Origin of the sequence: Bacillus sp. 22-7 (assembly GCF_010628845.1) — a bacterium.
Taxonomy (GTDB): domain Bacteria; phylum Bacillota; class Bacilli; order Bacillales; family Cytobacillaceae; genus Cytobacillus; species Cytobacillus firmus_B.
Genome location: NZ_NJQY01000006.1, coordinates 388665 through 435694, shown reverse-complemented (window position 1 = coordinate 435694; position 47030 = coordinate 388665). Strand labels below are relative to the sequence as shown.

At 42.6% G+C, this 47030-nt stretch carries 45 protein-coding genes and 1 pseudogene (1 of these 46 only partly in view); 38 read left to right on the top strand and 8 right to left on the bottom strand.

Translation table 11 applies throughout. From position 1 onward, the window contains the following. Positions 1-448: 448 nt before the first annotated feature. Positions 449-1339, bottom strand: a complete 891-nt coding sequence (locus CE058_RS05980) for a LysR family transcriptional regulator (RefSeq protein WP_048009959.1) — start codon at positions 1337-1339, stop codon at positions 449-451. Between the two features lie 195 nt (positions 1340-1534). On the opposite strand from CE058_RS05980, the gene CE058_RS05975 reads away from it, so the two are divergent. The 12 genes and pseudogenes from CE058_RS05975 to CE058_RS24705 all read left to right on the top strand — a co-directional run bounded on the left by CE058_RS05975 (position 1535) and on the right by CE058_RS24705 (position 11811). Next, the gene (locus CE058_RS05975) at positions 1535-3343 is read left to right on the top strand and encodes an assimilatory sulfite reductase (NADPH) flavoprotein subunit (protein ID WP_163141100.1); all 1809 of its coding nucleotides are present in this window, start codon (positions 1535-1537) and stop codon (positions 3341-3343) included. 25 nt (positions 3344-3368) lie between these two features. Then, positions 3369-5090, top strand: a complete 1722-nt coding sequence (gene cysI, locus CE058_RS05970; RefSeq protein WP_163141097.1) for an assimilatory sulfite reductase (NADPH) hemoprotein subunit — start codon at positions 3369-3371, stop codon at positions 5088-5090. A gap of 237 nt (positions 5091-5327) precedes the next feature. Beyond that, positions 5328-6314, top strand: coding sequence for a nuclease-related domain-containing protein (locus CE058_RS05965; protein WP_048009962.1), 987 nt, complete (start codon positions 5328-5330; stop codon positions 6312-6314). A gap of 53 nt (positions 6315-6367) precedes the next feature. Beyond that, entirely contained in the window at positions 6368-7528 is a 1161-nt protein-coding gene (locus CE058_RS05960) for a pyridoxal-phosphate-dependent aminotransferase family protein (RefSeq protein ID WP_163141094.1), read from the top strand. A 14-nt stretch (positions 7529-7542) separates the two neighbouring features. Further along, the gene (locus CE058_RS05955; protein WP_163141091.1) at positions 7543-8016 is read left to right on the top strand and encodes a GyrI-like domain-containing protein; all 474 of its coding nucleotides are present in this window, start codon (positions 7543-7545) and stop codon (positions 8014-8016) included. Between the two features lie 61 nt (positions 8017-8077). After that, positions 8078-8599 carry a DinB family protein gene (locus tag CE058_RS05950; RefSeq protein WP_163141088.1) on the top strand — a complete coding sequence of 174 codons (522 nt, stop codon included), beginning with the start codon at positions 8078-8080 and terminating at the stop codon, positions 8597-8599. 90 nt (positions 8600-8689) lie between these two features. Beyond that, on the top strand, positions 8690-8842 hold the full coding sequence (locus tag CE058_RS24715; protein WP_197206184.1) for a glycine zipper domain-containing protein: 153 nt from the start codon (positions 8690-8692) through the stop codon (positions 8840-8842). Between the two features lie 13 nt (positions 8843-8855). Then, positions 8856-9515 carry a hypothetical protein gene (locus CE058_RS05945; RefSeq protein WP_163141085.1) on the top strand — a complete coding sequence of 220 codons (660 nt, stop codon included), beginning with the start codon at positions 8856-8858 and terminating at the stop codon, positions 9513-9515. Between the two features lie 15 nt (positions 9516-9530). Next, positions 9531-9989, top strand: a complete 459-nt coding sequence (locus tag CE058_RS05940) for a GNAT family N-acetyltransferase (protein ID WP_163141082.1) — start codon at positions 9531-9533, stop codon at positions 9987-9989. An 11-nt stretch (positions 9990-10000) separates the two neighbouring features. Continuing rightward, entirely contained in the window at positions 10001-10750 is a 750-nt protein-coding gene (locus CE058_RS05935; protein ID WP_163141079.1) for a class I SAM-dependent methyltransferase, read from the top strand. Positions 10751-10767: 17 nt separating this feature from the next. Then, positions 10768-11241, top strand: a pseudogene (locus tag CE058_RS24710) (NUDIX domain-containing protein); the annotation flags it as partial. 12 nt (positions 11242-11253) lie between these two features. Further along, complete coding sequence (locus CE058_RS24705) at positions 11254-11811, top strand: GNAT family N-acetyltransferase (protein WP_204260519.1); 558 nt, start codon at positions 11254-11256, stop codon at positions 11809-11811. A gap of 52 nt (positions 11812-11863) precedes the next feature. Here CE058_RS24705 and CE058_RS24700 read toward each other — a convergent pair whose 3' ends face one another. Next, positions 11864-12004, bottom strand: a complete 141-nt coding sequence (locus CE058_RS24700; protein WP_197249416.1) for a hypothetical protein — start codon at positions 12002-12004, stop codon at positions 11864-11866. A gap of 68 nt (positions 12005-12072) precedes the next feature. On the opposite strand from CE058_RS24700, the gene CE058_RS05925 reads away from it, so the two are divergent. From CE058_RS05925 to CE058_RS05910, 4 genes are all read left to right on the top strand, one after another. Next, the gene (locus tag CE058_RS05925) at positions 12073-12663 is read left to right on the top strand and encodes a histidine phosphatase family protein (RefSeq protein WP_163141073.1); all 591 of its coding nucleotides are present in this window, start codon (positions 12073-12075) and stop codon (positions 12661-12663) included. Further along, positions 12650-13675: a DUF2332 domain-containing protein gene (locus tag CE058_RS05920; protein ID WP_163141070.1), complete on the top strand. Its 1026-nt coding sequence runs from the start codon at positions 12650-12652 to the stop codon at positions 13673-13675. The genes CE058_RS05925 and CE058_RS05920 overlap by 14 nt, the downstream gene beginning before the upstream one ends. Before the next feature lie 134 nt (positions 13676-13809). Further along, positions 13810-14760, top strand: a complete 951-nt coding sequence (gene trhO, locus CE058_RS05915) for an oxygen-dependent tRNA uridine(34) hydroxylase TrhO (protein WP_163141067.1) — start codon at positions 13810-13812, stop codon at positions 14758-14760. A 103-nt stretch (positions 14761-14863) separates the two neighbouring features. Then, positions 14864-15484: a LysE family translocator gene (locus tag CE058_RS05910; RefSeq protein WP_163141064.1), complete on the top strand. Its 621-nt coding sequence runs from the start codon at positions 14864-14866 to the stop codon at positions 15482-15484. 75 nt (positions 15485-15559) lie between these two features. On the opposite strand, the gene CE058_RS05905 is transcribed toward CE058_RS05910, so the two are convergent. Then, positions 15560-16306, bottom strand: a complete 747-nt coding sequence (locus CE058_RS05905) for a uracil-DNA glycosylase family protein (RefSeq protein ID WP_163141061.1) — start codon at positions 16304-16306, stop codon at positions 15560-15562. Positions 16307-16405: 99 nt separating this feature from the next. Between CE058_RS05905 and CE058_RS05900 the strand changes: the two genes are divergently transcribed. The 3 genes from CE058_RS05900 (at position 16406) to CE058_RS05890 (ending at position 21412) form a co-directional block, all read left to right on the top strand. Further along, positions 16406-16870 (top strand): hypothetical protein, encoded by a 465-nt coding sequence (locus CE058_RS05900; RefSeq protein ID WP_163141058.1) that lies wholly within the window; start codon positions 16406-16408, stop codon positions 16868-16870. A 112-nt stretch (positions 16871-16982) separates the two neighbouring features. Then, positions 16983-20195, top strand: a complete 3213-nt coding sequence (locus CE058_RS05895) for a DEAD/DEAH box helicase (RefSeq protein ID WP_163141055.1) — start codon at positions 16983-16985, stop codon at positions 20193-20195. A 773-nt stretch (positions 20196-20968) separates the two neighbouring features. Continuing rightward, positions 20969-21412 carry a GyrI-like domain-containing protein gene (locus CE058_RS05890; protein ID WP_163141052.1) on the top strand — a complete coding sequence of 148 codons (444 nt, stop codon included), beginning with the start codon at positions 20969-20971 and terminating at the stop codon, positions 21410-21412. A gap of 29 nt (positions 21413-21441) precedes the next feature. Here CE058_RS05890 and CE058_RS05885 read toward each other — a convergent pair whose 3' ends face one another. Continuing rightward, a complete protein-coding gene (locus CE058_RS05885) occupies positions 21442-22068 on the bottom strand; it encodes a metal-dependent hydrolase (RefSeq protein ID WP_163141049.1) in 627 nt (208 codons plus the stop codon). 171 nt (positions 22069-22239) lie between these two features. Here CE058_RS05885 and CE058_RS05880 point away from each other — a divergent pair, with 171 nt between their 5' ends. Then, a complete protein-coding gene (locus CE058_RS05880; protein ID WP_163141046.1) occupies positions 22240-23406 on the top strand; it encodes a TraB/GumN family protein in 1167 nt (388 codons plus the stop codon). Positions 23407-23546: 140 nt separating this feature from the next. After that, a complete protein-coding gene (locus tag CE058_RS05875) occupies positions 23547-24557 on the top strand; it encodes a DUF3231 family protein (RefSeq protein WP_163141043.1) in 1011 nt (336 codons plus the stop codon). Positions 24558-24641: 84 nt separating this feature from the next. Here the strand turns inward: CE058_RS05875 and CE058_RS05870 are convergent, their stop codons facing one another. Then, the gene (locus CE058_RS05870) at positions 24642-25802 is read right to left on the bottom strand and encodes an ABC transporter permease (protein WP_286167897.1); all 1161 of its coding nucleotides are present in this window, start codon (positions 25800-25802) and stop codon (positions 24642-24644) included. Beyond that, positions 25762-26691 carry an ABC transporter ATP-binding protein gene (locus CE058_RS05865; protein ID WP_163141040.1) on the bottom strand — a complete coding sequence of 310 codons (930 nt, stop codon included), beginning with the start codon at positions 26689-26691 and terminating at the stop codon, positions 25762-25764. The genes CE058_RS05870 and CE058_RS05865 overlap by 41 nt, the downstream gene beginning before the upstream one ends. A 178-nt stretch (positions 26692-26869) precedes the next feature. On the opposite strand from CE058_RS05865, the gene CE058_RS05860 reads away from it, so the two are divergent. After that, entirely contained in the window at positions 26870-27658 is a 789-nt protein-coding gene (locus CE058_RS05860; RefSeq protein WP_163141037.1) for an aminoglycoside adenylyltransferase domain-containing protein, read from the top strand. 37 nt (positions 27659-27695) lie between these two features. On the opposite strand, the gene CE058_RS05855 is transcribed toward CE058_RS05860, so the two are convergent. Further along, positions 27696-28037 carry a hypothetical protein gene (locus tag CE058_RS05855; protein ID WP_163141034.1) on the bottom strand — a complete coding sequence of 114 codons (342 nt, stop codon included), beginning with the start codon at positions 28035-28037 and terminating at the stop codon, positions 27696-27698. Between the two features lie 150 nt (positions 28038-28187). Here CE058_RS05855 and CE058_RS05850 point away from each other — a divergent pair, with 150 nt between their 5' ends. The 11 genes from CE058_RS05850 to CE058_RS05800 all read left to right on the top strand — a co-directional run bounded on the left by CE058_RS05850 (position 28188) and on the right by CE058_RS05800 (position 41716). Next, positions 28188-29003: a pentapeptide repeat-containing protein gene (locus CE058_RS05850; protein ID WP_286167895.1), complete on the top strand. Its 816-nt coding sequence runs from the start codon at positions 28188-28190 to the stop codon at positions 29001-29003. A 17-nt stretch (positions 29004-29020) separates the two neighbouring features. Next, the gene (locus CE058_RS05845) at positions 29021-29476 is read left to right on the top strand and encodes an NUDIX hydrolase (protein WP_163141028.1); all 456 of its coding nucleotides are present in this window, start codon (positions 29021-29023) and stop codon (positions 29474-29476) included. 69 nt (positions 29477-29545) lie between these two features. After that, positions 29546-30673: a DNA polymerase III subunit beta gene (gene dnaN / locus CE058_RS05840; RefSeq protein ID WP_163141025.1), complete on the top strand. Its 1128-nt coding sequence runs from the start codon at positions 29546-29548 to the stop codon at positions 30671-30673. Positions 30674-31091: 418 nt separating this feature from the next. After that, positions 31092-31784 (top strand): response regulator transcription factor, encoded by a 693-nt coding sequence (locus CE058_RS05835; RefSeq protein ID WP_163141022.1) that lies wholly within the window; start codon positions 31092-31094, stop codon positions 31782-31784. After that, a complete protein-coding gene (locus CE058_RS05830) occupies positions 31762-33981 on the top strand; it encodes a sensor histidine kinase (RefSeq protein ID WP_250800765.1) in 2220 nt (739 codons plus the stop codon). The genes CE058_RS05835 and CE058_RS05830 overlap by 23 nt, the downstream gene beginning before the upstream one ends. 15 nt (positions 33982-33996) lie before the next feature. Beyond that, positions 33997-34497 carry an RNA polymerase sigma factor gene (locus tag CE058_RS05825; protein ID WP_048009989.1) on the top strand — a complete coding sequence of 167 codons (501 nt, stop codon included), beginning with the start codon at positions 33997-33999 and terminating at the stop codon, positions 34495-34497. A gap of 212 nt (positions 34498-34709) precedes the next feature. Beyond that, positions 34710-38393, top strand: coding sequence for a nitrate reductase subunit alpha (locus tag CE058_RS05820; protein ID WP_048009990.1), 3684 nt, complete (start codon positions 34710-34712; stop codon positions 38391-38393). Further along, positions 38383-39930: a nitrate reductase subunit beta gene (gene narH / locus CE058_RS05815; RefSeq protein ID WP_048009991.1), complete on the top strand. Its 1548-nt coding sequence runs from the start codon at positions 38383-38385 to the stop codon at positions 39928-39930. Before CE058_RS05820 ends, narH begins: the two co-directional genes overlap by 11 nt. Then, the gene (narJ, locus tag CE058_RS05810) at positions 39905-40462 is read left to right on the top strand and encodes a nitrate reductase molybdenum cofactor assembly chaperone (RefSeq protein ID WP_048009992.1); all 558 of its coding nucleotides are present in this window, start codon (positions 39905-39907) and stop codon (positions 40460-40462) included. Before narH ends, narJ begins: the two co-directional genes overlap by 26 nt. Beyond that, positions 40459-41169, top strand: a complete 711-nt coding sequence (gene narI / locus CE058_RS05805) for a respiratory nitrate reductase subunit gamma (RefSeq protein ID WP_048009993.1) — start codon at positions 40459-40461, stop codon at positions 41167-41169. The genes narJ and narI overlap by 4 nt, the downstream gene beginning before the upstream one ends. 70 nt (positions 41170-41239) lie before the next feature. Continuing rightward, positions 41240-41716 carry a hemerythrin domain-containing protein gene (locus tag CE058_RS05800; RefSeq protein ID WP_048009994.1) on the top strand — a complete coding sequence of 159 codons (477 nt, stop codon included), beginning with the start codon at positions 41240-41242 and terminating at the stop codon, positions 41714-41716. A 34-nt stretch (positions 41717-41750) separates the two neighbouring features. Here the strand turns inward: CE058_RS05800 and CE058_RS05795 are convergent, their stop codons facing one another. Continuing rightward, complete coding sequence (locus CE058_RS05795; RefSeq protein ID WP_048009995.1) at positions 41751-43244, bottom strand: nitrate/nitrite transporter; 1494 nt, start codon at positions 43242-43244, stop codon at positions 41751-41753. 310 nt (positions 43245-43554) lie between these two features. Between CE058_RS05795 and CE058_RS05790 the strand changes: the two genes are divergently transcribed. The 5 genes from CE058_RS05790 to CE058_RS05770 all read left to right on the top strand — a co-directional run. Beyond that, positions 43555-43740: a hypothetical protein gene (locus tag CE058_RS05790; protein ID WP_163141019.1), complete on the top strand. Its 186-nt coding sequence runs from the start codon at positions 43555-43557 to the stop codon at positions 43738-43740. A 93-nt stretch (positions 43741-43833) separates the two neighbouring features. Continuing rightward, positions 43834-44574, top strand: a complete 741-nt coding sequence (locus tag CE058_RS05785; RefSeq protein ID WP_163141016.1) for a GNAT family N-acetyltransferase — start codon at positions 43834-43836, stop codon at positions 44572-44574. Between the two features lie 54 nt (positions 44575-44628). Continuing rightward, a complete protein-coding gene (locus tag CE058_RS05780) occupies positions 44629-45405 on the top strand; it encodes an aminoglycoside adenylyltransferase domain-containing protein (RefSeq protein ID WP_163141013.1) in 777 nt (258 codons plus the stop codon). A gap of 163 nt (positions 45406-45568) precedes the next feature. Then, positions 45569-46081, top strand: a complete 513-nt coding sequence (locus CE058_RS05775) for a DUF1572 family protein (RefSeq protein ID WP_048010001.1) — start codon at positions 45569-45571, stop codon at positions 46079-46081. 326 nt (positions 46082-46407) lie between these two features. After that, positions 46408-47030, top strand: the 5' portion of a protein-coding gene (locus tag CE058_RS05770) for a lipid II flippase Amj family protein (protein ID WP_163141010.1). It continues 193 nt past the right edge of the window; only the first 623 of its 816 coding nucleotides appear in the window; the start codon lies at positions 46408-46410; the stop codon falls past the right edge of the window.

Below are 47030 nucleotides of genomic sequence, written 5' to 3'. Positions count from 1 at the left end.
TCCGAACCTGGAGCAACTTCGTACACAGCGATCAGGTTTTTCCAATGTAGAGTCCGAACCTGAAGCAACTTCGGACACAGCGATCAAGTTTTACCAATGTAGAGTCTGAACCTGAAGCAACTTCGGACACAGCGATCAAGTTTTACCAATGTAGAGTCTGAACCTGGAGCAACTTCGGACACAGCGGTCAGGTTTTTCCAATGTAGAGTCTGAACCTGGAGCAACTTCGGACACAGCGGTCAGGTTTTTCTAATGATGAGTCTTAACCTGGAGCAGCTTCGGACACAGCGATCAGGTTTTTCTATGATGAGTCCGAACCTGAAGCAACATCGGACACAGCGGTCAGGTTTTTCCAATGTAGAGTCAGAACCTGGAGCAGCTTCGGACACAGCGATCAGGTTTTTCCATTTTTGAGTCCAAGCCCGAGGTAACCTCCGTCTCAGCGCCATTATTTATGATGCCATCTTTCGCTGAGAGCTTCGATAAAAATGCTGACATTCCTTTTTTCCTGCATTATGGGAGAAAGTACATAGGACAGAGTGCGTTTGAATTCCTGACTTTTCACCTTGATGATACACAGGTTGTTTTGTTTGACGTCTCTTGCGACTACGCTTCCGGAAAGAATGCTCATTCCCAGCCCATTGATGAGTGTTTCTTTTATTCCCTGGTTGCTTGAGATCGTCAGGAGTGATTTCACCTTAAGGCCATTTGATCTGACCACATGGTTAAAATATTCCCGGGTTCCTGAGCCGTTTTCCCTCATGATCCAGGCCTGATCCTGGAGATCAGCAATGGTTGCTTCTTCTTTTTGTGCCAATGGATGCTGGTTGGAGGTCACAATAAATAATTCATCCTCTAAAAAAGGAGTCACGATAAGCTCTTTTTCATTTGTCTGGCCCTCAATTAAGCCGATATCGACATGATGGGAGCGGGTCGACAGGACAACTTCCTCCGTGTTGGCGATCGTAATCTGGAGATTCAGTTCAGGATATTCATTCTGCAGGTCAAGAAGAAGGGGAGGAAGGATGTATTCCCCTATTGTGAAACTGGCCGCAATTTTCAAATCCCCTTTAATGGTATGCTGCTGATCTAAAATTTCCTGCCTGGTTTGCTCATAAATGGTAATCATCTGCTTGGCCCGGTCATATAATATTTCACCGCTGGGCGTAATCTTCAAGTATTTTGGTGAACGCTGAAAAAGTTTTGTCTGAAATTCCTTTTCCAGATTTTTTACGTGCATGCTGACACTGGGCTGCGACATGAGAAGGAGCTCAGCCGTCTTTGTAAAATTCTTCACCTCAGCCAAGGTTACGAATGTTTTTAACGCATCATAATGCAAAATATCACCCTTTTGTAATTAATAATATTAATAGTTATGATAATTAATATTTATTTTACTAATGCTAAATCATTCGGTAAAGTATTAGATATATATTTTTTTAATTATAAACCCGACTTTTTTTATAGGAAAAGAAGAATTTTAAAAAAATAAGAATAAACCAGCCCTACTTGCTGGTTTGCGAGGTGGATCATGTTGCAACTTCAGGTAATGAACAGTCCGTTTAACCAGGAGCAGACAGAGCTCCTGAATCGTCTTCTCCCGACTCTGACAGAGACTCAATCCCTCTGGCTGAGCGGGTATCTTGCCGCGATACAGTCCTCAACTTTGCAGGCTGCCCCTGCAGTGGAAGAGCGTCCCGCACCGGCAGCGGCGCCGGCTATTCCAAAGGAAGTGACCATTTTATTTGGATCACAAACCGGGAATGCGCAGAATCTGGCAAAAAAAGCCGGGAAAACGCTTGAGGAGAGAGGTTTTCAAGTAAACGTTTCAGCAATGAGTGACTTTAAGCCTAATAATCTTAAAAAGGTCAAAAACCTGTTAATTGTCGTCAGTACTCATGGTGAGGGAGACCCTCCGGATAATGCATTAACATTCCATGAATTCATTCACGGAAAAAGAGCTCCAAAACTTGAAGACTTCCGTTACTCAGTTTTATCTCTTGGCGACAGCTCATATGAATTCTTCTGCCAGACTGGGAAGGATTTTGATAAACGTCTCGAGGAGCTTGGCGGAACGAGAATAACACCAAGGGTAGATTGTGATCTTGATTTCGAAGAGCCTGCAGCAGTGTGGGCGGAAGCTGTATTAGCCGGCTTGAGCGATGGGGAAAGCAGCAGTCCTTCTCCTTCAGCCGCTTCAGTTTCAGCTTCAGCACCTGCCGAGTCACTTTATTCCCGATCGAATCCGTTCCGTGCAGAAGTGCTGGAGAATATTAAGCTCAATGGCCGCGGCTCCAATAAAGAAACACGTCATCTAGAGATTTCGTTAGAGGGTTCAGGACTGACGTATCAGCCTGGTGACAGCCTGGGAGTATACCCTGAGAACGATCCTGAATTGGTTAACCTGCTTTTAGCTGAGATGAACTGGGATCCTGAGGAAGCAGTCAGAGTGAAGGAGGAAACAGTAAAATTAAAAGAAGCACTTTCGTCTCACTTTGAGATTACTGTCCTGACCAAGCCGCTTGTAGAAAAGGCTGCAAAGCTTTCCGGTAATGAAGAGCTGCACCAGCTTGCATTAGACAGCAGCCGATTGAAATCCTATATCGATGGCCGCGATTTAATCGATTTAGTCCGTGATTTTAAGCCATGGAGCAGTTCGGCACAAGAGTTTGTCTCTATACTGCGTAAGATTCCTGCGCGTCTTTATTCTATTTCCAGCAGTTTTGAAGCAAATCCTGATGAAGTACACTTAACTATCGGTGCAGTCCGCTATGACGCCCATGGCCGTGAACGTAAAGGGGTCTGCTCGATTCTATGTGCAGAGCGCCTCCAGCCTGGTGATACACTGCCGGTATTTATTCAGCACAATGAAAACTTTAAACTGCCTGAAAATCCGGAAACACCAATTATTATGGTTGGTCCCGGAACAGGAATTGCACCGTTCCGATCCTTTATGCAGGAGCGTGAAGAAAACGGCGCGGAAGGGAAGTCCTGGCTATTCTTCGGCGACCAGCATTTTGTAACCGATTTTCTATATCAGACTGAATGGCAAAAGTGGCTAATGGATGGAGTCTTATCGAAGCTGGATGTCGCTTTTTCCCGTGATGATGATGAGAAGGTTTATGTCCAGCATAGAATGCAGGAAAACAGCAGGGAACTATTCCAGTGGCTCGAGCAAGGTGCGGCAGTCTACATCTGCGGCGATGAGAAAAACATGGCGCATGATGTCCATAACACACTCATAGATATTATTGAAAAAGAAGGCGGTATGAGCCGCGAACAGGCTGCGGAATATCTTGCCGATATGCAGAAAAATAAACGCTACCAGCGCGACGTATATTGATTTGGAAGGAAAGGAGTTTTTCAGCATGGTAAACCCAAAATTAAAAGCACCGGACGGACCTCCCAGTGATGTTGAGGGAATTAAGGATCGAAGCAACTTTTTGCGCGGAACGCTGGCGGAAGTTATGCAGGATCGGATCAGCGCCGGTATTCCGGATGATGATAACAGACTAATGAAGCACCACGGCAGCTATCTGCAGGATGACCGGGATCTCAGGAATGAACGCCAGAAGCAGAAACTTGAGCCGGCTTATCAGTTTATGCTCCGCCTGCGTCTTCCCGGAGGTGTCGCATCACCAAAGCAATGGCTAGTCGTGGATGACCTGGCTGAGAAGTATGGCAACAGCACTCTCAAATTAACAACACGCCAGACCTTCCAGATGCATGGAATCCTGAAATGGAATATGAAAAAGACCATCCAGGCCATTCATTCAACGATGCTTGATACGATCGCAGCATGCGGAGATGTGAACCGGAATGTCATGTGCATCTCCAATCCCGATCAATCTGAAATTCATGAGGAAGTGTATGAGCTGGCGAAGATGCTAAGTGACGATCTTCTGCCCCGCACACGTGCCTATCATGAAATTTGGCTGGATGAAGAAAAAGTAGCCGGCTCTCCAGAAGTGGATGAAGAGATTGAGCCGATGTATGGCCCGCTTTATTTGCCGCGGAAATTTAAGATTGGGATCGCTGTACCGCCTTCCAATGATATTGATGTCTTTTCACAGGATCTCGGCTTTATAGCGATAGTTGAAGATGGCAAGCTGGCAGGCTTTAACGTGGCAATTGGCGGAGGAATGGGCTTCTCTCATGGAGATAAAGCCACATACCCGCAGCTTTCGAAGGTAATTGGCTTTGTGACGCCAGATAAAATCTACGAAGTGGCTGAAAAGACTATTACGATTCAGCGGGATTACGGAAACCGCTCCGTCCGGAAAAATGCACGATTTAAATATACGGTTGACCGCCTCGGGCTGGAGACTGTTATTGAAGAGCTGGAAAACCGCTTAGGCTGGAAGCTGGAGGAAGCACGCGGATTCAAGTTTGATTCCAACGGTGACCGCTATGGATGGGTAAAGGGTGTCCGCGGAAAATGGCATTTTACGATGTTCATAGAAGGAGGCCGTGTGGCAGACTTCGAAGATTATAAGCTTAAAACAGCATTGCGGGAGATCGCCAAGGTTCATAAAGGCGATTTCAGGCTGACGGCCAATCAGAACCTGATTATCGGCAGTGTGGCTGACGAAGATAAAGCTGCGATTGAGTCGCTGATTGAAAAATATGGCTTAACAGACGGAAGCCGCTACAGTGCGCTGCGCCGTGGATCCATGGCCTGTGTGGCTCTGCCGACCTGCGGTTTGGCGATGGCTGAGGCTGAACGCTATCTGCCAGGATTGATCGATAAAATTGATGAAATCGCTGATGAGGCGGGCTTGCGGAATGAAGAAATCACGATCCGCATGACCGGCTGCCCGAACGGCTGCGCGCGTCACGCACTCGGAGAAATCGGCTTTATCGGCAAGGCGGTTGGCAAGTACAATATGTATCTCGGGGCAGCCTTTGACGGAAGCCGCCTCAGCAAAATGTACCGCGAAAATATCGGGGAAGAAGAAATCCTGAACGAGCTGCGCGTCATCCTGCCGCGCTACGCCCGTGAACGTCAGGACGGCGAGCATTTTGGCGACTTCGTGATCCGGGCGGGTATTATTGAAGCGACAACGGACGGGACTAATTTTCATCATTGAGGTTGAGAAGGACGGGGCGAGGGCCCTGTCTTTTTTTGTTCAAGTAAGATAAACGAAAGCTAAACGAAAATAAAAAGAGCTTATACGAAAGTAAATTCATACATAAGAAAGAAAAAGGTCCTTATGAACAAGTAAAAATACTTATCCGAAAATAAATCCATCATAATGAATAAAAAGAAGGGATTTTTCTCAATAAGTAGAAATCTAATCAAGATTAATGTAGATTGGAGTGAAAAAATGATTGTAAAACAGCGTGAAATTCCTCTTGTGATTCTCAAATTAGAAGCTCTTCTTCGCAGGCTGCCACCTCACCATCCAAAAATACCCCTAATAAAAGAAGAAATCAGTAAACGGAAAGCTGGATTCAAAGGTGAGACTTCTCTTGATTTTCCTTTGGGATTTTTAAACGATAAGCGTTATTATATTCTGCACGATCTTCGTTTGCCTGATGCGAACCGGTATTTTCAAATGGATACATTAATATTGTCCCTAAAGTTCGCTTTAATTTTAGAGGTGAAAAATATATCTGGCATTCTCCATTTTGATACAATTTATAATCAGCTATTTCGCAATAAGGATGGGGAAGAAAGTGTTTTTCCGTGTCCCATTGTTCAAGTGAATCGTCAGGAAAACCAGCTAAAAAAATGGTTTGCTGAAAATGGTCTTGGACAGTTACCTATTTTTTCAAAAGTTGTAATCACTAATCCTCATACTGGAATTAAATCAATTCCCCCAAATGTAAACCTCAGTCAAAAAGTCATCCATAAAGAAGTACTGCCATCAAAAATAATACAAATTGAAACAAATATCTCCGAGAATCAAATCTCTGAAAAACAACTTAAGAAATCAATCCGACTCTTAAAGAAGGCAAGTGTTAGATCAGGATCATCTATTTTAGATAGATTTCAAATCAATAAGGAAGATGTCGCAACTGGTGTTTTTTGTCCTAACTGCAACCTTTTGCCTATGATAAGGGTAAAGCGGACTTGGCATTGTAAAGAATGCAGGAGAAATTGCAAAGAGGCCCACATTAATGCCATTAAAGATTATAGTTTGATATTTGGAACCAGGATAACAAACAGGGAACTTAGAAGTTTTCTTCAAATAGAATCTATTACTGTTGCTACACGAATACTCAACTCTTTGGAACTTCCCCACACCGGGGGATATAAGAACAGAAAATATGAATTAATATCAATTGATAATAAGAATAAAGGTTTTTAAAATCAAATGTCGAAACATTTAGATATCTATAAACCTATCAAGGAGGAATATTCATGCCAAACGAGGAAATGCTTTTGATTCCAGGGCCGACGCCTGTTGTGGATTCGATTTATGAGGCGATGGCACAAGAGACTAGGGGGCATACGGATCCAAGGTTTGCCGCTGTTTATAAAAGTGCGATTGAGAAGACCAGGGAGATGCTGAAGACGGATGGGGAGGTATTTGTAATCTCCGGCTCCGGGACGATTGCAATGGAAATGGCTCTGGTCAACACGGTTGCAGCTGGAGAAAGGCTTTTAATTATAAGTCAGGGCTTCTTTGGTGATCGTTTTCAGCACTTAGCAAAGGCGTTCGGAATCCAGGCAGATATTATTCAATCCGAATGGGGTAAGCAGGTGGACCCCGCAGCCGTTGAGGAAAAACTTGCATCTCATTCCTATAAAGCTGTGACGATAACCCATGCGGATACGTCAACCGGTGTTGCGGCTGACTTGGATACATTAGTGCCTATCATTAAAAAGCACGGGGCTCTTGTCATTTTGGATGGGGTCTGTGCAACAGCTGCAATGGAGGAGGATATGAGCAAGTCATATGGCGAAGGGAAGATTGATGTCGTTTTGACAGGCTCACAGAAGGCGATCGGTGTCCCGCCAGGACTCGCTGTTGTGGCATTCAATGGGACAGCACTGGCTGCCAGGGAACAAATGGAACGGGTCCCTGCCTACTATTGCGATATCTATAATTGGATTCCAATTATGCATGACCCCCAAAAGTACTTTGCAACGCCGCCTGTTAATTTGATTTATGCCTATGATGAGGGCATGAAACTCGTCCTGGCTGAAGGAATGGACAATCGCTACCAGCGCCATGAAGCATTTGGAAAAGCTGTCCGATCTGCGCTTGCTGAATATGGAATGAAGGCAATTGCTGATGAAAATGCCGCTGCAGCTACTCTCAGCTGTATCCTTTACCCTGAAGGTATGGATGATGCTGAATTCCGGGCCTCTCTTGCGAAAAAAGGTGTTATTGTTGCCGGTGCCCTGGCTCATCTTGCGGGGAAAGCATTCCGAATCGGCCATATGGGGAATACGACTGAAGACATGCTTGAAAGGGCCATTGTGCTGATCGGTGAAACAATGAACGAAATGGGCTTTGACACAGATATCCAAAAAGCAGCTGAGAGGTTTAGAGAACTGGCATTGCCCATTGCTTAATAAGGAGTGAAAGGATGTCTGAATTGATTTTGCGGGCTGCTGAGACAGAACGCGGAAGTTTGAGGCTAATAGGGATCCGCGTCTTATGCCCGCCGGATCAGTACCTGGCTGAAATTCCACGGGCTATTATTTTATTTACGGAACGCCTTACAGAAATTAAGGGAGCTGTAAATCCAGACCGGCTTGTTGGTGCTTTTAAAGTGGAGGAAGACTCTCCTGAAGAAGACGGCTATTGGATTGGCATTGAGGTGAAGGAATTTATCGGAGTTCCTGATGGAATGTTCTCATTAGAAATTCCACCGCAAAAATATGCCTCTATCCGGCACAAAGGACCTAATGATGAGATTGGAAATTCCTATAGGGAATTGCACAGCTGGATTGAAGAAAAGGGATACAATCGGCTGAAAAATGAGTGGCACCTAGAAATCCATCATAGCTGGGAGAATATTGAGGATTTAGATATTGAGCTGCTTGATACGATAGCATAATGTTAAAGACTGCCATCCCGGCAGTCTTTTCCCTGAAAAAAGAAGAATGGAGAATTTAAAAGTGATAGATTATCGAATTAAACATGTGAAAGGTTACGATGAAAAAATTGGAGAACTTGTGTCAATGCTTGAACATGCCAGGTCTGTGACTCTTAATGATGTTGCTTGCTTGACACAGAATGAGCTGGATTTTCTTCCTGATGAAAACAGTAATTCAATAGGATCACTTTTGAAGCATATTGCTTTTGTTGAATATGTTCACCAAATCATTACTTTTGAAAATAGAGATCTTAACGATGAAGAATATTCAAGATGGGCCGCTGCGTATGAATTAGGTGAGAAAGCAAGGAATGAAATTAATCATCATTCTCTAGAATTTTACTTGGAGGAACTATCAGCAATTAGAGAGAAAACGTTAAACCTTTTAGCATCCAAACAGGATAGCTGGCTATATGAAGAAGGAAAGTGGAACAATGGAGTCTCTTTCAACAACTATTGGTTCTGGTATCACGTTATGGAGGATGAAATCAGCCATCGCGGGCAAATCCGGGTGTTAAAAAGACAGCTGGCAGATCAGAGGTGAGAAGATAACCCCCTGCCTTTTTCCAAAAATATGAAACTAAAGGTCCAATAGTTCGTATATAAGGTAAAACATTTAAAGGCGGTTTAATGGATGAGAAAAATGAACTGGGGTTTTTCAGGAAGCGGAATGGCCTATGGTCTGTCGCTGGGTTTAGTTTTTGGAATGCTTTTTGAAAATTGGGCTTTGGGCATTGCTATGGGAGTTGCTTTTGGGGCATCGTTTGGATCCTCAGAAAAGAAGTAAAGGAGGATCTGCCTTGATTAAAAATAAAAAGCTCTTTTTGACATCAACTGTCTTAATCGTTATTTCCATGGCATTAAACTTCCCTTTTCTGCATGAAAATCCACTAGGTGAAGCAGGGGTTATGATATTAAATATTCCAATTAATTCAGCGGATGGAATTCATTATACAGGGATTTTTATTCTTCTTTTACTTTTGCTGGGTATGGTCTTGCTTCATCGTTCACTCGAAAAATATCATTTACGATCATTTTTTGCCGTTATCATCATCGTTTCCCTTCTGCCTCCTTCTCTGGCAGAGGCTTATCAAAAAACGCTGGCCAATGGCATCAATGCCGTTTCCTATATAAAAGATGAAAGTCAATGTAAGTTTGTAATGATTGGTGAAGATACTTTGAAGGGAAAGTGTGAGCTGCCATTTGAAAATTACAGCAATGAAGAAGTGTCTTTTACTATCGGCTTTTATGACAGATATTTATTTGAAGAGGATGTAAAGATGCTTTCACTGATGAACAGCGGTGAACCTGCTAACGTTAAATTGCTCCCTAACGAGGTAATGCTCATCCGGATTGAGAAAGAGATCGATGTGTCACAAATTAAAAACCATGTTGAAAATGGAGAGGCCGCTTATGTAAGCATCATTATTTATGATGGTGAGAAAAACAGGAAATTGTAAGAGAGGCTGAGGCTAATGACCATTAAGTTAAAACCCGTCACAAGAGACAACTGGGAAGAAGCCATACAGATGAAGGTAAAAGAATGGCAGCGTGATTTCGTTCCCTCAGCGGCTGTATCACTTGCCAAGGTTTATATTAAACCAGATGGGGATGCAGTAGAGTATATTCCATTCTCAATCTATGACAATGATAAAATGGTTGGTTTCATCATGCATGCCTATGAACCGGATACAGTTAATATGTATTGGATAAACGGTTTTTTTATTGATCAGAAGTATCAGGGCAGGGGCTATGGCCGTGCAGCATTAGCCGTGATGATCAGCTGGATAAAAACTAAATTTCCAAAATGCGAGGAAATCCGCTTAACGGTTCATAAAGATAATCAACACGCAAGGATACTTTATATAAACTTCGGATTTTCCCCCACCGGAGAGATATGGGGAGAGGAAGAGCTTTACTATTTTTTGGTTTAAAGGAGTTATTTATGATTAATGAAACACTGGAATTAAATAAGAAAAGCTGGGATGAAGCGGCTAAAAGGTTTTATGGTCGCAATCCGCTGCCTGAATATGGACCATTGGCGCCAACTGAAGATGACCTTCACTTGTTTGGAGATGTGAGCAGTTTAAAGATGCTGGAGATTGGCTGCGGCAGCGGGCATTCCCTAAAGTATTTGGACCAGCGGGGAGCAGGTGAATTATGGGGATTGGATTTATCGTCCCGACAAATCGATGCTGCCAAGGAACTTTTGAAAAATTCCTCCTCAAGAGTAAAGCTGGTTGAATCCCCGATGGAACAAAATCCCGGGATCCCTGCTGATTATTTCGATGCCGTTTTTTCCATTTATGCGATTGGCTGGACCACGAATTTAGAAGAGACGCTGAAAAACGTTCATTCCTATCTTAAATCAGGCGGGATGTTTATTTTCAGCTGGGAGCATCCCTTGTATAACCGGATTAAGGCTGAAAATGGAGTATTAATTATGGATAAATCCTATCATGAAGAAGGCCCCTATCAGCACATTGCATGGAACCAGCCTGCCATTATGCAGCAATATAAATTAAGTACATATATCAATCTATTAATTGAAAACGGGTTTGTGATTGAGAGGGTAATTGAAGATGTAAGTCTTACTGAGCAAGATGTTCAGCGGCATGCCAATCAATGGTATTCCTATGAAAAGGCGAGAGCTATACCCGCTGCTTTTATTATTAAATGCAGAAAGTTATTTTAGGAGGCAGCTGAGAGCGAATGACCTATCATATTAGAGTCAGAGCAGGTGCAGTAATTATAGAAAATAATTCAATTCTGCTGATTGAGTTTCAGGATGAGAGAGGCCTTCATTACAATTTGCCTGCAGGAGGGGTTAAACCCAAAGAATCAGTAATTGATGCAGTAAAAAGGGAAGCAAAAGAAGAGGCATCTGTAGATGTGACGGTCGGCCCATTGGCGTTCGTTTATGAATATGCCCCTCATCTAAATGAATTTAGGTATGGACAGATACATTCACTGGGCTTAATGTTTGAATGCCAGTTAAGGGAAGACTCATTGCCTAAAATGCCTTCAGCCCCGGACCCTAACCAAGCAGGCGTTAGGTGGGTGCCGCTTTCTGAACTGGCCAATATAGTGTTGTATCCTAATATGAAAGAACATATTTTGGAATATGTTAAAAATGAAAGAAACATAGATTTGATTGAAGAACACACACTGGATGTTTACGCAATTGGAGATGAAAAAATGAAAAAAGAAATCATAATTGATTGCGGTGAAGTAATACTAAGGGAATACCGGATAGAGGACGTCCAGGCACTCTATGAAATTACTTCCCAGCCGGAAGTTTATGAGTTTATTCCCGGTGCACAGGCTACGCTTGAGCAGCGGGTGGGCTGGATGAAGAATTATGAAATTCCGGCAAATGAAACATTCAAGTCTTCAATGCCAGATCTGAAAGATGCCGGCTTTTTGAATTTGGGAATCATTTTAAAGGAAACTGGAGAATTTATTGGCTTTTGCAATACAGGTATAAAGGATGAATTGCGGGAACCGAACAGGGAAATTGGCTATGCCATCTCCAAGCACTGCCGGAATAAAGGTTATTCCACCCTTGCAGCAAAAGGGCTAATAGGTTTTCTTTTTGAAAAAACGGCTCTTGAAACACTAAATGCTGTTGCATTAACCAGCAATGCCAGTTCCAATAAAGTTCTGCAAAAATGCGGCTTTAAGCTTGCTGGCGAAATAGAGATTGATGGAGGACAGTTTTTCCATTACACCATTAGAAAAAGGGATTGGGCCTAGATATTTTTCAAAGACACCCGCCATTCAATATGGGGGTGTCCCGTTATTTTGGCTATAGATCAGATTTTAGATTTGTATTAAATGTGCCGTTTTTATTTTCCTTTTCATGTCCGCGCACCTGGTCTCCGCCATTTCCCTTTTCGTGCACCTTTTTGCCGCCGAGTTTTACATTTGGATATTCTTGTTCCCGCATGGTCTTCACCTCCATGTTAATTAAATTATCCATAAAGGATAAAAATATATAAATTTTGGGGTTTTAATATGGAAATAACACTTATCAGACATGGCAGGTCAGCGCATATAGAAGATCACCGCCTGAATAGCCGTGAATTTAAGAAATGGGTTGAAACGTATAACCGTTTAGGGATTCTTGAAGATGAAGTTTGTCCTTCAGATGCTCTGGAAAAAGGGGTTTTAGAAACTTTTATACTTACGAGTAATCTGAAGAGGTCTATCGAGTCCGCTAAATGCTTAAACCCCTTCGCAAAGATACGAACAGACCGATTATTCAGAGAAGCTGAATTGCCCATTCCTGCCATTAATTTGCCGGGACTGAAATTAAGGCCCAAAACCTGGGCACTGGTATTAAGATTACTTTGGCTATGCGGCTATTCGCAGGGGTGTGAATCATATAGGGATGCAAAGCTGCGGGCAAAGCAAGCATCATTATTATTAACCTCAATTGCAAAAGAACATCATTCTGCTGTTCTCGCGGGACACGGTTTTTTTAACCTGTTAATTGCGTGGGAGCTTCAAAAAGCCGGATGGACCGGTAAGAGAAAAACAGGTTCAAATCATTGGAACACAGATACTTACGTTCGTCTCGGAGGTGATGAAAATGTTAATACCTAACCTATCATCGAAATTCAAGACTTTTGGACAATATGAATGCCGAGGATCCAGTAACCTTTATGAATTTTTATCTAATAAAATTGCAGAGGATGAGGAATTGCTGGTTTTGGCATCTGAGGCGAGAGACGGCCAGCCTGTGCCAAATTTGTTTTTTGGAGCCATTCATTATCTGCTGTTAGAAGGGAAAGAGCATGTACTTAAGGAATTCTATCCAAGTATAGTGGAGGATCCAAGAAACCCTCAAGATTCCTTCCAAAGCTTTAAATATTTCTGCAGGCTGTATTCACAAGAAATTAAAGAGATAATACAAACAAGAATAGTTCAGACGAATGAAGTAAGGCGCTGTGCTTACCTATACCCGGTATTCGCTTATATTTACCAGCAAACCAAAAAGCCGCTGGCCCTGATTGAGATAGGGACTAGCGCCGGCCTGCAGCTTCTTTGGGATAAATACAGCTACTCTTATGGAACAGGAGAAACATACGGGAAATTATACGCGAACGTTCATTTATCCTCTGAAATCAAGGGAAGCCAAGTCCCGATTTTTCCTGAAGAAATGCCGCCGGTTGCTTCAAGAATTGGGATTGATCTTCATATAATTGACTTGAATATCGGGGAAGATTTTTTGTGGCTGAAATCACTTATCTGGCCTGAACATGAGGAGAGAAGAACTCTATTCGGAAAAGCTGCCCAATGTGTTAGGGAAAACCCAATATCCCTTATAGAAGGAGATGGTGTTGAGCTTTTGCCAGGTTTGATTGAAGGTATACCTGAAGAACATTCAATCTGTGTATTCCACACACACGTGGCCAATCAAATGCCGTCAGAAGTAAAAGAGAATCTGCTTGCAAAAATAAAAGCAAGCGGACGCATGAGGGATATCTTTCATATTTATAATAATATCCAGGACCGGAATCTGCATCTTGATTATTATTTGCATGCCGCAGAATACAAGAAACTGGCCGGCCAAACAGAAGGACATGGAAAGTGGTTTACATGGGAATTGAATTAGATTCCATAAATCTTTCGCTCTCCGAAAATTTTGAAACTTGACATCATCTGTTATACTTATCTAGGTAAGTATATATTGTTTTAACCTATTAACAGATATATCTTGCAAATATTAAGTGATAGGTGGAAATACAAATGAGTCAAAAACCGTACAGAGTATTACTTTACTACATGTATGTTCCAATTGAGGACCCTGAAGAGTTCGCAAGGGAGCATAAAGCATTCTGCAATGAGCTGGGCCTTAAAGGGCGTATTCTTGTTGCGAATGAAGGAATTAATGGGACTGTATCCGGACCAGTGGAACAGACCGACCGCTATATGGAAGCGATGAAGCAGGATCCGCGCTTTGCGGAGATGGTTTTCAAAATAGATGAAGCAGATGGACATGCATTTCCTAAGATGAAGGTCCGTGCACGCCCTGAGCTTGTAACACTTCGCCTTGAAGACGATGTGAACCCGAACGAGATTACTGGCAAATACCTTGAGCCAAAAGAGTTCTACGAAAGACTTCAGGATGAAGACACGATTGTGCTGGATGCACGAAATGATTATGAATATGATCTTGGACACTTTAGAGGAGCAATCAGGCCGGATATTGAAAACTTCCGCGATCTGCCAAACTGGGTCCGTGAAAATAAAGAATTGCTTGGCGATAAAAAGATCATTACGTATTGCACAGGCGGCATCCGCTGTGAAAAGTTCTCCGGCTGGCTTGTAAAAGAAGGCTTTGAAGATGTAGCCCAGCTTCATGGAGGAATTGTCACATATGGAAAAGACCCAGAGGTACAGGGTCAGCTCTGGGATGGCCAGCTTTATGTTTTCGATGATCGCATTGGCGTTCCGGTTAACCAAAAGGAGCATGTAATCGTAGGTAAGGACTATTTTTCAGGCGAGCCTTGTGAGCGCTACGTCAATTGTGCAAATCCTGCCTGCAATAAAAAAATCCTTTGCTCTGAAGAAAACGAGCACAAATATATGCGCAGCTGTTCTGATGAATGCCGCACGCATCCCCGGAACCGTTATATTGCTGAGCACGGCCTTTCGGAGGCAGAAGTGGAAGCAAGATTAGAAAAAGTAAAAGCATAAGATGATTAGAGCAGATTTTCCTTTATGGAAACTGCTCTTTTTTATTGGAAATTTCATGAAAACTGATATAATATTCTTAAAATTTTTATCAGGTGGGTGTGATATGGAGAATTTGCTATTATTTCTGTTTATGTCGTTTCTGCTCGTCATTTTGCCGGGACCCGATACAGGAATACTGATTCAAAACACGATTTCAAGCGGGAAAAAAAGCGGCATTAAAACGATGTTCGGATCTGTCGCCGGGCTGATGGTCCATACAATGGCTGTAGTTTTTGGCTTATCGGCATTAATTGTAAAGTCTGCATACATTTTTTCTTTTATTAAGTATGCTGGTGCGATATATCTTATTTATTTGGGCATCGTTTCGTTAAAGTCTCTATCGAATAAACAAGAACCGGCTGACATGGAGAGAAAGCAAAAGAAGAACAAATCACATTTTCTTCAAGGGTTTTTCACTTGTGTGTCCAACCCAAAAGTGGCTGTATTCTTTTTAACTTTTTTTCCTCAATTTTTAAGCACTGAAGGGAATCACTTTGCGCAATTTCTCGTCATGGGCTTACTATATAGTCTTATAACAATCATTTGGTTCTTTTTCTATGTATATTTGATTGACTTTTTCAGGGCCTGGCTGAAAAAACCTGCTGTTAATAATGTGATCCAAGGAGTTTCTGGTGCGGTTTTAATGGGATTTGGCATTAAATTGGCACTTGAGAAACAGCCTTAAGAAAGCGGCTGCTTAACCTCTAAAATGGGTTTAAGCAGTTTTTTTGTGGTTTAAAGAAGGAAATAGACTCTTTGATTATAGCTGTTCTCCCCACTTTCTAATGATTCCGGTCATAGCATATTTGTTCTGCTCAAACTGCTTAGCCCTGTGTCCATTTGCACCTGAAGGATGCGGGAAGCCAAATAAAATGGCATGTCCTGCAAGCTTATTGGCTGTGTACAGGTGACGGAGAATCCTTTCAACGGTTTTCCCCAGCGGAATAATGAGTGCATGACTATTAATTAGTCTCAGCTCTTCCGGGAATTCTTTTGTTGCGTACTCAGCAAGAATTTCTGTTTTTAATAGATCAGGCTGGTGTCCGGTATAATTTTTGCCCCGGTAGAAAACAGGGTACTTTACTACGGAAGTGGTGTGCAGGAGTTCTCTATTTCGTTCGAAAAGCGCAGCAGAGCTATCTATGCCAAGGGCATCCTGTAAGCCGCATTGATCCAGCATGCTTATTAAATTTCTCCTCATCCCTCCGGCAAAACTGGCAGTTTCCTTGGTTTCTTCCAAAATTTTGTCGAGCTTCTTTTCTGCTGTCAGTTCTTTCATGAATGATTCAAAGGCAATCCTCATTTGGCTCCATCCAGGAGTAATTCCGACAATGACAATTTTCGCATCATTATTGATATATTCATTGTGCGGGGCAAAATATATTTCTAAATCTCCATTCTTACTTATTAAAAAATCCCGGGTAATCAATTGATCCCTTGTCAGCGGCCTGTCATCAGGAAGCTGCTGAATAGCCGGAAGAAACATTGAAAGTAATGAGGGCTCCATTAAATTCTCCTTTTAATCACAGTTAGTATGATTAATGTTACCAAATCAAGAATAAAAAAAGCCGCTTAAGAGACATTAACAAATAAAAAGGATTTTGCTATGATTGGACTGCTGGCAGCCACCATTCTTTTTAATCTTTTTGCCTTTAAAACAAATAAGCGTTTGTCGAAAAACCAAATTTTACATATATGGACATTCACAATATCCCTTCAGCTGATATTTGATGTTATGATCGAGTTTAAATATTGGGGATATTGGTACTTTGACAAGGAGCCAAATTGGCCAGGGCTCTTGGCGCACATTGCGCTGGTGCCCCCGGTGAATATGATGTTTCTGAACTGGTATCCTTTTAAAGGAGATCTTATTAAACGTTTTTCTTATATCTTTTTTTGTGTCGTGGCCATTTTGCTATATGAAGTCATCGCCTTATTGCCGGAACCCTGGGGGTATTTTAACTATGGCTGGTGGAGATTATGGCATGCGGCAATACTTGACCCAATTCTCCTTCTATTAGTGGTGGTATTTTATAAATGGATTATCCGGCTGGAAGGGGAACTTAAATAATTGATGATTCAAAAGGGGGATATGCTCCCCCTTTTTGTGTTGTATTAAAATGAATTTAGGCAGTTGATTATGATACAATTTTGGTATAGATTTTCCCGGAAGGAGAACATTTGTGGATATTAAATTGACTCACAAAATGATAAAAGAAATGTGCGGTACTGTCTCCTTCAAAAGAGGGGACGCGTTTTTCAGGAATGATAAAGTAACGATAAATAAATACAATGGTGATATATGTAAGGCAACGGTATCTGCTGGTGAAGAGTTTTATGTTGAAGTAGAGAAAACTTCAAGTAATGGGTTTAAAACTACATGCAGCTGTCCCAAGCTTGCATCATTTGATAAAGAGTGCCAGCATGCTGCGGCTGTACTGCTGGCAATTCATGATATGCAGCAATATAGATTGCCAGCCCTATCAGCTGGAAGCCTTGAAGCTTCTCATGAACACGCCTTAACTGATAGCCTTATGACACTTTTCAGTGAACAGCCGGGAAGGTCAAGCGGACACCAGCTTCATTTTGAAAACAGGCAAGTCCTCCAGCCTGAGTTTACGTGTCTGCCTGTTCATTTGGGAAAAGGGCATTATTTGTTTGCCATTAAAATTTCCATCGGCCCAATGGCTGTCTTGGATATCCGTCAATTTCTCCATTCAGTTAAAGAGGGGAAACCAAGCCTATTATCACTTTCTTTTTCCTATGATCCCGCCCTGCATTGTTTCCCTCCGGAAGCGGATGCAGTCCTTCAGCAGCTGATACAGGTAATACACGATGAATCTATCTATATCAATGCTTTAATGGATGATTTTGATTATACAGCATCGAAGCATATGCTCTTAATCCCTCCATCATCCTGGGAACGGCTGAAGCCTGCTTTGGCGTTTGCTGAAAAAGTAAAGCTTGAAATAACAGGAAAAACATTTGATCGGATGACTTTTTCAGAGGACCGGCTGCCACTGCGATTTGAACTGGCCGAAACAAAAAATCATTGTTATTTACATGTTAAAGGACTGGATCGGCTGCTGATCCTGGATTCGTATAGTGCGGTTCTATCCGGCGGAAAATTCATCACCCTCAGGAAAGATGAAGGTAAGCGTCTGTATGATTTAACACAGATGCTTGAGGCTGCCGGAAAAAACAAAATCCCTATAGCTGCTGAACAAATGGAGATGTTTCTGGAAAAAGTGGTTCCTGGATTAAGAAAACTGGGGGATGTCCATATTTCTGAAGACATGTCACACAGGTTTATGAAAACGCCTTTGACTGCCAAGCTGTACCTGGACCGTCTGCGTAACCGGCTGCTGGCAGGAATTGAATTTCATTATGAAAATATCGTGATCAATCCGCTGGAGAGCAGAGAGCCAAAGGGAGGCACGCGAATAATTAGAGATGTGGCATTAGAGGATGAGATCCTTCTGCTTATGGAGGAAAGCTCTTTTGCCAAGACGGATGGCGGCTATTTTCTTCAGAATGAAGAGCTGGAATATGAATTCCTTTATCATGTTGTCCCTAAACTGCAGAAACTGGTGAAAATATATGCGACTACGGCTGTCAGAAACCGGATTTTCAGGGAGAATGCCAAACCGCAGATACGGATAAAAATGAAAAAAGAGCGGACCAATTGGCTGGAATTCAAGTTTGAATTGACCGGCATAGCTGAACAGGAGATACGGGATGTATTAGTTGCACTTGAGGAGAAACGAAAATTCTATCGCCTGAAAAATGGTGCGCTCCTTTCTTTGGAAACAAGGGAATTTGAGGAAATCCAGCGTTTCTTGAAAGCTGTGCCCGAGCAGGCAGAGGATCTGGAAAGCGGTTTGGACATGCCGGTTGTATCTGGTCTTAGAATGCTGGACGCATCTGGTGTTCAGGAAGTGTTCTGTCATGAGGAATCATTTAGGACGTTTTTGGCGGAGCTTGAGGATCCATCATGCCTGCAGATTTCTGTGCCGGAAAACCTGGATTCTATTTTAAGGGAATACCAGAAAAGTGGATATAAATGGTTAAAGACAATGGCGCATTATGGATTTGGCGGCATTTTGGCTGATGATATGGGACTTGGGAAGACACTGCAAAGCATCGCTTTTGTTCAGTCTGAGCTTAAGGATATTCGGGAAAGTACCCGCCCTGCCCTTATTGTGTGCCCTTCATCCTTGACGTACAACTGGTTAAGCGAACTGACGAAGTTCACTCCGGACATTCAGGCAATTGTCATCGATGGAAATCAAAAAGAAAGGGCTGAGCTTCAGAAGGATTTAACCGGCGTTAATGTGGTGATTACATCCTATCCGCTGGTGCTGAAAGATATAAAGTGGTATGAAATGCAGGAATTTCACACAGCATTTTTCGACGAAGCACAGGTATTTAAAAATCCGGTTACCCAAACAGCGAGAGCAGTAAAGAAAATCAAAGCGAAATATCGGTTTGCATTAACAGGCACACCCGTTGAAAACTCAGCAGAAGAGCTGTGGTCTATTTTTCATGTTGTCTTCCCTGAATTGTTTGGCGGGCTAAAGGATTACGGTAATTTAACAAGGAAGATGATTGCCAGAAGAGTTCGCCCCTTCATGCTCAGGAGGCTGAAAGAAGATGTTCTTTCAGAGCTGCCTGAAAAGATGGAGCTGATTGATTCGTCTGAATTGCTGCCTGATCAAAAGAAGCTCTATGCTGCATACCTGGCAAAACTGAGAGAAGATACCTTAAAGCATTTAAATAAAGACACAATCAGAAAGAACCGCATAAGAATCCTTGCCGGTTTGACGAGGCTTCGCCAGATTTGCTGCCACCCTGCTTTGTTTGTGGATGGATATAAAGGGAGTTCAGCAAAATTTGAACAGCTGAAGAGAATTATTGAAGAATCCAGGTTGTCTGGCAGACGTGTTCTGATCTTTTCACAATTCACTAAAATGCTGGACCTTATTGGCAGAGAACTGGCCCTTATGGATTTGCCGTTTTTTTACCTGGATGGACAGACACCTTCGGGGGACCGGGTGGAAATCTGCCGCCGGTATAATGAGGGGGAGCGCGATTTTTTCCTGATTTCATTGAAGGCAGGCGGTACAGGCCTCAATCTGACTGGTGCTGATACCGTCATCTTATACGATCTGTGGTGGAACCCTGCCGTTGAGGAACAGGCAGCCGACCGGGCCCACCGCATAGGACAGAAAAACACCGTCCAGGTTATAAAATTATTATCGAGAGGCACCATCGAAGAAAAGATGAATGAACTGCAGGATAAAAAGAAAAACCTGATCGGGGAAATCATCGATTCAAATGAAAGTGCAGCAGGAAGTCTGACGGTAGAGGATATACGGGAGATCTTGATGATTTAGCATGGTGCAGTATTGGAGTTGAAAGGGGTAATGGGTGGTTGTTGAGTAGGAGGTGGCTTGGGTTCGGACTCAGAATTAGAAAAACTGGTCGCAGTGTCCGAAGTTGCACCGGGTTCCGACACAAAACCAGAAAAACCAGGTCGCAGTGTCCGAAGTTGCTCCGGGTTCAGACTCAAAACTAGAAAAACCAGGTCGCAGAGTCCGAAGTTGCTCCGGGTTCCGACTCAAAACCAGAAAAACCAGGTCGCAGAGTCCGAAGTTGCTCGAGGTTCCGACTCAAAACTAGAAAAACCAGGTCGCAGAGTCCGAAGTTGCTCAGGGTTCCGACTCAAAACCAGAAAAACCAGGTCGCAGAGTCCGAAGTTGCTCCGGGTTCCGACTCAAAACCAGAAAAACCAGGTCGCAGAGTCCGAAGTTACACCGGGTTCAGAATCAAAACCAGAAAAACCAGGTTGCAGAGTCCAAAGTTGCACCAGGTTCCGACTCAAAACCAGAAAAACCAGGTCGCAGAGTCCGAAGTTGCACCGGGTTCAGACTCAAAACCAGAAAAACCAGGTTGCAGAGTCCAAAGTTGCTCCAGGTTCAGACTCAAAAAGACATACGCAAGTTCGCTGAGTCCGAAGATACCCCTCGCCTCAGACTAAAATAATGAAATTAGGGAGTTAAAGAGACGCGTCCCGCAAGGCGCGTCTTTTCTCATGCAAAAGAATAAAGGAGGATTTTCCCATCGTTTAGAGAATTTCATATGAATAAAAGTTTGGGGGATTTCTAATATGTGCAATGTGGCATTAAAAGAATTCAAAGCAGTTGTCATAAAAAACAGGGGTTTATTTAAGGATTATGCCCATTTGGTGCCTGAAGCAGCTCAGGCTTTTTTAAAGCAGGGCCATCTTGTTCAAAACAGCATCGGTTTAGAAGTGGCCTTTTATGAACCTAAGAGAGGGGAAGACCACTTAGAGGGTACCTTTTTTACCGGGTATTTAGTTCATGAAAAAGCAGAAACGCTGCCATATGGGATGGAGTATTTAGAGGCCGAGCACACTTATGCATCGATCAGAGGAAAGACTGCTGAGATGGGTGATTTGCATTCGCGGCTTAACCGTTGGCTCAGCGGGAATAACCGCCAGCAGTCTATTGATCATTATATTATTGAAGTTTTTTATCCGGCTCCAAATGAGGAGGAAGAGGTAGAAGTTTTTATTCCAATCAAAGATTAAACCGCTCAGAAATTTGAGCGGCTGCAGTCTTAAATCTCTTTCGATGAAAGGGGAAGAAAGAGCTTTACCCCTCTCTTATTAAAGGGCAGGATTTTTAAATCGGCAATCAAATGACTTATGTAACCGGCAAGGCAGGTATAATAGACTCCTTCTATGCCAAGGGATATTTCAAGTCTTGAAGAAATGAATGCGAAAAAAATAACCCCCAGCAGGGAATGAGTATAACTGCGGTGGGAAACAAAGGAAGCTATCAATATATAAATCCCAAATAATATGAGCCAAAGTTCCTGCAGAATGACGCCACCTGCCAGGACACCAATTCCCGTAATAGTCAGCATATGTTTTTGCCTGATTTTCGCAGAAATGGCGGTCATACTGATTCCTATAGCCATTCCAAGCCATTTCTCTTTAGGGGAGCCCTCATAAAAACTATAAATAATCATTAAAATTCCAATGATTTGGGCAACGGTCTGAACGACTTCATGTGATAGTGTAAGACGGTCACGAAGCTTCCCATCAATATCAAGATCAGGTACTAATCCTGAAACACTCCCGATACCGACTAATAAAAGGGTTGTGGAGGGGCTGGCATGAACAGTGTTCGCTGCCACGTATCCTGCTGCTGCTCCAATTGCTGCATGGGCGGTACCATTCAATATTATTTCCACCTTTATGTCATATTTGCATTTTTTTCATGCATTCTTTTATTATATCAAAACATTTGTTCTGTTTGGCGGTTAATAGATTAAAATCTCCCGGCAGTTCATGATATAATGAGGACAAAGCTAAAGCATACATAATTGAATTTGTATCTAAGGAAGGTATTTATGTCAGAGGAAAACATAACAAGGATTCATTTAGACGGCAAGGAATACATACTGATCGGAACAGCACACGTGTCAAAGCACAGTGCAGAACAGGTGAAGGAAGTCATTGAGGCTGAACAGCCTGACTCTGTTTGTGTCGAATTGGATGAACAGAGATATCAGTCGATTACAGAAGGCAGCAAGTGGAAAGAAATGGATATCATCCAGGTGATCAAGGAAAAGAAAGCATCACTGCTTTTAATGAATCTTGCGATTTCTTCCTTTCAAAACCGTATGGCTGACCAATTTGGCATTAAGGCAGGCCAGGAAATGATCCAGGGGATTGAGTCAGCCAAGGAAACAGGGGCAAATCTCGTTCTGGCTGACCGCAATATACAAATTACCTTTGCAAGGATATGGGGCAACCTTGGATTAAAAGGAAAATCACTGCTTCTCAGTCAGGTAATAGCAAGTATTTTCAGTAAAGATACCATAACTGAAGAAGAACTTGAAAAAATGAAGAATCAGGATACAATAAATGCGATTCTAAATGAATTTACCGATAGTTTTCCGCGACTAAAAAAACCACTCATTGACGAGCGGGATCAATACCTCGCGCAGAAAATTAAAGATGCGCCAGGAGAAAAAATTGTTGCGGTGCTGGGGGCGGCCCATGTACCTGGGATCAAAGAGGAAATTAAAAAAGAACAGGACATGGCCAAATTGACTGAGCGTCCTCCAAAATCCAGTGTTCCAAAGATCATTGGCTGGAGTATTCCGGTGTTCATTTTAGCTATTATCGCCTATACCTTCTTCGCAAATCCTTCTGCGGGTCTTGCGCAGACGATCAGCTGGATTATATGGAATGGGTCCTTGTCAGCACTGGGAGCTGCTATTGCAATGGGGCATCCGCTGACGATTCTGACTGCCTTTGTTGCAGCACCGATTACTTCGCTGAATCCCCTGCTTGCAGCAGGCTGGTTTGCCGGACTGACACAAGCTTATGTTAGACGGCCCAACGTAAGAGATTTTGAGACCTTGACTGAAGATGTATTTAGTGTTAAAGGATTCTGGAGAAACAAAGTGAGCCGTATTTTATTGATTGTTGTCCTATCCAATTTGGGCAGCTCACTCGGAACCTTTATTGGGGGAGCAGATGTAATCAGAGTGTTTTTTGAAAATTTATAATTGACGAGTTTGAGGTGAAACCCAGATGGTTTCACCTTTTTTGATATTTTTACCGCACTTGATATGATGCTGGAAATCTTTTTAATAAATATGCGAATGGCGGGGAACCATATACCAGACAAAATGCAGGAGGGAAAGATATGCCTGGCGGAAATTATGAAGACAAGCTTACTGCAGCCGAACACGCAACCCTTTGGTCACAATATGTGAATGACAGCCTTGCTGTTTGTATCCTGCGGCATTTTTTGAACCATGTAAAGGACAAAGAGATCCGCAAAGTACTTGAATTTGCCCTCAAATTATCAGAAAGCCACATAAAAAAAATTAATGGGTTTTTATCAAAAGAGAATCAGCCAATTCCATTTGGTTTCACTGACAAAGATGTTAATGTGCATGCACCGTTATTATTTACTGATATTTTTATGGGGATGTACATACACATTATGGCAATACATGGGGGGACAAGATATTCAGGTGCCTTAAGCAATGCTACGCGGGCAGACATTAGGAAGTATATGAAGCAGGTTATAGATGAAACGATGGAATTATTTGATCGTTCTGCTGATGTTTTAATTGAGAAAGGGGTAATGGTCAAACCGCCGATATTAAACAACCAGCACGAAATTGACTTTGTAGGGAAACAGAGTTACTTAACTGGATGGTTCGGGAAGCGGAGACCTGTAAATGCGATTGAAATCAGCGGGATCTATCTGAATATGCAAAAAATAATGATGAAGGTTGTTTTAGAACTTGGATTTGGACAAGTAGCTCAACATAAAGAGGTTCAAAAGTATATGGAAAGAAGCAGACAATTATGCCGCAAACATCTTGAAATTTTATCAGGGATATTAACGCAGTCGAATCTGAATATCCCCAGGACATTTGAGGCAGAAGTAACGGATTCTACCACTCCTCCCTTTTCTGATAAACTTATGATGTATCATATCTCAACCCTTCTATCTGCTTCTATCGGCTTCTATGGGGAAGCGATGGCCATGTCGCAGCGAAGGGATATTGCAGCAAACTATGCACGGATGATTGCTGAGATTGGACTGCTGGCAGAAGATGGGATGAATCTCTTAATAGAACAAGGCTGGTTCGAAATGCCGCCTATGGCTGCTGATCATGAAGATCTGTCAAAGAAAAAGTGAGGAAAATGTTATTAAGTGTTTCTCCCAATGTGGTTCTGATATGTGGTCCAGCCGCCTGATACCAGGCAGCCGGGCCCTTCATTTTTATCTGTCTGCAGCAATCGCCTTTCGTTTATAAAGCACCGACCCCAGAAGGAAGGTAACCGCACCCCAAATCACCATTACGGCAATTCCTGCCCAAAGTGACGCAGTAGCTAAGCCGGTTTCATACACCATGCTCTCTCTTAAACCATCAGCGAAATAGGTGAGCGGCAGAACAGCCGAAATCGGCTGAATCCATTCAGGCATCGTTTCTATAGGGAAAAACACTCCGCTTAAAAACATCATGAGAAAGCTGCAGATATTGGCTACTCCCATATAAGCCTCGGTCGTTTTGCTGAAAGAGGAGAAGAAGTAGCCAAGAGCATTAAAGGATAGAGCGCCGATCAAAAATATGATAATCAGGGTAAAAGGATTAATATAAAGGTTGGCGCCGAATACGAGGACTCCTATTAACGAGAGCAATACGATCTGCACAATGCTGAACAAAAGTCTCATTACCATATCGCTTAACCCGAATATCCCCATATTGGCCGGGGTCATGCGCAGTCTTTTGATTAATCCCTTTCTGCGCATTTCCACCAGGTCCACCATGCCAAACATGCCGCCCTGGGCAATGGATAAAGCAATCATTCCGGTTAAAAGAAAATCGGTATAATCCAATTCATTGGTGCCTGATGTAATCGATTCATATTGCAGATCATATTTAGGAGAGGCACCTGCAGCCAGTAAATTAGCCTGCTGCACAAACTTATCCAGAATGCCGGAAACCGCCTGGGCTGCTGCACCTTGTTCATTTTCTTTATTGATAACAAGAAACACAGAGGATGCTTCCGCTGACTCTGGCAGGATAATGGCGGCATCGACTTCCTGATCTTTTACCCATTCTTCCGCTTTATCCCTCGTAACTGGCTTACCTGATTTCACCTCAAAAACAGGAAGCTCACTGATCTGAGATATCATCATCTCGGAAGCCTGATTCGGACTTGGATCGACTAAGGCAACCTCTGTTTTAAACTCTTCATCTGAATTTCCGCTGAAAATGACCATAAAGATGACCATTAAAATAACAGGGAAAAAGATGCCCCAGAACCATGCCTGTTTTTCACGAAGAGTTAATTTCAGCTGCGCCAGAAACATCATTTTAAATTGATTAAATTTAATGTTAATCCCTCCATTCTTTGCCGGTGAATGCAATAAACACATCTTCCAGGCTCATTTCCCGTATGGAGACCTGTTCCACTCCGTATGAATTTTCTTTAGTAAATTTAAATAAGTCCAAAAGGGTTTCTTCCGGTTTTGATGCCCATATTTTCAGAGCCGCCCCTTCCCGTTCTGTTTTGGAAACAGATGCCAGCTCCTTAGAAAAACAATCAGCGTCCTCAGCTGCCTTTTCTCCATCAAGAAAGCTCATTCTTATTTCCCGCTCATCCGTCAGCTTCTCAATGAGTGCGGAAGGGGTATCGAGTGTAATCACATTCCCCTGGTCCACAATGCATACCCGGTCACTTAGCTTTTCCGCTTCTTCCATGTAATGTGTCGTTAAAATGGTTGTTTTGCCTAATTCCTTTAGATGGAGAATAATATCCCATATATTTCTTCGGGCCTGGGGATCGAGGCCGGTTGTCGGTTCATCCAGAAAAATGATCTCCGGGTCACTAATCAGGGCCAGCCCAATGGCGAGCCTTTGCCTCTGGCCGCCTGAAAGTTTTTTAACGTGATTTTTGCGGTGCTCAGTCAGGTTGACAATTTCAAGAATCTCTTCCGTTGGCCGGGCATGGTCGTAAAAGGAAGCAAAAAGGTTTAGGTTTTCTTCTGGTGTAAGCAAATCAAACATAGCACTTGACTGAGGCTGTACACCAATCTTCTTTTTTATCGAAACGGCATGTTTATTCCAATCAAGGTCACCAAAATGAATTACGCCATTATCAGGTGAAACAAGGCCTTCAATCATTTCCAGTGTCGTCGTCTTACCTGCTCCGTTAGGTCCAATTATTGTGAAAACTTCACCGGCATGAACCGTGAAACTGATATCCTGGACAGCCTTGATTGAGCCAAATGATTTTTGCAGATTTCTTACCTCTAAAACAGTCATTCATTTTCCCCGCTTTCATGACAAGTTGGATGTCAGTATCCTGCAAAATTCTTAACCTTTTATTTAATACGTTGCTAATATTGAAAAAATTCACTTTTTTAGTAAACTTAACAATATCGGTTGATTCCATAATATGGGACAATCAAAAATTGATTAAAATGTCAGGGGAGTAGTGCAGATGAGAGAACTTCCAATAGCAGTTAATGATCTGCTGAATAAGTACATGAAACTATATAAAGAATATATGCCTAATCAGCTTGAAGGTCTATATTTGCATGGATCGCTTGCACTGGATGCTTATGTAGAAGGATCAAGCGATATTGATTTTATTGCGGTTACACATAGAGGGTTAACCCAATCAGAATTGGAAAAGGCTGAGGAGATTCATAAAATAATAGCTGACAATTATCAGTTTCCTGAGATGGATGGGGTTTATATAACTCAGAATGATCTCGGAAAACTCTGTGAAAGTTACTTTTATAATAACGGCAAAATGAATTATGGGCATTTCCTGAACCCAGTCACCTGGTGGCTTTTAAAAAAGAAAGGAATTGCCATTTATGGAGCTCTTCCGGTAATAGAGATAAATGACAATGATTTGGTTTTATACACTTATGAAAACATGAATACCTATTGGGCAAATCGAATCCTGGCAATCGAGAAATCGATTGATGAACTTGAACAAGTAGCCGAGTCTGAGGTGGATAAAGAAATTGAATGGACGGTGCTGGGTTTATTGCGGCAGTTTTACACATTGAGGGAGAAGGATATTATCTCTAAGCAAGGGGCCGGGGAGTACTCTCTAAAGCATTTGCCGGAAGAATGGCACCCAATTATACAAGATGCCATCAATATTCGCAAAGGTGAGGAAGATAGACTTTATGCAGGAAAGCTTGAACGAATAGAAGAATCTATTAAACTGTCAAAATATCTTATAAACCAATCATCAGCAAATAGGAATAAGTGAGCTTCCCATGATGTGAAGCTCACTTGGCTGAAGGCGGTTATGTTAACCTCATTGGAGTATTCAAATTATGGGAATCCCGGTAGGATCGATAAGAAACAAATCTTTTTCCATGTGAGGATCCATCCAGTTGAAGAATTCGTTCATTGATTGTCTCCATATACAGAAAGTCATCATTCGCATTTAGCCGGTAAAAAGTGTAGGTGTTTCCAAGCAGCTCTCTCTTTGTTATTTGTGTATCGGGATGCTGCTGAATGAATTCTGACAGCTGCTTAACAGACACGGAAGGAATGTCTGCCATTTCATAAAGCTTCCCTTTAAGGTTTGATTTTAGCTTGTTTACGGCACTCATTGCCTTTTCTTTATATTTATTTCTGGACATGAAGTCACTCCTTAATAATGAGATATTAAGAATAATTTCCATTTGCAGAAAGATTAAACATTCCCGTAAGGAAAGTCAAGAACAGTATCAAATAAAAAAATATTGATGACATCTTTCCTGTACTTTGAACGAAAGGAAGTGCGTGTTCAAATGAGTAATTTAATACCCGATTGTGAAAATTGTTTTGGGCTTTGCTGTGTGGCCCTGCCTTATGCAAAATCTGCAGACTTTGCTTTCGATAAAGAAGCAGGCAAGCCATGTCCAAATCTTAAGGCTGATTATCGCTGTCAAATTCATGCTGACCTCAGGGGAAAAGGCTTCAGAGGATGTACCTCATTTGAGTGCTTTGGTGCAGGCCAGCAAGTATCTCAAAACACCTTTAAGAATAGAGACTGGCGCAGTCATCCAGAACTTCAGAAAGAAATGTTTGATGTGTTCCCCGTCATGCACCAGCTTCATGAAATGCTTTTCTACTTGACTGAAATTTTGCATTTGGAAGCCGCCAGGCCTATTCATGGTGAAGTCAGTGGGATTTTGGGCAAAACGGAGGAGTTAACTAATATGGAACCGGATTTAATTATGGCTATCGATGTTCAGGCACATAGGGAAGAAGTCAATAAGCTGCTTCTGATAGCCAGTGAGATTGTCAGGAGGAATTCAGGATTAAATCACAAATCTTCAAAAAAAAATAACGGCCGGCGAGATTTTATCGGGGCCAAATTAAGAGGTGAGGTTTTCTGCGGGGCGAATTTAAGAGGATCCTTATTTATTGCAGCTGACCTGCGCAAAGCTGATTTGAGATATACAGATCTTATTGGGGCGGACTTCAGGGACGCAGATTTAAGCGGAGCCAATCTAATGGGAAGTATTTTTCTCACACAGGCTCAGGTTAATTCAGCAAAAGGGGATATGCATACGAAGCTGCCTAAGGATTTACAGAGACCAGAGCATTGGGTGAATGAATAGGAAAGGAGATCTGCTGAATGACACAGAACGAAATCGTGCTTGTTGTCAGTACATCAATTATACAAGAAGGCAAAGTGCTGATGATAAAAGAGAATAAAGCCACAGTAAAGAATAAATGGAATTACCCGTCAGGCCATGTTGAAAAAGGGGAAGATATTCTTGAAGCTGCCTGCAGGGAAGTTAAAGAAGAAACAGGCCTGGATGTTAAGCTGACTCATACAACTGGAATCTATAACTTTATCAGCAGTACGGACCATCAGGTCATCTTATTTCATTTTATTGGTCAAATAACAGGGGGGTTTTTGAGCCTTCAGGAAGAAGAAATAGCCGATAGCAAGTGGGTCAATCTATCAGACTTTAAAAGGTTTAAGGACGAGGAATTCCGTGATGCCAAAGTCATTAGGCAAATTCATGATGCCATAAGAGCTGATAAGCTTTATCCCATCGAACTGTTTCATAAAAAGTTAAGCTGACAAAGTGAAAGGGATTTTCAGGAATTTTGTCGAAAGAATACCCTATCGAAAAAAATAGGCGGGGTATGAATGGAGTTTATAATTAAGAATGATTATTTTCATAAAGCAATTGGAGAAGTAAGCAGTGTAGTATCAGCTAAGACTCCTTTTCCTATTTTGACCGGGATAAAGCTGACTGCAGGTGAGAATCATTTAACACTCACTGGGAGTAACACTGATATTGTGATTGAAAAGGTCATTCCTGCATCTGATGAAGAAGCCGGACTTGAGATTGCAGAGAGTGGAAGTGTTGTTGTAACATCCAGATACCTGACAGAGCTCATTAAAAAGCTGCCGGGTGATATCCATATCAAAGCGGATGAAAAGAATAGCATGACAATAATGTCAGACGAAATCCTCACTTCATTAAATGGGTTTCCTGCTGAAGAGTATCCAGCACTTCCCGAATTTGAAGATTCTCAAGGAATTGAACTTTCTTCAGCAAAATTAATAGAAATGATAAAGCAAACCGTGTTTGCTGTTTCAAAGAATGATACAAGGCCGGCTCTTACCGGTGTACATATGAATTTTAACGGAAAAAGCTTTTCATGTGCCGCAACTGATTCACATCGATTAGCTTTTCTGGAGACAGGGATCCGTTATTCATTTAATGGCTCTTTCATTGTTCCGGGCTCCAGCCTTAAGGAACTTTTAAAGCTATTGGCTCATCAGGAAGAAAGTAAAGTACAAATCTTTTCATCAGAGAGCTATTTAGTTTTCAAAACAAAATCAATCATGCTCTGTTCACGGCTTATCGAAGGCAAGTATCCAGATGTAACTGGACTTATCCCGAAGGAAGCGAAAACAGTCATAAAACTGGATGCAAAAAAACTATTAAAGGGTATTGACCGCGCCTGCCTGTTTGCCCATGAGTGGAAAAATAATAATGTCCTTTTGGAGATGAAAGAAGGAGCATTGAAAATATCCTCTGTTTCCTCTGCCATGGGAAAAATTGAAGAAACACAGCCTCTTTTAGAAATCATTGGCGAGCGGGAACTATCTATTTCACTCGATGGGACCTTTTTAATGGATGCCCTAAAAGCCATACAGGAAGAGCATGTTCTTTTGAGCTTCAGCGGCTCAATGAGACCGGTTATAATCAAGCCTGTCAGCGGCGAGTCTTATATTCAGCTGGTTTCGCCTGTCAGGTCCTATTAAAAGATGAATTTTATTCTTTATGCACCATCCGTCAGCAAACTCAGCTGGAGGGTGGTGCTTTTTTGCGTCCTGCAAATACAAGTCTATATTTCCATTTTCACCCTATATAAAATAGAAGAGATAAGATTAATCCAATCCTCGTAAAGGCAGCTAACTACATTTGACCTCTGAGTTGATTGGAGCGGAGGGCGCTCGACTCCTGCGGGAAGTGAGGGAAGTGTGAGACCCCGCAGGCGGAGCCGAGGAGGCTCGCATTCCTCCCCGCGGAAAGCAAGTGCCTGGAGCGGAAATCAACGGGCAAAATTTAGAAAACACAAATCCAATCTTAAGAAATTCTTAAGATTTCTATTACATTAATGTTAAGATTTTACGTTTAGTATAAAAATATGAAAAAGAGCACCGTGAAAGCAGGGGAATTATGGATAACTATAATGTACTTGTCGTAGATGACGAAAAAGAGATCAGGGACGCCATTGAAATTTATCTCAAAAATGAAGGCATCACCGTTTTAAAAGCAAAGGATGGAATCGAAGCTCTGGAGATTTTGAATGAGAACCAGGTGCATTTGATTATTTTAGATGTCATGATGCCAAGGCTGGATGGCATTTCGGCTACATATAAAATTCGCGAGAAGAAAAACATCCCGATTATCATCCTGAGTGCCAAAACAGAGGATACCGATAAAATCCTCGGGCTGCAAGTTGGCGCTGATGATTATGTGACCAAGCCCTTCAATCCGATGGAATTGGTTGCCCGCGTGAAATCGCAGCTGAGAAGATATGTGACATTCGGAACATTTGAAGGAGTTAAAAAGGTCATTGATCTGAACGGCCTTATGCTTGATAAGGAAGCAAAAGCAGTGACTGTTAATGGAGAGCCGGTGAAATTGACTCCAATCGAGTATAAAATTGTGGAGCTTTTAATGACAAATGCCGGACGCGTTTTCTCCATAGATGAAATTTATGAACGGGTATGGAACGAACCGTGCTATAACGCGGAAAATACGGTGGCGGTACATATTCGGAAAATCCGTGAAAAAATTGAAATTGATCCGAAAAATCCGAGATATTTAAAGGTGGTATGGGGAATTGGATACAAGATGGAAAAATAGATTCATCATTGTGATGATAATGGTTTTATTTGCTTTCGGAGCAAGCGGCGTTTTGGCAGTTTTGATTAATGCGAGGGAATATGCAAACCCTGATTACTTTCACACAGCAGAGTTCAGAAGTGAAATAGATCAATATGCCGGCTATCTGGAATTGTATGAACTGAATAACGTGCCTATTGAAAAAGCGAAAGAAGCGATTGAGGTGACGGAAGAGGAAATTAATGAACATCGTTATCGTTATGGAACACTTCCTGAACAAATTGATAGTATAAAGAACCAATATGAGCCTAGGATTGAAGAAGCAAAAGCGGTGAACAGCAGTGAAATAGCACAATCTTTAAAAGATCAAATGTATAAAAAAATTGAAGATGTCACGAAAAACTTTGAAAGTGACGAACATGTACGCACCAAAGTGGTTAAGGAAAAAGAAGAGAAATTAGAAGAATTCTATAAAGAGAAAGAACAGCTCCGGGATCAGTACGATTACTATAAGGATTCATTTACCTATTATTTCAAAGACACTTCGACTGGTGAAGTATATACCAATTTAACTTTAGCCAGGAATGAATCTCCGGATGAAGTCATGGAAAAAGAAATGCTATATCATACCGATTATACGATGGATAAAAATTATTTCCTTCATTTTATTATGGGGGGATATGAGGAATTTGATCAGGCACTGGTTGAATCGCAATCAGGCTACTTTAAGGGACAAATAGGCCTTGCTAAAAACCTTCCTGAATCAAATATGTTCATTGATCAGAATAATCATTTCAAACAAAAACAGATTGTCTTATTAATTTATGGCGGTTCAGCGGTTTTAGCTGTTATCGCTGCATTGATTGCCGGCAGAAAATCAAAGGCCCTGTCAGCTGAAATCAAAAGGTGGGAGCCTTTATACAATAAGATGCCTATTGATTTACGGATCACCTTCTTAGGTTTATCAGCAATGGGCGGCATTTTAGCACTTTTTCTGGTAAACGATTTTCTTATAGACAGCTACAACATCTTCTCGCGTGTAATTGAATTGATTATTGTTCTCCTAGGAGCATCGGTTCTTTGCGGCCTGACAATTGTACAGTTCAAATATATTGCAAGTGAATTTAAGGACTTCGAAAACGCAAAATCAGTCTTGAAAAAAAGTCTGATGTATAGGGCGGCCAGCGGTTTGAAAACCAGCCTCCAGGAAGCTTTTATAAACCGGAGCACAGGAACGCAGCTGTTTGTTGTTCTATTAATCATCTTTGGAATGGGAATGGGTTCCATTATCATGTTCTTCCACCCGCTGTTTGTCCTGTTTTATGTACTAGTTTTAGCTTTTGCTGGTATTCCTCTTGTTATGGCATTAATCAGACGCGTTGGATATTTCAACCGTATTGTTGAGACTGCAGATGAATTGGCTTCAGGCCACATGGGACAGGACTTGCCGGTTAAAGGAAAAGGCGTCCTGGCTTCACTCGCAGGAAACATGAATGTATTGAAGCAGGGCGTAAAAACGTCCCTTAGCGAACAGGCAAAAAGCGAAAGGCTGAAAACGGAACTGATTACAAACGTCAGCCATGATTTAAGGACACCTTTGACTTCCATTATTACGTACACGCAGCTGATGAAGTCAGGCGAGGTATCAGAAGATGATCGCTCTGCCTACCTTGAGATCATTGACCGGAAATCTAAACGGTTAAAAGTTTTGATTGATGATTTATTCGAGGTCTCAAAGATGGCAACCGGCAATATTGAGCTTCGAAAAGAAAGAGTAGACCTGGTCCAGCTGCTGCAGCAGGCGCTTGCAGAGCATGATAATGCCATTAGGGAATCCAATCTGCAATTCCGTGTCACCAAGCCTGATCATCCGGCAATCGCCAATGTGGATGGCCAAAAGCTCTGGCGGGTATTTGATAATTTAATAGGCAATATTCTTAAATATTCATTGGAACATTCACGGGTCTATATTGCCCTTGCGAAAGCCAAAGGCCAGGCAGTCATTACGTTTAAAAATGTTTCAAAATACGAGCTCGATGACCAGAGTGAAGAATTGTATGAGCGATTTAAGCGGGGAGATAAATCAAGGCATACAGATGGTTCCGGACTGGGGCTCGCCATTGCGAAGTCGATCATTGACCTTCATGAAGGGAATCTCGAAATAGATACAGATGGTGATTTGTTCAAGGTGAGCATTTCGCTGAAATTAGAGGAGTAAGGGAAGAGGGGAATTATGGATATTGCAGAGCTGTATACCTGCTATTATAAACGGCTTTATCATATATGTTTTTCGATGACAAGGGACGCGTATCTTGCAGAAGATATCGTTCAGGAAACGTTTATTAAAGCCATGAAGAAGGCGGAAACCATTATAGATGAAGAAAAAGCAGGGGCATGGCTGTCTGTCATTGCCAGAAGAACCGCACTGGATATGATTCGGCGGGAAAAGCGGAAGACTGCAGTGCCGATGGAGCAGGACACTCTTGAAAGCTTCTGCCTCATTACAAAGCAAGATGTCGAACAGGAAGTGGAATCAGGTTTTGCGCTTAAGGAAATCAAGTCAGCCATCAGACAGCTTGCATCGAACTACCAGGAAGTACTTTTGCTCAAAGTTGATGGAGGATTAAAAGAGCATGAAATTGCCGCTGTTCTAAATTTAAAGCCTTCAACTGTGAAAACCAGGATTTTCAGGGCAAGAAAGCAGATGAGAGTATTAACGGGATTAGGAGCTTAATTGAAAGAGAGAGTTGACCAAGTTTTCTTACGGGTCTGCTCTCTTTTTTTATTTTAAAACTATTCAAATAATTGGAAAAATAATGTTTAAACTATGTATAACAGGGTATTCGCCAACCAGAGTCTATTATCTTCCATAATTACACCAAACAGGATAACTTCCCCTAATTTTGTAAACAATAGTAACGTTCTGAAAGGAAGGGATGATTAAGATTGACTAAAAAAATACCGCCGTTTTTGAGGAAATTGCGTTACTTTGGAAAATCGGAGGACATAACAGATCATGCCACCGTTTCACCTTATGACCGGGAAACTGAGAAAATTTACAGGAGACGATGGCAGCACGATAAGGTAGTGAGAACAACCCATGGTGTAAACTGCACGGGGTCCTGCAGCTGGAAGGTGCATGTCAAGGACGGAATTATCACATGGGAGACCCAGCAGACAGACTATCCTACCACAGGGCCTAATATGCCGGAGTATGAACCGAGGGGATGTCCAAGAGGTGCAACGTTTTCATGGTATACATACAGTCCCATTCGGATCCGTTATCCATATGTCCGCAGCGCTTTGATTGAGCTGTGGAGAGAGGCTTATAAAGAGCATAAAGATCCGGTTGAAGCCTGGAAAAGCATTGTAAATGATCCAGATAAGTCTGCCAGATATAAATCAGCGAGGGGTAAAGGCGGTTTTGTCCGCTCAAGCTGGGATGAATTGAACACGCTGATTTCGGCCTCACTGATTCATACAATCGAAGAGTTTGGACCTGATCGGATTTTTGGCTTCTCGCCGATCCCAGCCATGTCAATGGTCAGCTATGCGGGCGGTGCGAGATTTTTAAATCTGATTGGGGCATCACTCTTAAGCTTCTATGATTGGTATGCAGATTTGCCTCCTGCTTCACCGCAGATCTGGGGGGAACAGACCGATGTGCCGGAGAGCTCGGATTGGTATAATTCCAGCTATTTAATGGTTTGGGGCTCCAATCTGCCGCAGACACGGACTCCGGATTCGCACTTCATGGTGGAAGCCCGCTATCGCGGAACTAAAGTGGTGGCTGTAAGCCCTGACTATGCTGAATTCGTTAAGTTTGCCGATAAATGGCTGCCTGTACAGGCGGGCATGGACGGAGCCATCGCCATGGCGATGACTCATGTTATTTTGAAGGAGTTCTATGTTGACCAGCAGGTGGACTATTTTAATAACTATGTTAAGCAATATACAGATCTGCCTTATCTTCTTGTGTTAAAGAAAAATGGTGACTTTTATCAGGGAGATAAGTTTTTAAGAGCATCAGATATTGGCAGAAAAACAGAGAACGGGGAATGGAAAACCGTAGTGCTCGATAAGAACACAAAAGAGTTTGCCGTTCCTAATGGCAGCATAGGACACCGCTGGGAAAATAACCAGAGCTGGAATCTTCATTTAAAAGACAGTGATAATGAACTGGATGGCATAGACCCGGTTCTTACCCTTAAGGGTATGGAAGATGAAGTTGTAATGGCCGGATTTCCGTTCTTCGGGACAGAGAAAAAAGAAGTGTTAAAGCGTGGGATTCCTGTTAAAAAGTTTAAAAAGGACGGGGAAACCTATGTGGTGACAACCGTTTTTGATATGCTTCTGGCCAATTGCGGCGTGAATCGGGATTTGCCTGGAGATTACCCGAAGGATTACGATGATCCGAAGCCTTATACACCTTCATGGCAAGAAGGCATCACAGGGGTGAACAGGAAGGATTGTGCACAGATTGCAAGAGAGTTTGCTCAAAATGCCATCGATTCAAAGGGAAGGTCCATGATTATCATGGGATCGGGAATTAATCATTGGTACCATTCGGATATGATTTACCGCGCCATTTTGAATATGGTTCTCCTTACTGGCTGCCAGGGTGTAAATGGAGGAGGATGGGCGCATTACGTAGGCCAGGAAAAAGTCCGGCCGCTTGAAGGCTGGCAGACCGTTGCCATGGCGAGGGACTGGGGCGGCCCGCCAAGGCTCCAGAACGGGACTTCCTTTTTCTATTTTGCAACTGAGCAATGGCGCTATGACAATCAAATGTCTGATGAATTAATTTCACCGCTCGTCGACAAACCGACTTATAAGCATCCAGGTGATTATAATGTCCTTTCTGCAAGACTCGGGTGGCTGCCGTCCTATCCGCAGTTTAATGAAAATTCCATTAAAATTGCCGAAAAAACTGGACTGACAGACAAAGATGAAATCATTCAATCGGTCGTCAGGCAGCTGAAGGAAGGTACACTGAAGTTTGCCATCGAAAATCCGGAGGATCCGAAAAACTTTCCGAAGGTCCTGTTTGTGTGGCGGGCCAACCTGATCGGAAGCTCTGCCAAGGGACATGAATATTTCCTGAAGCATCTTCTGGGTACACATCATGGAAACTTGAGCGAGCAGAATGAGGAAGACCTGACCAATGAAATCAGCTGGGTGCAGGAGGTGCCTGAGGGCAAGCTTGATCTGATGATCGACTATGACTTTAGAATGTGCGGAACCGGCTTATACTCTGATATTATCATGCCGTCTGCGACCTGGTATGAAAAATATGATGTTTCGAGCACGGATATGCACCCTTTTATCCATCCGTTCAATCCGGCGATTACTCCTCCATGGGAAGCCAAATCGGACTGGGACGCATTTAAAAATCTGGCGAAGCGTTTTTCTGAAATGGCAGGAAAGTATTTTAAAGAGCCGATTACCGATCTTGTGGCAACACCGCTCTTGCATGATTCCAGGGACGAAATCTCCCAGGCATACGGGAAAATACCGGACTGGAAAAATGGGGATGCAGAGCCACAGCCGGGCGTTAATATGCCTAGGCTTCATCTGGTGAAAAGAGATCTTTCGAAGGTGTATGACAAGTTCATTGCACTCGGTTCGAATGTAAAAGAATCAATCGGATCAAAAGGAATCGGGTGGGATGCTGCCAAAGAATATGAAAAGCTGAAGGCCATGATTGGCACAGCTTCACAGACAAAGGATTACAAAGACCTGCCAAGCCTATATACGGATCGGAATGCAGCTGAGACGATTCTGACATTGTCCAGCACAACCAATGGTTCGCTTGCGATGAAAGCCTGGGGGGCATTAGAAAAGAAAACAGGATTGCAGCTGAAGGATTTGGCGGAGGAAAGGGCAGAAGAGCATGTGTCCTTTGCAGAAATTACAGCTCAGCCAAGGAAGGTTATTTCATCTCCGGTATTCAGCGGAACGGAAACCGGAAACCGGCGTTACAATCCTTTTACCACAAATGTGGAGCGCCTAGTGCCATGGAGGACCCTGACGGGCAGGCAGCATATTTACATGGATCATGATTTAATGCTGGAGTTTGGCGAAGAGCTTCCGAACTTTAAGGCGCCGCTCCATAAGCTTGCTTTCTACAAAGGTGATCATGAGCCTGCAGGCAAAGGAAATGAAATCACCCTTAGCTATTTAACACCGCATTTTAAGTGGTCGTATCACAGCACATACGGAGATACGCTCCCAATGCTGACCCTTTTCCGCGGCGGGCCGCATGTCTGGCTCAATAATGAAGATGCTGCGTCTGTCGGCATAGAGGATAATGACTGGATTGAGATGTATAACCGGAACGGTGTCGTCGTGGCCAGAGCTGTGGTCAGCCACAGAATGCCACAGGGAATCGTGTTCATGTATCACGTTCAGGAACGCCACATTAATGTGCCTGGTTCCCCTATCACCAAACAGCGCGGAGGCACCTTTAACAGCCCGACAAGAATCCATGTGAAGCCGACTCAAATGATTGGCGGCTATGCTCAGTTTAGCTACGGATTTAATTACTATGGACCAACTGGGAACCAGAGGGATGAAAAGGTGGTTATCCGGAAAATGAACAGGGATGAGGTGGATTGGCTTGAAGATTAAAGCGCAGTTCGGGATGGTCATGAATCTTGATAAATGCATCGGCTGCCATACCTGCAGTGTGACCTGTAAAAACACCTGGACGAACCGTCCGGGTGTTGAATACCAATGGTGGAACAATGTGGAGACCAAGCCGGGCATCGGCTATCCGAAGGAATGGGAAAACCAGGAGCTGAGAAAAGGCGGGTGGGCGCTGAAAAATGGGAAGCTGGAGCTGAAGGCAGGCGGCCGCGTCAATAAACTGCTCAATATCTTCTATAACCCTGACCTTGCCGATATTGATGATTATTATGAGCCCTGGACATATGACTATGAAAACCTGATTCAGAGCCCTGAGAAAAAACATCAGCCGGTAGCAAGGCCAAAGTCCCAGCTGACAGGTGAGTATATGGACATCCAATGGGGCCCGAACTGGGAGGATGACCTCGCAGGTGTGCATGTAACCGGAAAGAAGGATCCGAACATGGCTGGGCTGGATGATCAAATTAAATTTGAATTTGAACAGGCATTTATGATGTATCTGCCGAGGATTTGTGAGCACTGCATGAATCCTTCCTGCGTGTCTTCCTGCCCATCAGGAGCCATGTACAAGCGGGAAGAAGACGGTATTGTGCTTGTGGACCAGGAAGCATGCCGCAGCTGGCGGTTCTGTATGACGGGATGTCCGTATAAAAAAGTCTATTTTAACTGGAAGACCCATAAAGCTGAAAAATGCACCTTCTGTTATCCGAGAATTGAAGCAGGGCTGCCAACTGTCTGTTCGGAAACCTGTGTCGGCAGGCTTCGCTATATCGGGATTGTCCTATATGATGCCGATAAAGTGAAGGAAGCGGCATCTGTTCCTGATGATAAAGATTTATACGAAGCCCAGCTGGATATGTTCCTGGATCCTCATGATCCGGAAGTAATTAAGGAAGCGAAAAAAGAAGGCATTCCGGATGATTGGATTGAAGCCGCGCAAAGATCGCCAGTTTATAAAATGGCCGTGGAACAGCGGATTGCGCTTCCGCTTCATCCTGAATATCGCACGCTGCCGATGGTTTGGTATGTTCCGCCGCTAAGCCCATTTGTGAATGCGTTCGGAGGACAACTTGATGATTTGGATCCAAACATCATTTTCCCAACGATTAACCAGTTCAGGATCCCAATCGAGTATTTAGCCAATTTGTTCACAGCAGGTGATACAGAAGTGATTAAATCTGTGCTTAAAAAGCTTGTTGCGATGCGGACCTATATGCGCCAGATCAACCTGGGAAAAGAACCGGACACAAGCGTACTGCAAGCATCGGGAATGACAGAAGAGACAGCTCGCGATATGTATGAACTCTCAGCTATTGCCAAGTATTCCGACCGATATGTGATCCCAGCTTCCCATAAAGAAAGAATCGGTGATATGCACAAAATGCAAGGAAATGCCGGCTTTGATGATTTGGCCACAGACTGTAATTCCTGCAGTGTCGGTTCCGAAAGAGATCCGCTTTACTATTACGGCGAGGAATATTGGAGTGATTTGGATGAATCAAAGCCAAGCGGTCTATAATTTAGCATCTGTCCTGCTTCAGTACCCATCCAGTGAATGGAAAGACTATTTGCCTGACCTGCATAGTGAAGCGGACTCCCTGGATGATAAGCAAATCGCCGCCAGCCTGAAGAAATTTTTGAACTATCTGGACAGTACTGCTTATGAGAATCTGTGCCAAAATTATGTCCTGACCTTTGATTTTAATGAACGCAGCACCTTGTACCTGACATATTCCGTGTTTAAAGATAATCGGGAGAGAGGGCCGGCGCTGGTTAAATTGAGGCAGGAATTCAAGGAGGCGGGGGCAGAGCTCGAGAGCGGCGAGCTTCCGGACTATCTGCCGCTTATTTTGGAATTTGCGGCTATTACGGAACCTGAGAAATCAGCTAAGCTGCTGAAGCTGCACTTTCGGTCAATTGAGCGCCTGTCTTTGGAACTTGAAGCCCAGAACAGTCCTTATCACTTCCTGCTGGCGGCATGTGTCGACTGCATCAAGCTGCTTCGCGCATCTGATACAATTGGCAGCTCGGATGAAAGGAGAATCATATGAGCAGTCTTGATCTGTTTTTATGGGTGATTTTCCCTTATATTTGTCTGACGATATTCGTGCTCGGGCATATTTACCGTTACAATACAGACCAGTTTGGCTGGTCGGCTAAATCAAGTGAATTCCTGGAAAAGAAAAAGCTTAAATGGGGCAGCATTCTGTTCCATTGGGGCATTGTCTTCGTGTTTTTCGGTCATGTAGCAGGCGTATTGATACCTAAAGTATTCTACGATACTGTGGGGATTACGGAGCATATGTATCATTTTGGCGCCGTCTGGTTTGGCGGAGCGGCTGGAGTCATTTGCGTAATCGGCGGTGCATTGCTATTTGCAAGACGTGCATCCGTAAAACGGATTAAAGTGAACAGCCAATTCAAAGACTGGCTATCACTCGTTATGCTTGGCATTGTGGTCATCGTCGGTTTTACCAACACAGTCGGATACACGGCATCCGGAGGGGATTTCGATTACAGGGTGACCATTGGCCCATGGTTTAGAGGGCTTTTAACCTTTAACCCGGATCCCGCCTATATGATCGGAGCGCCGATCGGCTTCCAGGCACATGTATTGCTGGCATTTGTCCTATTTGCCATCTGGCCATTTACAAGGCTGGTTCATGTGTGGAGCCTGCCTTTGGCTTATCTGAAAAGGAGATATCTTGTGTATCGGAAAATGTCGCCTGCTAAAAATCAGGATGTAACTAAGCGCTAAAAGAAATAAGGAGCGGAAAGGCTTCATCGTGATACAGCCTTTCTTTTTCCTTTACAAGGAGGAATTATTGTTGGCAGGCCCAGCGTTAAAAAACCATTATTCACACCAATCCATTCATGACGGGTATTATACGGAAGGCCGCGATCTCACTGAAGTGCTCGTTAAACTGGATCGTGAAGGCAGAGAGAAGGAGTGCGGGATTGCTGCAGAGGCTCTCGTGGAGCATTGGGAGACCAGAACCATTGCCCATGCGGATTCCGAAGAGGAAGGGTTTTATCAGGAGGTTATGAACGATAAACCGGACCTGAAGGAGGAAGTCATTAAGCTGATCAGAGATCATGATCTCTTAAGAATGCTTGTTTCTGATCTGAAGGAAAGAATTCCGCGTGATGGAGTAACGGAAGAAGTGATTGACCGTTTTAAAACCATTCTCCTGCTGGTGGATATTCACAATCGTGCAGAGGAAAGAGTGTTATTCGGAATGAACCATAAAGGACATTTGCAAGAGTTGCGTGAAAACGATGAAGGAACCGCATCTGGCCTATAAAGTAGAAAACAGCTCCCATGGAGGAAGCTGTTTTTTATTTTTTTGAGATATCGCTGAACATCGCAACATGCAGCTTTGGTTCTTCTGCATCATTTTTGATGGTACTGATGGTTAGCCACTCTGGAAAGATCTCTCCGTTTTTCTTTTTGTTCCAGATTTCACCCTGCCAATATCCTTTCGTCTCAATTTCCTCCCACATCTGCTTATAAAAATCTTTTGTATGTTTTCCTGACTGCAGGATTGCAGGTGTTTTGCCGACCGCTTCCTCCGGTGTATATCCAGTAACCTTTGTAAAGGCAGGATTTACTTTTTTAATAATTCCTTTTAAATCGGTAATCATCATGCCGGACTCAGTACTTTCAAGGACCTGTTTCGATAAGCTGAGTTTATCCTGGTAGTAAAGCCAAACGACCAGAATTAAGCTTGCAAGGGCAAATTCGGATAATGCCATAAAACCAATGGCATAATGCCCGGTCCAATCGAACAGGATGGTTAAAATAATCGGCGGGAAAAATCCGCCAAGTCCCCCCATAGCAGCAACTATCCCATTGACAATCCCGGCTTGTTTGGAAAAATACATGGGCACAAGTTTAAATATCGTACCATTTCCGATTCCTGCACAAATTGCTACACCGAGACATCCAACTGTGTAGATCGGAAGTGATGGCGTGAAGGATAGGAGAAAGCCGCCGAATGTCAGCCCGGAGAATACAAGCATCAAAATGACAAAGGAATTGAATTTATCCCCAAGCCAACCGCCGACAGGGCGCAAAAAGGTAGCAATTGCAATAAAGCCGGCCGTCCGAAGTCCTGCATCCACTTTATCCAGTCCAAAGTGATTTACAAGGAAATTGGGCAAATAAATGGTAAAAGCTACGAAGGATCCGAACGTGATGAAATAAAACAAACTTAACAGCCATAACTTGGGATTGCGGTAAACACTTTTAATCTGCTCCCCGAGAGACACCTGGACTTTCTTTTCCTTACGGTCACCAAGCAGGAAGTTTAATACCGCAATGAGTGCTAAAAGGATGATAAAGAACTGCACCGTAATTCGCCAGCCGAAGCTGTTTGCCAGTACCGGCGCCAAAAAAGCGGTTAATGCTGTGCCGATGTTGCCGGCGCCATAAATGCCGTTTACAAAACCGTGCCGTTCTTTTGGATAGTATTTGGGCAAGGAGGTAACACCGACAGAGAAAACTGCTCCGCCTATTCCCAGTAAAAGCCCTCCGAGGATGAGGGTCATCTTCGTACCTGCTAAACTGATCACAAACACAGGCAGAATCAAGACAATGAAGCTTATGGTAAAAATAGGCCTTGCACCATACCGGTTGGTCCAGTAGCCGATTGGGACTCTTAATAAAGACCCCAATATGACAGGGATGGCCGTGACTAACGCCACCTCTCCCGGCTTGAGGGCAATATCGGACTGGATATAGGGCATAAGTGAGGAAAGAATGACCCACACCATGAAGCCGACAACCAAACTTCCTGTCTGCAGAACTAATTGAAAGCTTCCTTTTTGCATAACGCTCTCCTTTCATGTATGAAAATGCATGTGTGAACGTGATGTATATAGGGCAATCTTAGTTTTAAAATACCCAAATGCTTACAGGTCAACCATACTTTTTACGAGACCATAACCTGAGTTGACAAAATCGGGAACATGATCTTTGCATAGCAAATTGATGAATAAGGAAAAATATATTAAAACTTTGATTATCTGTTGGGGGAGATAAGTTCTTTACATTAAAAGCATTGAAAAAATAAAAGGCGGTTCATTGTATGTATTGGTTTCCTTATCTTTCATTGGCCATTAATCTCATGTAATCAGGTTTATGCCAAAACGTTTAACAAATAAAAAAATATACTTCAGCTGGGCTGTCATTGCTTTGATTAACTTAAGTACAGACGTAACGCTAAGTTTATATTTTCGGCTGTATGAGTTAAACGGAGGGGGAGTACAGCTGGGGGTTCATATCATTGAATTAACTCTTGGGGCATCATTTGGGATCATCTTTTAATTTTATGCCGGAAAGCAGGCGTTCTTTTTTCTTTTATACAGCAGCCTGGGTCCAGATTTTAATATTCAGCCTCCCGGATATGATTCCCTGCAAATGACGAAATATATGATTCAGGAACTGGATTATTATAAAGTAATTTATAAAAATGAAATAGCAGGCGGGATTATCGTTACGATTTCCGGAAAATCATATGGACGGATTGATCGGATTTTTATGCGGCCTGATCTACAGGGGTGCGGAATTGGTTCAGCTGTCATTACGTTTATAGAAAATCATTATCCCTATGTGAAGGCATGGGAACTCGAAACATCGGCCAGACAAATCAATAATCATCACTTCTACGAGAAAATGGGCTTTCAATTATCTTTTAAAACGGATGAAGAGTATTGTTATGAGAAACGAACCGGTCCTTCGAAACAGGATCTTAGAGATTCTCAATTTGAGAACTCCGATATGGGAAACACTGAATTTTACAAAGTGAATATGGCGGAAAGTTCGTTCAGCAACAGCAGCCTGAGTAAAGCACATTTCAGCAATTGTAATTTAAGTCATTCAAAGTTTCAAAATATTAATCTCCAAAAAACGCTGTTTGCCGACTTGAATCTATCCGAAAGCAGGTTCATGCATGTTACATTAAGCGGAGTGCAATTTACTGAGACAAATCTTCGGGGTGGAGAGAATCCCGTTTCCTTTCATGGATGTAACCTGGAAGGGAGTAAAATAACGAACTGCCGTTTGAAAAATGTTGAAGTTTCCGATAGCAGCATTGCTGGAATGAAGATCAATGGTATTCCGGTGGAAGAATTATTGCGTGTTTATGAACAAAATAAATGAGGGCCGCACGATTCTGTATTATGATAACTTGAAATGAAGCGGGGAGCTTTTGGCATGAGTAAGCCTGATGTAATGGAAATGGTTAATCAGTTATTAGAAGAAGCAAAGTTCCTATTAAAGGATAATTTTAAAGGTTTTTATTTGCATGGCTCACTGGCGATGGGCGGATTTAACCCTGATAGAAGTGATGTTGATATTTTAGTTGTAACGTATCATTCCTTGTCATCTGTTATTAAAAGTAAGATGGCAAAGTTACTCTTAAAGTGCTCCAATGCACCATTCCCCATTGAAGTCAGCTTTTTGAATGAAAAAGATCTCAGCAATTGGCAGCATCCATGTCCGTTTGATTTTCACTATAGTGAATTTTGGCGGGAGAGATTTGAAGAAGAAGTGGATCCGCATAGCGTTTCAGGTTATGATCCTGACTTGGCTGCTCATATTACAATCCTTCATCATCGAGGGATTTGTGCTGCTGGCGAATCTATAAAAGCAACCTTTCCTAATGTGCCGAGAGAGGACTACCTGTCTTCTATCCTGGGGGATTATCGTGATTGCCTTGAAAATCTTAAAGAGGATCCTGTTTATAGTGTCTTAAATATGATTCGGATATATTGGTATCTCAAGGAAGATGTTATATCATCCAAGTATGAAGCCGGGGAGTGGGCACTGAAGTCAATGCCGGATGAGTTTATATCTGCTATTCAAAAGAAAGTGGGAATATATAGTTCAGCTGCAAATGATCATACTGACATAGATTTTACTAAGCTTTATGATTTAAGAGATTATATTGATGGTGAAGTCCAGAAGCTGCTAAGCTGGTATGGCACTTAGTCGAGAGGAACAATGGCGAAAAGGCGAGTGATAAAGGGAATTGGTGGTTAATCCTGCGTCTGCTTTTGCTCCGAAAACGGCTTCCTCTGACTGCATCTTTTATTTTTCCCATTATGTACCTAATGAGTCACGATCTTACTGAAGATAAAAAGGAGGTCATACTATGAGCTTAGGTTCAACATATCTAAAGATCGTAAAGAAAAGATTTCAGGCTGTGAAGGAATTGGCGGATATAACCATTCAGCGGCTTTCCGGGGAGGAGTTGAATTGGACTTTCAATGAAGAGTCCAATAGTACAGCAGTAATTATCAGGCATATGAACGGCAATATGGTTTCACGGTGGACAGATTTTTTGATCTCAGATGGAGAAAAGCCTTATCGAAACAGAGATGAGGAATTTTCAACAGCTACTGCTTCAAAAGATGAACTAATTTTGATTTGGGAAAGAGGGTGGAAGGTGCTGTTTTCCGCGTTAGAAAGTTTAAAAGAGCAGGATCTTCTTAAAAATATCACTATTCGAGGCGAGAGCCATCTAGTTATAGATGCAATAGAAAGGCAGATGGCACATTATTCTTACCATGTTGGACAGATTGTTTATATCGGCAAACTAATAAAAAGTGGTGAGTGGGAAAGCCTCAGTATTCCTAAAGGGAAATCAGATCAATTTCTTAAGTAAATGCTCGACAAACATAATGACGGTAAATAGGCATTGTGTCCATCTAAAATCGAAGGAAAGTCATTCAGTAAATAAAAGCATAACGATCTTGGCAGGCATTATTTTAATTTCTCTTTATATGTTATTTCTCTAAAATTTTGATTGGATTCCGTTTAGTTCTTTTCTATTAGGCATGTTGATGCTGGTGATAAGATTGTAAGAGCGGGAGAAAGGGGAATGTGGATATGGTATATAGGTATTTTTGAAACTGTATTTATCTTTTCATCGCACTTCAATCATTCCCAACATAATGGTATAATCAGGAAAAAATGAAAGAAGTGTTCTTTTTGGATCTAATTACGGGGAAAATCCTGTTTACTTCCTTATTCATCATTCTTATACATAGTATTGAAACACTGGCCTATGCTGTCCGATTATCGGGTGCCAGGGTCAAGCTGATCGCATCAGGGCTTTCTTTGTTCAGTACCATTGTCATTGTTTCACGAATGGCGAACATGGGGCAGCAGCCGCTGCTTGGGAGTATTATTGATACTGCTCCAGAACAAAACTTTCTCGGTTACGTTGAAAATCAGTTCAGGGTGTTAATTGGGGCATCCACAATAGGGACCATCGTTGGAATTTTGATGCTGCCGACATTCATAGCGATTTTCTCAAGAGCCATTATCCGTCTCGCCGATGCAGAAGGGTCAGTGCCTTCGCTGCTAAAAGTCGGGTTTAGCTTGAAATCGGCAAAGACAGCAATCAGCCATTTTAAGTTTCCGGGAATCTCCTATTTAAATGGACTTAAATTCAGTGAAATACCCAAACGGCTATTTTTATTCAATATGTTTGTAACCGCCATCTATACAATTGGAGTGCTGTCAGCACTATATGCTTCGCTGCTTACACATGATAGCTCAAGAACAGCGATTATGGCATCTGGCCTGATAAACGGTGTAGCAACAATCCT

Bases quoted from the DNA above. Each gene is read 5' to 3' on its own strand.
- cysI (WP_163141097.1), top strand. From the start codon at position 3,369: ATGGTAAACCCAAAATTAAAAGCACCGGACGGACCTCCCAGTGATGTT.
- CE058_RS05965 (WP_048009962.1), top strand. From the start codon at position 5,328: ATGATTGTAAAACAGCGTGAAATTCCTCTTGTGATTCTCAAATTAGAA.
- CE058_RS05960 (WP_163141094.1), top strand. From the start codon at position 6,368: ATGCCAAACGAGGAAATGCTTTTGATTCCAGGGCCGACGCCTGTTGTG.
- CE058_RS05955 (WP_163141091.1), top strand. From the start codon at position 7,543: ATGTCTGAATTGATTTTGCGGGCTGCTGAGACAGAACGCGGAAGTTTG.
- CE058_RS24715 (WP_197206184.1), top strand. From the start codon at position 8,690: ATGAGAAAAATGAACTGGGGTTTTTCAGGAAGCGGAATGGCCTATGGT.
- CE058_RS05940 (WP_163141082.1), top strand. From the start codon at position 9,531: ATGACCATTAAGTTAAAACCCGTCACAAGAGACAACTGGGAAGAAGCC.
- CE058_RS05935 (WP_163141079.1), top strand. From the start codon at position 10,001: ATGATTAATGAAACACTGGAATTAAATAAGAAAAGCTGGGATGAAGCG.
- CE058_RS24705 (WP_204260519.1), top strand. From the start codon at position 11,254: ATGAAAAAAGAAATCATAATTGATTGCGGTGAAGTAATACTAAGGGAA.
- CE058_RS24700 (WP_197249416.1), bottom strand. From the start codon at position 12,004: ATGCGGGAACAAGAATATCCAAATGTAAAACTCGGCGGCAAAAAGGTG.
- CE058_RS05925 (WP_163141073.1), top strand. From the start codon at position 12,073: ATGGAAATAACACTTATCAGACATGGCAGGTCAGCGCATATAGAAGAT.
- CE058_RS05920 (WP_163141070.1), top strand. From the start codon at position 12,650: ATGTTAATACCTAACCTATCATCGAAATTCAAGACTTTTGGACAATAT.
- trhO (WP_163141067.1), top strand. From the start codon at position 13,810: ATGAGTCAAAAACCGTACAGAGTATTACTTTACTACATGTATGTTCCA.
- CE058_RS05910 (WP_163141064.1), top strand. From the start codon at position 14,864: ATGGAGAATTTGCTATTATTTCTGTTTATGTCGTTTCTGCTCGTCATT.
- CE058_RS05905 (WP_163141061.1), bottom strand. From the start codon at position 16,306: ATGGAGCCCTCATTACTTTCAATGTTTCTTCCGGCTATTCAGCAGCTT.
- CE058_RS05900 (WP_163141058.1), top strand. From the start codon at position 16,406: ATGATTGGACTGCTGGCAGCCACCATTCTTTTTAATCTTTTTGCCTTT.
- CE058_RS05890 (WP_163141052.1), top strand. From the start codon at position 20,969: ATGTGCAATGTGGCATTAAAAGAATTCAAAGCAGTTGTCATAAAAAAC.
- CE058_RS05880 (WP_163141046.1), top strand. From the start codon at position 22,240: ATGTCAGAGGAAAACATAACAAGGATTCATTTAGACGGCAAGGAATAC.
- CE058_RS05875 (WP_163141043.1), top strand. From the start codon at position 23,547: ATGCCTGGCGGAAATTATGAAGACAAGCTTACTGCAGCCGAACACGCA.
- CE058_RS05870 (WP_286167897.1), bottom strand. From the start codon at position 25,802: ATGTGTTTATTGCATTCACCGGCAAAGAATGGAGGGATTAACATTAAA.
- CE058_RS05865 (WP_163141040.1), bottom strand. From the start codon at position 26,691: ATGACTGTTTTAGAGGTAAGAAATCTGCAAAAATCATTTGGCTCAATC.
- CE058_RS05860 (WP_163141037.1), top strand. From the start codon at position 26,870: ATGAGAGAACTTCCAATAGCAGTTAATGATCTGCTGAATAAGTACATG.
- CE058_RS05855 (WP_163141034.1), bottom strand. From the start codon at position 28,037: ATGTCCAGAAATAAATATAAAGAAAAGGCAATGAGTGCCGTAAACAAG.
- CE058_RS05850 (WP_286167895.1), top strand. From the start codon at position 28,188: ATGAGTAATTTAATACCCGATTGTGAAAATTGTTTTGGGCTTTGCTGT.
- CE058_RS05845 (WP_163141028.1), top strand. From the start codon at position 29,021: ATGACACAGAACGAAATCGTGCTTGTTGTCAGTACATCAATTATACAA.
- dnaN (WP_163141025.1), top strand. From the start codon at position 29,546: ATGGAGTTTATAATTAAGAATGATTATTTTCATAAAGCAATTGGAGAA.
- CE058_RS05835 (WP_163141022.1), top strand. From the start codon at position 31,092: ATGGATAACTATAATGTACTTGTCGTAGATGACGAAAAAGAGATCAGG.
- CE058_RS05825 (WP_048009989.1), top strand. From the start codon at position 33,997: ATGGATATTGCAGAGCTGTATACCTGCTATTATAAACGGCTTTATCAT.
- narJ (WP_048009992.1), top strand. From the start codon at position 39,905: ATGAATCAAAGCCAAGCGGTCTATAATTTAGCATCTGTCCTGCTTCAG.
- narI (WP_048009993.1), top strand. From the start codon at position 40,459: ATGAGCAGTCTTGATCTGTTTTTATGGGTGATTTTCCCTTATATTTGT.
- CE058_RS05795 (WP_048009995.1), bottom strand. From the start codon at position 43,244: ATGCAAAAAGGAAGCTTTCAATTAGTTCTGCAGACAGGAAGTTTGGTT.
- CE058_RS05790 (WP_163141019.1), top strand. From the start codon at position 43,555: ATGCCAAAACGTTTAACAAATAAAAAAATATACTTCAGCTGGGCTGTC.
- CE058_RS05785 (WP_163141016.1), top strand. From the start codon at position 43,834: ATGACGAAATATATGATTCAGGAACTGGATTATTATAAAGTAATTTAT.
- CE058_RS05780 (WP_163141013.1), top strand. From the start codon at position 44,629: ATGAGTAAGCCTGATGTAATGGAAATGGTTAATCAGTTATTAGAAGAA.
- CE058_RS05775 (WP_048010001.1), top strand. From the start codon at position 45,569: ATGAGCTTAGGTTCAACATATCTAAAGATCGTAAAGAAAAGATTTCAG.